Below are 55874 nucleotides of genomic sequence, written 5' to 3'. Positions count from 1 at the left end.
TCGCCCTCGAGGTTCTCCAGGCCGAAGCCGGGCTGGTCGAACTTGGTGCCGACCCGGATGGTCCCGGCCTCGGCGAGCCGGGCCATCGTCGTGCCCGCCTCGAACTCCGGGGTCTCGGCGACCGAGGGCTCGGCGGAGTCGCCGCCGCCACCGCTGTCGTCGCCGTCGTCGCCGCAGGCGGCGAGGGCGAGCGTGGCGATCGCGACGGTCACGGCGGTCGTGGTGCGGCGGAACCTCATGGACGTGCTCCTCTCGGGTCAGGGCGGGGATCAGTGGGTGAGGATCTTGGAGAGGAAGTCCCGGGCCCGGTCCGACGTCGGGCGCGTGAAGAAGCTCTCGGGGTCGGCGGACTCGACGATCCGGCCGCCGTCCATGAACACCACGCGGTCGGCGGCCCGACGGGCGAACCCCATCTCGTGGGTGACGACGACCATCGTCATGCCGTCCCGGGCCAGGGACGTCATCACGTCCAGGACCTCGTTGATCATCTCCGGGTCCAGTGCCGAGGTCGGCTCGTCGAAGAGCATGACCTTGGGGTCCATGGCCAGCGCCCGGGCGATGGCGACGCGCTGCTGCTGCCCGCCGGAGAGCTGGGCGGGGTACTTGTCGGCCTGGCTGGCGACGCCGACCCGGTCGAGCAGCTCGCGGGCCCGCTGCTCGGCCTCCGCCTTCGACCGGCGGCGCACCTTGACCGGGCCGAGGGTCACGTTCTCCAGCACGGTCTTGTGCGCGAAGAGGTTGAAGCTCTGGAAGACCATGCCGACATCGGCGCGCAGCCGGGCCAGCGCCTTGCCCTCCTCGGGCAGCAGCTCGCCGTCGATGCGGATCTCGCCCTGCTGGATCGGCTCCAGCCGGTTGATCGCCCGGCACAGCGTCGACTTCCCCGAGCCCGACGGCCCGATGACGACGACCACCTCGCCGGCGCCGATCTCGAGGTCGACGTCCTGCAGCACGTGCAGGTCGCCGAACCACTTCTGCACGCCGGTGAGCTGGACGAGCGGGCGTCGCGGTGTGGGCGCGGTCACACCACGACCCTAGGGGGGTCCCGTCACCCCGGGTGACCGATGCAGTTACGAAGCGGTAACGAAGCCGACCCCCGTACCCTCGTCGGCGACATGGACAGCGCAGCCCCGCCCCTCCCGGACGCCCCGGCCCGCACCTACCGGGTGCGGACCTACGGGTGCCAGATGAACGTGCACGACTCCGAGCGCCTGGCCGGCCTGCTGGAGGCCGCCGGCTACACCGCGGCCGCCGACGAGGACGACGCCGACGTCGTCGTCCTGAACACCTGCGCGGTCCGGGAGAACGCCGACAACCGGCTCTACGGCAACCTCGGGCACCTGCGCCCGGTGAAGGACGCCCGGCCCGGCATGCAGATCGCCGTCGGCGGTTGCCTCGCCCAGAAGGACCGCGGCGAGATCGTCCGGCGGGCCCCGTGGGTCGACGTCGTCTTCGGCACGCACAACGTCGGGTCCCTCCCGGCGCTGCTCGAGCGCGCCCGGCACAACGTCGAGGCGCAGGTCGAGATCGCCGAGGCGCTGGAGGTGTTCCCCTCCACGCTGCCGGCCCGGCGGGACTCAGCCTACGCCGGCTGGGTGTCGATCAGCGTGGGCTGCAACAACACCTGCACGTTCTGCATCGTCCCGGCGCTGCGCGGCAGGGAGAAGGACCGCCGGCCGGGCGAGATCCTCGCCGAGGTCCAGGCGCTGGTCGACCAGGGCGTGCTCGAGGTGACCCTGCTCGGCCAGAACGTCAACGCCTACGGCGTCGAGTTCGGCCAGCAGGGCGCGTTCGCCGACCTGCTGCGTGCCACGGGCCGGATCGAGGGCCTGGAGCGGGTGCGCTTCACCAGCCCGCACCCGCGCGAGTTCACCGACGACGTCATCGCCGCGATGGCCGAGACCCCGGCGGTGTGCCACCAGCTGCACATGCCGCTGCAGTCCGGGTCGGACGACGTGCTGCGCCGGATGCGCCGGGCCTACCGGCAGGAGCGCTACCTCGGGATCATCGACCGGGTCCGCGCCGCGATGCCCGACGCCGCCATCACCACCGACGTCATCGTCGGTTTCCCCGGCGAGACCGAGGCCGACTTCGAGCAGACCCTGGAGGTCGTGCGGCGGGCCCGCTTCGCCAGCGCCTTCACGTTCCAGTACTCCAAGCGGCCCGGGACGCCGGCCGCGGAGATGGACGGGCAGCTGCCCAAGGAGGTCGTCCAGGAGCGCTACCTGCGGCTGACCGCCCTGCAGGACGAGATCAGCTGGGCCGAGAACCGGGCGCAGGTCGGCCGCACCGTCGAGCTGCTCGTGGCCGCCGGTGAGGGCAGCAAGGACGCGCGCACCGGCCGGCTGTCCGGCCGCGCCCGCGACGGCCGGCTCGTGCACTTCACGGCGGCCGACGGGGTGCGCCCCGGCGACGTCGTCGAGACCGTGGTCACCCAGGCCGCGCCGCACCACCTCGTCGCCGACGGGCCGCTGCTGTCGCACCGGCGTACCCGCGCCGGCGACGCGCACGAGGCCGGGCTGCGGCCCACCACCCCGGGCGTGCTCCTCGGGATGCCGCGGATCGGTGTCCCCGAGCCGCTCCCGGTGTCCGCCAGCTGCTGAGCGCCGGACGCGAGAGGGCCCCGTCCGCAGCGGACGGGGCCCTCTCGCGTCCCGGGGCTACCGCCGGGAGGAGGAGGCGGCCTTCTCGGCCTCGGCCAGCCACTCCCGCCGCGTGGCGAGGTTCGCCTGCGCCTCGGAGACCCGGCGGGCGTCACCGGACGCCTCGGCCTTCGCCAGCTGCTCCTCGGCCTTGGTCACGGCCGCGCGCATCGAGGTCACCATCGGGTTCTCCGGGGCGGTGCGCACCCGGCCGGCGTCGGCCGCGCCGCGGACGCGCTGCTCGACCGCCTGCATCCGGTCCTCGAGCGCCCGCATGGCGTTGCGCGGCACGTGGCCGATGGCGTCGTAGCGCTCCTGCAGCTTGCGCAGGGCGTTCTGCGCGCCGCGCAGGTCCTTGCTCGGGTCGAGCTTCTCGGCCTCGCCGAGGATCTCCTCCTTGGCCTGCTGGTTGGCCAGCTCCTCGCTGTTGCGGGCCTTGTCCGACTCGGCGCGGGCGGCGAAGAAGACGTCCTGGGCCGCGCGGAACTGCTTCCACAGGTCGTCGTCGCCGTCGCGGCCGGTGCGCGGCACGGCCTTCCAGCGGTCCATGAGCGACCGCATCGCCGCGCTGGTCGGGCCCCACTCGGTGGACGTCGACAGCCGCTGCGCCTCGGCGATCAGCTCCTGCTTGGCCGCGCGGGCCTCCCCGCGCTGCGCGTCGAGGGCGGCGAAGTGCGCCCCGCGGCGCCGGCCGAACGCGTCACGGGCGGCGGCGAAGCGCTGCCACAGCGCCTCGTCGGTCTTGCGGTCGATGCCGCGGATCGTCTTCCACTCCTCGACGATCGCCTTGAGCCGGTCGCCGGCGGCCTTCCACGCGGTGGACTCGGCGGCGATCTGCTCGGCTTCGGCGGCCAGCGCCTCCTTGCGCGCGATCTGCGCGGCTCGGTGGGCCGCCTTCTCCGCGCGCGACTCGGCGGCCGCGGAGTCGGCCGTCTCCACCATGGCCCGGGCCCGGGCGGCCAGGCCGTCGAGGTCGCCGACCGCGGTCGCGGTGGGGATCTGGTCGGCCAGCGCCTGCGCCTTGCTCTTGATCTCGCCGGGGTTGCCGGTGTGCGCCCGGAGCCGGGCCTCGAGCAGGGAGACCTCGGTGGCCAGGTCGTCGTAGCGGCGCCCGAAGTGGGCGAGTCCGGCCGCGGGGTCGCCGGCCTGCCAGGAGCCGACGGCGCGCTCGCCGTCGGCGGTGCGCACGTAGACCGTGCCGTCGTCGTCCACCCGGCCCCAGGCGGCGGGGTCCGACGCCGGCGCCGTGGCCGGCTCGCCGGCGTGGTGCGCGGGGAGGCTGGCCGGCGCGGGAGGCGCGGCGACGGCGGCCGCCGCCTCCTCGGGCAGCGGGCCCGGGACCACCGGCTCGACGACCGGCTCGACGACCGGCTCGACGACCGGCTCGGCGACCGGCTCGGCCGCCGGTCCGGCGGCCGCCTCCGGAGCCGACTCCGCGGTCGGGTCGGCCAGCACCGCGTCCGCGGGGGTCGGCGCCGCCGGGGTCCCGGCCTCGGGCGCGACGGCCTCCGAGCCGGCCTCCGAGGCGGCCGGCGACACGGACGGGGACGCCGCCTCGTCGGGGGTGGGGACCTGCTGCGAACCGTCTACGGGGCTCTCCGTGCTCGACACGCACCGCAGTGTCCCACGTCGCATCGGCGACACTGCTGCCGTGACGACTGAACAGGCCGGACACGCCGCCGGGTCCGCCCACGGGGCCGCCGGCGGGGTCTCCGCCGCGCCGTTGTCGATCGCCTTCTGCCCCTGCCCGCCGCTGCTGCACCCCGCGGTCGAGGGCCGCCCGGCGGAGGAGACGACGGCCCTGCGCCGCGCCTGCGCGGAGGCCGTCGAGGCGCTGCTCGCGGACGGGCCGCAGGCCGTCGTCGTCGTCGGTCCCGGGGTCGCCGGGCGCCACGGCCCCGGCGACGCCGGGGACCTGCGCGGGGTGGGCGTCGACGTGGAGGTGCCGTTCGCCGGCGGCGTGCGGCCCGGGGGACGCCGGACCCCCGTGGCCCTCACCCTCGGCGCCTGGCTGCTCGACCAGGCGGGGTACGCCGGGCTGCGTCTGGGCGTCGGCCCGGCCGACCTCGCCGACGCCCTCCGCGACCTCGCCGACGGCACCGTCGGGGTGCTCGCCCTCGGCGACGGGTCGGCGCGGCGCAGCGTCAAGGCCCCGGGGTACCTGGACGACGCGGCGGCCCCCTTCGACGCCGCCGTCGCCGCCGCCCTGGCCGCGGGCGACGCCCCGGCGCTGGCCGCCCTCGACGCCGCCGAGGGGGAGCGCCTCCTCGCCGCCGGGGTCCCGGTGTGGCGGGCCGTCGGCGCCGCCGTCACCGGCCGGACGGTGACCGCGCGGCTCCGCCACGACGCCGCGCCCCTCGGGGTCGGCTACCTGGTGGCCTCCTGGACGGCCCGGTGACCTCTCCGGCGGCGCCGCCGGTGGTCGCCGTGGTGGGTCCCACGGCCACGGGCAAGACGGCGCTGGCCGTGGCGCTGGCGCAGCGGCTCGGCGGCGAGGTGGTCAACGCCGACTCGATGCAGCTCTACCGCGGCATGGACATCGGCACCGCCAAGCCCGACGCCGCCGAGCGCGGGGGAGTGCCGCACCACCTGCTGGACCTGTGGCACGTGCGGCAGCCGGCGTCGGTCGCCGAGTACCGGGACCGGGCCCGCGCCGAGGTCGACCGCCTCCGCGCGGCCGGCGTGCTGCCGCTGCTCGTCGGCGGGTCGGGCCTCTACGTGCGCGCCGTCCTGGACGAGCTGGACTTCCCCGGCACGGACCCGCAGGTGCGCGCCCGGCTGGAGGCCGAGCTGGCCGAGGTGGGCCCGGCCGCCCTGCACGCCCGCCTGGCCGCCGTGGACCCGGCCGCGGCCGCCGCGGTGCTGCCCGGCAACGGCCGGCGGATCGTCCGCGCGCTGGAGGTCGTGGAGCTGACCGGCGGCCCGTTCCGCGCCTCGCTGCCCGAGCCGCGGCCGCACTACCCCGCCGTCGTCGTCGGCCTCGACCGCGAGCCGGCGGAGCTGGACGAGCGCGTCGCCCGGCGCGTGGACCGCATGTGGGCCGCGGGCTTCGTCGCCGAGGTCGAGGCGCTGGCCGCCGACGGGCTGCGCGAGGGACCGACGGCGTCGCGGGCGCTGGGCTACGCCCAGGTGCTGGCCCAGCTGGACGGCGAGCTGTCGGCGGAGGAGGCCCGGGAGCGCACCGTCGTCACCACCCGGCGGTTCGTCCGCCGCCAGCGCTCCTGGTTCCGCCGTGACGCCGCCACCACCTGGTTCGACGCGGGCCGGCCCGACCTGGCCGACGCCGTCGCCGGGCTGATCACCGGCCGTACCCTCGGACCGTGAGCACGCACGACCGCGTCCTGGTGGGGCACGGCACGGAGAACGACTTCGTCGTCCTTCCCGACCCCGACGGCACCCGGTGGCCGGAGGACCGGCTGGACGCCGCCATGGTGCGCCGGCTGTGCGACCGCCGCGCCGGCCTCGGCGGGGACGGCGTGCTCCGGGTGGTGCGCAGCGCGCACGTGCCCGACGCCGCGGCGGTGCTCGGTGCCGACCTCGACCGCTGCGAGTGGTTCATGGACCACCGCAACGCCGACGGGTCGCTGGCCGAGATGTGCGGCAACGGCGTGCGGCTGTTCCTCCACGTGCTGGTCAGCGAGGGCCTGCTGGACCGTGCCGCGTGCGGCGACGGCGTGTGGATCGGCACCCGCGGCGGTCCGCGGCGGGTGGGCGCGGGTGCCGACGGCACCTACTGGGTCGACATGGGTCCGGCGCGGGAGTTCGGCCGCGGTTCGGCCGAGGTGGACGGGCAGCGCTTCGACGGGCTGGCGGTGTCGATGGGCAACCCGCACCTGGCCTGCCTGACCGACGCCGACCTCGACGCGCTCGACCTCACCGGACAGCCGCGGTTCGACCCCGCGCTGTTCCCCGACGGCGTCAACGTCGAGCTCGTGACCGTGCTGCGCGAGGCGGCGGAGGGTGCCGACGCGCACGTCCGGCTGCGGGTGCACGAGCGCGGGGTGGGGGAGACGCGGTCCTGCGGCACGGGCGCGTGCGCCGCGGCCTACGCAGCCCTGGTGGCCGGCGGCGCGACCGCCGGGACCGTCGTGGTCGACGTCCCCGGCGGCCGGCTGACCGTCGACGTCGGGGCCGGCACCACCGTGCTGCGGGGCCCGGCCGTCGTCGTCGCCACCGGTGAGCTCACCCGGGAGTGGCTCGGCTCCTGACCCGGCTCCCGACCCGGCTCCCGACCCGGCTCCCGACCCGGACGGTCAGGGCCGGTCGGGGGTGTCCGCCCGGGTCTCCGGCTCGTCGGTGGGGGCCTCGGGCTTGTCGCCCGGACCCACGTTGCCGGTGCCCCGCGGCGCGCCGCGGCCGGTGTCCTGGTCCGCGCCCCCGAAGAGGTTGCGCGGCGGGTCGAGCCCGGCCGGGTCGCGGCCCGGGTCCTCGATCCCCTCGCTGCTGCTCGTGCTCACGGGTGCCTCCTCGTCATCGGCGTCCCTCTGCTCTTGCCGGGACGGCCCTACCCCCGCCGAGGCGGGATGCATGCGGGCCCCGCCGGTGTTGTACCCGGCGATGACACGAGCAGTGATCTCCACGGAAGAGACAACTCAGGTGCCCCGGCGAGAGGGGCGTGCCACGCTGGACGCGATGACGACCGCACAGAACCGCGCCGTGCTCGCCGGCGCCCAGGACCGGGCCGAGCGGGCGGCCGGCGCCGCCGCGCCCGCCGAGGAGGCCGTGCGCCCCGCGCCGGCCGGCCAGTGGGACGAGCCCGACGACACCACCGGCAGCTACGACCTCGAGCAGCGCGGGGCCCTGCGCCGCGTCGCCGGCCTGTCGACCGAGCTGGCCGACGTCACCGAGGTCGAGTACCGGCAGCTGCGCCTCGAGCGCGTCGTGCTGGTCGGGGTGTGGACCGAGGGCACGCAGGCCGACGCCGACCGCTCGCTCGCCGAGCTCGCGGCCCTGGCCGAGACGGCCGGCTCGCAGGTGCTCGAGGCCGTGAGCCAGCGGCGGCAGACCCCCGACGCCGGCACCTACGTGGGCTCGGGCAAGGCCGCCGAGATCCGCGACATCGTCGCCTCGACCGGCGCCGACACCGTCATCTGCGACGGCGAGCTGACCCCGGGCCAGCTCAACGCGCTGGAGAAGATCCTCAAGGTCAAGGTCGTCGACCGGACGGCGCTGATCCTGGACATCTTCGCCCAGCACGCGAGCAGCCGGGAGGGCAAGGCGCAGGTCGAGCTCGCGCAGATGCAGTACATGCTGCCCCGGCTGCGCGGCTGGGGTGAGTCGATGTCCCGGCAGGCCGGTGGCCGCGTCGCCGGAGGTGGCGGCATCGGGACGCGTGGTCCCGGTGAGACCAAGATCGAGACCGACCGGCGGCGGATCCGCTCGCGGATGAGCAAGTTGCGCCGCGAGATCGCCGGCATGGCGACCGCCCGGCAGACGCAGCGCTCCAGCCGCGGTCGCAACGCCGTCCCGAGCGTGGCCATCGCCGGCTACACCAACGCGGGCAAGTCCAGCTTGCTCAACCGGCTCACCGGTGCCGGCGTGCTGGTCGAGAACGCGCTGTTCGCCACCCTCGACCCGACGGTCCGCCGTGCGCAGACCGAGGAGGGGCGCGAGTACACGCTCACCGACACCGTCGGCTTCGTGCGGCACCTGCCGCACCAGCTGGTCGACGCGTTCCGGTCGACGCTGGAGGAGGTGGCCGCCGCCGACCTGCTGCTGCACGTCGTCGACGGCTCCGACCCCGACCCGCTCGGCCAGATCGACGCGGTCCACGTCGTGCTCCAGGAGATCGACGCCTCGTCGGTCCCCGAGCTCATCGTCGTCAACAAGGTCGACGCGATGAGCGAGGAGGACGTGCTGACCCTCCGCCAGGCGCTGCCCGGCGCGGTGTGGGTCTCGGCCCGCACCGGGGAGGGCCTCGACCGGCTGCGGGACGTCGTGGCCGCGCGGCTGCCGCACCCCGACATCGAGGTGGACGTGCTGGTGCCCTACGACCGCGGTGACCTGGTCGCCCGGGTGCACCGGGACGGCGAGGTGCTCAGCGAGAGCCACGACGCCGGCGGTACCCGGCTGTCCGCGCGGGTCGACGGCGCCCTGGCCGCGGCCCTCGGCGAGTTCGCCGTCCCGGTCGCCTGACCGGGTCCTCCGACCGGGCCTCGGCGGGCGCGGCGCCGCACCCGCCCCGCCGAGGTCACGATCGGGTCACGGCCCGGTACCGTGACCCGGTGACCAGTGGCGTGGTGCGGCGCTCCCTCCCGGCCATGCTCCGGCGGCCGGCGGCCGAGCACCCTCCGGTGGTGTCGGCCGGCCGGCCGACGTGGTGGGCCGTGCTCATCGCACTCGCCGTCGGCACCCTGGTCACCGTCGACCTCCTCGCGCACGGGCTGACCGAGCGTGTCGACCACTGGGTCTCCGACCAGGTGTCGGAGTGGGGGCTGCGCGACTCGGCGGCCTACCAGCCGCTGTGGGTGGTCACCCAGATCGGCGGACGCGCCACGATGCTGCTGGTCCTGGCCTGCCTCATCGGCTGGCTCGCCGGCCGGCACCGGACGATCCTTCCGCTGCTGCGGATCGTGCTCGCACTCGTGCTGCTGAGCGTGGTCGTCTACCAGTTCAAGTGGGGGATCGGGCGGACGGCGCCGGCCTTCCCCGGTGGTGAGTACCTGCACCACCCGGACGGCGAGTCCTACCCCTCCGGCCACGTCGCCAACGCCGTCCTGCTGTGGGGCGTGGCGCGCTGGCAGGCGGTCGAGTTCGGCCTGCCGCCGCGGGCGCAGCGGGTGCTCTGGTTCCTCGCGGTGGTCGGGCCGGTGCTGTGCAGCCTGGCGATGATCGTCCTGGACTTCCACTGGGTCAGCGACGCGATCGCCGGTGCCGCCGTCGGCGTGGTGCTGCTGGGCGTGGTTCACGCGGTCGACGCACTCGTCCTGTCACGCTGGGTGCGTGCCGACTCGCGCCGACCGGGCCCCGCGTCGCCGTGACCGCCGGGGCCCGGCGCGGGGCGCCTCCCTCGCACGCGCCGGCCTGACCGGCTCGGCCCTGCTGGCCGGTCTCGCCCTCTCGCTGGTCGCCGCGTCCCCGGCACAGGCCGAGGAGGCCGCCCCGGCGACTCCGCAGTGCGACATCACCGACCCGCGGCTCACCGAGCTCTCCGGGCTGGTGGTCGGCAGCGACGGCACCATGCTGGCCATCAACGACGGCGGCGATCTCGTCCAGGTGTTCGTCCTCGACCCCGCCTGCGAGGTGACCCGGGTGCACGAGGCCGGCGTGGACCCCTTCGACCCCGAGGACCTCGCCGTCGGGCCGGACGGCACGGTGTGGCTGGCCGACACCGGCGACAACACCGGCACGCGCGAGACCGTCGCGCTCATCGCGCTGCGCCCGGACGGCTCCACCGCCGTGCACCGGCTCACCTACCCCGACGGGCCGCACGACGCCGAGGCGCTGCTGCTGGCCCCCGACGGCACGCCCTACGTGGTGACCAAGGAGGTGCTCGGCTCCAGCGACGTCTTCCGGCCGGTCGCCGCGCTGGAGCCCAACGGCACCGTCGGGCTCGTCGAGGTCGCCTCCGTGGACCTCACCCTGACCGGCACCCCGGGTGGCCCGGTGGGCCGGGCCGGTCAGCTGCTGGTGACCGGGGGCGCCGTCGCGGCCGACGGGCACGCCCTGGCGCTGCGGACCTACACCGACGCCTACGTGTGGCCGCTGGCCGGCTCGGACGTGGCCGCCGCGCTCGCCGCCGAGCCGGTGCGCGTGGCCCTGCCGGAGTCCCCGCAGGGCGAGGCGATTAGCTTCTCCGCCGACGGGACCTCGCTGGTCGTGGCGAGCGAGGGGCTGCCCAGCACGGTCAGCGTCGTCCCGGTGCCGACGGTGACCGCGCCCGCCGGCGCGACCGGTGCGCCGGACGGCTCCCTGACCGACGTCCTCACCGAGACCGAGGAGGGCGTCTCCCCGGTGACCGCCGCGCTGGTGGCCGCGGCCCTGGCCACCCTGCTCCTCTGGCTGCTGGGACGTCGGCGCCGCGGGAGCGCGCCGCCGGGCGGGGCTCCGCGCGCCTGACCCCGTCCCGGGACGGGCCCGCGCCCGGGGGCGCCGGGTCAGACCCGGCGCAGCACCGTCACGACGCGACCGAGCACGGTCGCGTCGTCGCCGGGGATGGGCTCGTAGGCGGGGTTGTGGGGCAGCAGCCACACGTGCCCGTCCTTGCGCTTGTAGGTCTTCACGGTCGCCTCGCCGTCGATCATCGCGGCGACGATCTCGCCGTTCTCGGCCGTGGGCTGCTGACGGACGACGACCCAGTCGCCGTCGCAGATCGCCGCCTCGACCATCGAGTCACCGGTGACCTTGAGCATGAAGAGCGTGCCCTCGCCGACGAGCTCGCGGGGCAGCGGGAAGACGTCCTCCACCGCCTGCTCGGCGAGCACCGGGCCACCGGCGGCGATCCGGCCCACGAGCGGCACGTAGGTGGGCGCCGGGCTGGCGGAGTCCTCGGCGACCGGCGGGGGCGGCGCGGTGGCGCCGGCGGCCGCGAGCTCGCCGGGGAGCCGGACGTCGAGCGCGCGGGGGCGGTTGGGATCGCGCCGCAACCAGCCCTTCTTCTGCAGCACCGAGAGCTGGTGGGCCACCGAGGAGGCCGAGGACAGGCCGACGGCCTCACCGATCTCGCGCACCGAGGGCGGGTAGCCGCGACGGTCGATCGAGTCGCGGATGACCTCGAGGACGCGCCGCTGGCGCTGGGTCAGGCCGTCGCCGGCCTCGCCCCGGTCCGGGAAGGTCCGGACCTCCGCCGTGGGCGCCGGCGTCGAGCCGGTCGCCGTGCCGCCCGCGCGGCGCGACCCGCCGCGTCCCCCCGACGTCCCGCTGGTGCCCGCCACGTCTCCTCCTCGCCGGCCGCGTGCCGCGGCTCGTCCGTCCACCCCGCTCACCCCGGCCGTGGTCCTCGCCCGGCCGGTGCCGGAGGTGCACCTGCGTCTCGCAGCACAGACCGTAGCGCGTCGGGCACCGGTCCTCAAACACATGTTCGAACTGCTCCGTGTCGGGATCGCTCTTGTCGGCGGCGTGCGGTAGACATCGCACAGACGTTCGATTCGAACGGCTGTTCGACCAGTCGCCGGGGTCCGGCGGCCGTCGTGGAGGAGGCGCGAGGTGGCGGGCACGGTGCGGGGCGCGGGCGGTTGCGGGGGGCCGGCGGGCGGGGTGGCGGGCTCGGCGCCCGGTGGGTGGGGGAGCACGGGGCCGTGGGTCGCCGGTCCCGTCCGTCCGGCCGGGGAGCGGGCCGGTGCCCGCCAGGCCGTGCGGCCGGCCGGGCCGCCGGCGGGCGCCCCGCCGCTGCGGCGCGACGTGGTGCGCCCCGGCGCGCGACCGGTGCCGGCCGCCGCCGCGCCGCGCCGGAGCCGGGTCCGGTCGGGCCACCCGGCGCGGGCCGTCGCGGGCGGGGGGCCGGTGCGGCTGACCCGCCGGGGCCGGGTCGTCCTCGCCGCGCTGGGGGTCGCGGTCGCCGCGCTGGCGCTGCTCGCGCTGTCCGCGGTCGTCGGCGGCGGGGAGGAGCTGGAGCTGGCCGGGGGCAGCAGCGTCGTCGTGCAGCCGGGCGACACCGTCTGGTCGATCGCGGCGGGCGTGGCCGACCCGGGGGAGGACGTGCGGGCCGTCGTCGACGCGATCGAGCGGCTCAACGACCTGGAGGGCGCCGTGGTCGTCCCCGGGCAGGTGCTCGAGGTCCCGTGAGCCGGTCGGCCGGCTGTACCCGTGGGGTCGACGAATCTGCCGCCCATCTTCGTCAACCCCTGGGGCGCTGCGGTCCGCCGGGAGCCGGGGTGCGCCGACCTACCGTTCCCGACGTGCCAGTGGACAAGCGCGGCCGAGCAGTGGCCTCCATCGCCCAGCCCCTCGAGGCCGAGGTCCTCGCCGACGGGTCGTGGTGGCCCGGCGCGGTCCTCGGGTGGCGTCACGACGAGGCGGGCGTCTGCCAGGCGGAGGTGCGCGTCGTCGTGGCCGGGGCCGAGCGGGTGCGGTGGGTCGACCTCACCGCCGTCCGCCTCCCGCAGGGCCCCGGCGGGGCCGGCGCCTCCGTCCCGCCCGCCCGTGAGCCGGCCGCGGAGACGGTCGTGATGAGTCGCGCGGACCTGCGCGAGCTCATGGCCACCGGCCTCCCCGCGCGGCCCGTCCGGCGCCGCCGGCACGCCAGCGACCTGACCGCCGAGCTGCCCGCGGTGCGCTGCGCCGAGGGTGTCGCCGGCGCCGGCGCCGGCCGCCACCGCGCGCCCGCGGCCGCCGGTCGGCACCGCGCCGCGGACGGGGCCGAGCGGGCGGGGCGGCCGGCGGCCCCGGACCCGATGACCCGTCCGATCCGCCTGGACGACGTCGCCGGGTGGTCCTGGGGCGCCTCCGCCACCGCCGTCCGCTGAGGCCCGTCCCCGGTCCGTCCCCCGGTCCGGCGCCCCGTCCGGGCGACACGCACTACACCTCCCGAGGCCGTCGCGCACGCAGCGCGCGGTCGTCCTCGGCGTGTCCGTGTGACGGCTGGGGTGTCAGGCCGTCCCAGGTCACGGGCGGGTCGCAGGGGAACGCGACACGCCGCGCCGCTGTTGCACATCTAGTGGAGCCCTGCCTAGGGTTCCCCTACATCTAGTAGTTGCACCGCTGTAAGTCCGTCCACAGGGCGTCCTCAGCTCCTCCCCGGGGTATGCACCGGTTGTCCCCAGGAGGGTCCACAGAGGCCCCGTGGGAGACACCCGGCCGAGTCCCCTGGGACGGGCCGGGGAGGTGCACCGGCCCGGGGAGGAGGAACCGCCGTGCGTTGTCCCTTCTGCCACAACCCGGACAGCCGGGTCATCGAGACCCGGGAGGCCGAGGAGGGCGCGACGACGCGTCGCCGCCGGTCCTGCCCGGCCTGCGGGCGCCGCTTCACGACGGTGGAGGAGGCGGTGCTCGCCGTCGTCAAGCGCAGCGGCGTCAGCGAGCCGTTCAACCGCAGCAAGGTCGTCGCCGGTGTCCGCCGGGCCTGCCAGGGCCGGCCGGTCGACGAGGACCAGCTGCAGAAGCTCGCGCAGCAGGTGGAGGACGCCATCCGGGCGACCGGGGCGGCCGAGGTGCCCAGCCACGAGGTCGGGCTGGCCATCCTGCGTCCGCTGCGCGAGCTCGACGAGGTGGCCTACCTCCGCTTCGCCAGCGTGTACCGCGCCTTCACCTCGCTCGAGGACTTCGAGAAGGAGATCACCGAGCTGCGGGCCCGGCACCTCACCGCCGGGACGCTCCCGCTGCCGGGCATGCAGCCCGAGCCGTCCGCCGGTCGCCGGCGCGGCGGGTCCCGGGCCAGGGAAGCCTCCGACGGCAACGCCGCCGTCACCTGAGAACTGTCAGCACCACCCGATAGAACCGAGTGCGGCTCTCTTCCCCAGCCGACTCAGCCACAACAGAGGGAGAGCTCAAGTGACCGAGACCGAGGACCGCCTGTCGGGCCGCACGCGTCGCGCCGCCAAGGCGCCGGCGCGGGGGAAGGGCCTGAAGGTCAAGCGGGTCTTCACGACCCCCGGGGTGCACCCGTACGACGAGGTGACCTGGGAGCGTCGTGACGTCGTCATGACCAACTGGCGGGACGGCTCGATCAACTTCGAGCAGCGCGGCGTGGAGTTCCCCGCCGAGTGGAGCATCAACGCCACCAACATCGTCACCACGAAGTACTTCCGCGGCGCCGTCGGCAGCCCGCAGCGCGAGACCAGCCTGCGCCAGCTCATCGACCGGGTGGTGCTCACCTACGGCGCCGCCGGCCGCGAGCACGGCTACTTCGCCACCGAGGGCGACGCCGAGGTCTTCGAGCACGAGCTGACCTGGATGCTGCTGCACCAGTACTTCAGCTTCAACAGCCCCGTGTGGTTCAACGTCGGCACGAGCGCCCCGCAGCAGGTCAGCGCGTGCTTCATCCTCGCCGTCGACGACACGATGGACTCGATCCTCAACTGGTACCGGGAGGAGGGGCTCATCTTCAAGGGCGGCTCCGGCGCCGGCCTGAACCTCTCCCGCATCCGCTCCTCCAAGGAGCTGCTGTCCTCCGGCGGCACCGCCTCCGGCCCGGTGAGCTTCATGCGCGGCGCCGACGCCTCCGCCGGCACGATCAAGTCCGGCGGTGCGACCCGTCGCGCGGCGAAGATGGTCGTCCTCGACATCGACCACCCCGACATCGAGGAGTTCATCGAGACCAAGGCGCGCGAGGAGGACAAGATCCGCGCGCTGCGCGACGCCGGCTACGACATGGACCTCGGCGGCAAGGACATCACCAGCGTCCAGTACCAGAACGCCAACAACTCGGTCCGCGTCTCCGACGAGTTCATGCGCGCGGTCGAGGACGGCACGGACTTCGGTCTGCGCGCCCGGATGGACGGCTCGGTCATCGAGACCGTCGACGCCAAGGCCCTGTTCCGCAAGGTCACCCAGGCCGCCTGGGAGTGCGCCGACCCCGGCATCCAGTACGACGACACGATCAACGACTGGCACACCAACCCCGAGACGGGCCGGATCAACGCATCCAACCCCTGCTCGGAGTACATGAGCCTGGACAACAGCTCGTGCAACCTGGCCTCGCTGAACCTCATGAAGTTCCTGAAGGACGACGGCACCTTCGACTCCAAGAACTTCGTCAAGGCCGTCGAGCTGGTCATCACGGCGATGGACGTCTCCATCTGCTTCGCCGACTTCCCGACCGAGCCGATCGGTGAGACCACCCGCGCCTACCGGCAGCTGGGCATCGGGTACGCGAATCTCGGCGCCCTGCTGATGGCGACCGGCCACGCCTACGACTCGCGCGGCGGCCAGACGCTGGCGGCGGCGATCACCTCGCTGATGACCGGCACCGCCTACCGGCGCTCGGCCGAGCTGGCCGGCATCGTCGGCGCCTACGAGGGCTTCGCCCGCAACGCCGACGCCCACGCCCGGGTCATGCGCAAGCACGCGGCGGCCAACGACGCGATCCGCCCGGTGGGCGCCGACGACGCCGACGTGCTCAAGGCCGCCACCGCCGAGTGGCAGTCGTGCCTGGAGATCGGCGCGGACAACGGCTGGCGCAACGCCCAGGCCTCGGTGCTCGCACCCACCGGGACCATCGGCTTCATGATGGACTGCGACACGACCGGCATCGAGCCGGACTTCTCGCTGGTCAAGTACAAGAAGCTGGTCGGCGGCGGCTCCATGCAGATCGTCAACCAGACCGTGCCGCGCGCGCTCCGGAGCCTGGGCTACCAGGAGGAGCAGATCGAGGCGATCGTGGAGTACATCTCCGAGCACGGGCACGTCGTCGACGCGCCGAGCCTGCGCCCGGAGCACTACGAGGTCTTCGACTGCGCCATGGGCGAGCGGGCGATCAGCCCGATGGGCCACGTGCGGATGATGGCCGCGGTGCAGCCGTTCATCTCCGGCGCGATCAGCAAGACGGTCAACATGCCGGAGACGGCGACCGTCGAGGACGTCGAGAACATCTACTTCCAGGGCTGGAAGCTCGGCCTCAAGGCGCTGGCGATCTACCGCGACAACTGCAAGGTGGGCCAGCCGCTGTCCGACGCGAAGGCCAAGAAGGCCGACGCCAAGGTCGAGGTCGAGGCCGCCCCGACCGCCCTGTCGCACCCGGTGCGCAAGCGCCTGCCCAAGAAGCGCACCAGCATGACGACGTCGTTCAGCGTCGCCGGTGCCGAGGGCTACATGACCGCCGGCATGTACGAGGACGGCAGCCTCGGCGAGGTCTTCCTCAAGCTCGGCAAGCAGGGGTCGACCCTGGCCGGTGTCATGGACGCCTTCTCGATCGGCATCTCGATCGCGCTGCAGCACGGTGTGCCGCTGGAGACCTACATCCAGAAGTTCACCAACATGCGCTTCGAGCCGGCCGGCATGACCGACGACCCGGACATCCGGATCGCCCAGTCGGTGATGGACTACATCTTCCGCCGCCTCGCGCTGGACCACCTGCCCGTGGACAAGCGGGCCAACCTCGGCATCTTCAGCGCCGAGGAGCGGGCGGCCCAGGTGTCGGGCTACGACACCCCCGCCTCGACCGCCGCGGTGGTCGAGGAGGAGGAGGTCGACGTCGAGGCGCTGCGCGGCTCGGTGCCGACCGAGGCGCCGGCCAAGCCGGAGGCGAAGAAGAAGGACGTCACCGAGGCCCACAGCTCCGCCGAGCTGCTGGAGCTGGTCACCGGGACCGCCACCGACGCGCCGCTGTGCATGACCTGCGGCACGAAGATGCGCCCGGCGGGCAGCTGCTACGTCTGCGAGGGCTGCGGCTCCACCAGCGGCTGCAGCTGAGCCAGTCGCCGTCCACCGGCCCGGTACCGCGCTCGCGGTGCCGGGCCGGTGGCGTTCGGCGGACCTGGTCTCAGTCCCGGGCGGGCGGGACGGTGCGGCCCAGCGCGGTCAGACGCTCGGCCCGTGCCTCGCGCAGCAGCTGCTCGATGCGGGGGTCGGCCAGGACCGCCGCCGTCCGGACGGGCACCTTGCGGAACGACTTCCCGGTGCCCTCCAGGAGCCCCTCGCCGCCGGTCAGCGCCGCACCACGGTTGAACCCCAGGTTCAGGTGCCGGGCGTGGACGTCGAGGTAGGCGTAGTGCTCGCTCATCTTCTTCGGGCCGATGCCGTAGCCCACCGTCTCCTGGTGCGGCCACACCACGCGGACGACCTCCGGGTCGATCCGGCGGACGAGGGCGTCCGCGGCGCGCACCAGGTCGGCGACCTCCTGGCCCACCGCGGCCAGCAGTTCCTCCAGGTCCCCGCTCCCCGCCACGACCCCATCCTGCCCGCCGGCACCGGGCGGGGTGGATCGTCAAGACCATTCCGCCGACAGCACGACAATTCCGCCCATTGCGATATCGGCCATTTCCGCGACGACGGGGAATGGCTCGGCCGCCAGGATCCGGGAGTACCGACACCCGGACGGAAGAGGTCGAGCACCATGGACAGCAACGCCCAGGTCGTCTCGCGCACGGCGCGGCTCGCCGCAGGGGGAGCGGCGGGGACCCTCTCGGACGCCGTCTACGAGCGGCTGCTCCGCGAACGGGTCATCCTCCTCGGCCGCGAGGTCGACGACGAGATCGCCAACCAGCTGAGCGCGCAGGTCCTGCTGCTCGCGGCCGAGGACCCCCGGCGCGACATCCACCTGTACGTCAACTCACCCGGCGGTTCGGTCACCGCCGGTCTGGCGCTGTACGACACGATGCGCTTCGTCGACTGCGACGTCGCCACGTACGGCCTCGGGATGGCCGCGTCGATGGGGCAGTTCCTGCTCACGGCGGGCACCCCGGGGAAGCGCTACTCGCTCCCGCACACGCGGATCATGATGCACCAGCCGTCGGCCGGCGTCGGCGGGACGCAGTCGGACATCACGATCCGGGCCGACATGCTCCGCAGGCTCAAGCAGCAGGTGAACGAGTTGCAGGCCAGGCACTCCGGGCAGCCGGTGGAGCAGATCGAGGCCGACTCCGACCGGGACCGCTGGTTCACCCCGGACGAGGCGCTCCGCTACGGCCTGGTCGACCACGTCGTCGCGTCCGCCGGGGCGCTCCCGGCGCCGGACCCGTCGCGGTACGGCGGCTGAGGGTGGGCGGTCACCGCTCCCCGGACGGGGACCCGCCGGCGGAGGCGAGGGACAGGGACTGGGCGCCGACCACCGCCAGCACCTCGAGCTTCTCGTGGCTCTCGGTGCCGGGCGCGGCGGTGTAGACCATCAGCCGGTGCGCCTGGTCGGGGTCGATCAGCGTCTGGCAGTTCAGCTCCAGCCGGCCGACCTCGGGGTGCTGGTAGCGCTTGACCTCCGCCGGGTGGACGCCGATCTCGTGCGCCTCCCACAGGATCCGGAACTCCTCGCTCCGCGCGAGCAGCAGGTCGGCCAGCCGCGCCGCCCGCGACCCCGGACCCCGCATCGTCACGATGGCGCGCAGCCCGGAGGCGTACATGCGGGAGAGGAAGGCGTGGTCCTCCGCCACGTGCAGCTCCCGGCACGACAGGTCGGTGAACCAGCGGTACCCCCGGCTGCGGGCCGGACCGGTGAACCGGGTGGCGTCGCCCAGGAGGGCCACCGCGGGCGGGGTCTGGCGCAGGGTCTCGCCGATCTCGGTGACGATCTCGGCCGGGGTGTCCCCGAGACGGTCGAAGATCCGCAGCAGCCCCGGGCTGACGTGCTCGCTGCTCGCCCCGCGCGGCGGCGGCTGGTGGCCGACCAGCCGGAACAGGTGGTCGCGCTCGTCGAGGGACAGGTGCAGCCCCATGGCGATCGAGGCGACCATCTGCTCCGAGGGCTGGGGCCCGCGCTCGCGCTCCAGCCGCGCGTAGTAGTCGGTCGACATGTGGCACAGCGCGGCCACCTCCTCGCGCCGCAGCCCGGCCGTCCGGCGCCGCGGGCCGCGGGGGAGCCCGACGTCCTCGGGCCGGAGCGACTCCCGGCGGCGGCGCAGGAAGTCGGCCAGGCCGGCTCGGTCGATGGCCACGTGTCTCCTCGGTGTCCGGGTGCCCGCCACGCCGGCGGCACGACTGGTTCCTACCGGGGCCGCGCGAGCTCAGCCACGGCCTGTCGATCCCCCTCTCGCGGACCCGCAGAGGGGGATCGACGGGCCCTGCCTCGCGGCGGCGGCGCGGGCGACGGTGGACCGACGGCGCGACCAGCGCGTCCACCGAGGAGGAGGCCCAGCGATGGCCCGCACGACGATCGACATCAGCGTCCCCGACCTGGCGGGGAAGCGCGCAGTGCTCACCGGCGGCAGCGACGGCATCGGCCTGGTCCTCGCCCGCCGCCTGGCCGCGGCCGGCGCGGACCTCGTGCTGCCCGTCCGCGACCGCGGCAAGGGCGAGGCGGCGGCCGCGGAGATCCGGGCACGGGTCCCCGGGGCGCGGATCACGCTGGGCGAGCTCGACCTGTCCTCGCTCGCGTCGGTCGCCGCCTTCGCCGGTGACCTGCTCGCCGACGGCCGGCCGGTCGACGTCCTCCTCAACAACGCCGGCGTCATGACCCCGCCGGAGCGGCGCACGACCGTGGACGGGCACGAGCTGCAGTTCGGCACCAACCACCTCGGCCACGTCGCTCTGGTGGCGCACCTGCTCCCGCTGCTGCGCGCCGGCCGGGCCCGGGTCACCACCCAGGTGAGCGTCGCGGCGAACCGCAACGCGATCAACTGGGAGGACCTGCAGTGGGAGCGCTCCTACGACGCGTTCCGCGCCTACAGCCAGTCCAAGATCGCCGTCGGCCTCTTCGGCCTCGAGCTGCACCGGCGCAGCGAGGAGCTCGGCTGGGGGATCACCAGCACGATCGCCCACCCCGGGGTCGCGCCGACGAACCTGCTCGCCGCCCGTCCCGAGATCGGCCGGCTCGAGGAGCCCCGCGAGATCCGCCTGATCCGGCGGTTGTCGCGGCTGGGCATCGCGGGCACGCCGGAGACCGCCGCCCTCCCCGCGCTGCTCGCCGCGACCTCGCCCGGCGCCGCCGGCGGCCGGTTCTACGGCCCCCGCCGGTTCGGCCACATCAGCGGCCCGCCGGCCGAGCAGGCGCTCTACCGCCGGCTGCGCAGCCCCGAGGACGCCGCGCGCATCTGGGCGCTGTCGCAACGGTTGACCGGCGTCCCGTTCCCCGCGGGAGGGGGCAGGGACAACGGCCCGGCGCTGGGCGTGGCCGGCGGCTCCCGCCTCCCGGCCTGACGGTGCTCCCCGGGACGGCGTCCGGAGGCTGCGCCGCGGTCGCCCTCGTGGTCGTCTGCCTGGTGCTCGTCGCCGAGGCCGGCCTGCTCGTCGGGGTCGTGCTGCCCGCCGGGTCGCTGGTCCTCGGCCTGGGCGTCCTGGCCGGTGCCGGCGCCGTCCCGGCGCCCCTGGCCGCGGCCGGCGTCGCCGTCGGCACCGTGCTGGGCGCCGCCCTCGGCCACCGCGCGGCCCGCCGGCCGCGCGCCGCCGGCCTCCTCCGGCTGCCGGCGCCGGCCCGGCGCCTGGTCGACCGGACGACGGCGCCGTGGCGGACGGCCGTCGGACGGCGTCCGGTGCGAGCGGCCGCCACGGCGCAGTTCGTCGCCGGGGCGCGCACCCTCGTGCCCCGCCTCGCCGCGGCCGAGGGCGTGCCGGTCGCCACCATGCTGCGCGGCACGGTGCCCGCGGCGCTCGTCTGGTCCGGGGGTCTCGTCGCGGGCGGCGCCCTGGCCGGTGCCGCGCTGCCGCTGGTCCGCGACGCGCTCACCGCCGCGGGCGTCGTCCTCGTCCTCGCCGCCGGCGCCTGGCTGCACCTGCGCCGCCGGCGGCGTCAGCGCTCGGGGAGGCGGCGCATCCCGGACCGGCCGGCGTCCGGAGCCGCCGCGGTCCGGAGCAGGGGGAGCGCACGCAGCGGCACCAGCCGGGAGAGCGCGACGACGCTCGTGGACCGGACGACGCTGGCGGACCGGTCGAGCTGCACCAGCGTCCGCTGCAGCTCCTCGTGGGAGCTGGCCGCCACCCGGCACAGCACGTCGCCGCGGCCGGTCGTGGCGTGCGCCTCGAGCACCTCCGGGATGGCCTCGAGGTCGCGCTGCACCGCCTCGATCGCCCCCTGCGCGATCTCCAGCGTCACGAACGCCTCCACCCCGAACCCGGCGGCGCGGACGTCGATCTCCGGCCCGTAGCCCGTGACCACCCCGGCGTCCTCCAGGCGCTGCAGCCGCGCCGACACGGTGCCGCGCGCGACCCCGGTGATCCGCGACAGCTCCAGGACGCCGGCCCGCCGGTGCTCCCGCAGGGCGGCCAGCAGCGCCAGGTCCAGCGCGTCGAGCGTGACGCCGTCCGCCATCCCCGTCGTCCTCTCCATGCCGTCGGACCTGGGCACGGCGCCCAGTTGGCACCGGCTCCAGCTGCCCCGACTGGTCAGCCCGCGCAGCAGCAGGGGTACCGGTTGCCCAGCAGCCTGCCCGCGGTGTGTCCTGCGTCGCAAGACACCCCGCGACCGGGAGGGACGGGCATGACCCTCGAGCAGGCACTGGACGACGAGCGCGCGGCGCAGCTGGACCCCGAGCAGCTCCGGCAGCTCGTCGGGCTCGTCGAGCACGACCCGTCCGGCGACCCCTTCCCGGTGTCCGGCTGGGACTCGCTGGTGTGGGTGGTCGGCAACGCCACCCAGGCCGCGCACTTCTACCAGTCGGCGTTCGGCATGGAGCTCGTCGCCTACTCCGGCCCGGAGACCGGCAACCGCGACCACGTGGCCTACGTGCTGCGCTCGGGGGCGGCCCGCTTCGTGCTGACCGGCGCCTACGACCCGGCCAGCCCGCTGGCCGACCACCACCGCCGGCACGGCGACGGGATCGTCGACATCGCGCTGACCGTGCCCGACGTCGACAAGTGCATCGCGCACGCCACGGCCACCGGCGCCACCGTCCTCGAGCAGCCGCACGACGTCACCGACGAGCACGGCACCGTGCGGATGGCCGCCATCGCCGCCTACGGCGACACCCGGCACACCCTGGTCGACCGCTCCCGCTACTCCGGCCCGCACCTGCCCGGGTTCGTCGCCCGCACGACCACCCACGTCAAGCGGCCCGGCGCCCCCGCCCGGCTGTTCCAGGCCATCGACCACGTCGTCGGCAACGTCGAGCTCGGCGCCATGGACGAGTGGGTGGCCTTCTACAACCGCGTCATGGGCTTCACGAACCTCGCCGAGTTCGTCGGCGAGGACATCGCCACGGAGTACTCGGCCCTGATGAGCAAGGTCGTCGCCAACGGCAACCACCGGGTCAAGTTCCCGCTCAACGAGCCGGCGCCGGGCAAGAAGCGCTCGCAGATCGACGAGTACCTGCAGTACTACGGCGGCCCGGGCGCCCAGCACGTCGCGCTGGCCACCGGCGACATCCTCGGCACGGTCGACGCCCTGCGCGCCGAGGGCATCGAGTTCCTCGCCACGCCGGACTCCTACTACGAGGACCCGGAGCTGCGGGCGCGGATCGGCGAGGTCCGCGTGCCGATCGAGGAGCTGCAGTCGCGCGGCATCCTGGTCGACCGCGACGAGGACGGCTACCTGCTGCAGATCTTCACCAAGCCCACCGGCGACCGGCCGACCGTCTTCCTCGAGCTCATCGAGCGGCACGGTTCGCTCGGCTTCGGGAAGGGCAACTTCAAGGCCCTGTTCCAGGCGATCGAGCGCGAGCAGGCCCGGCGCGGCAACTTCTGAGAAGGGGCGCCCAGGAGGACGGCATGGCGTACTACCGGCGGGTCGGCGAGGTCCCGCACAAGCGGCACACGCAGTTCCGGCGTCCCGACGGCGGGCTGTACTCCGAGGAGCTCGTGGGGGAGGAGGGCTTCTCCTCCGACTCCTCGCTGCTGTACCACCGCGGCCTGCCCTCGGCGCTGGTCGACGCCCGGCCGTGGGAGCTGCCCGACCAGTCGCTCACGCCCAACGCCCCGCTGCTGCCGCGGCACCTGCGCCTGCACGACCTCTTCCCCGGCGAGGAGCACAAGGCCACCGACCCGGTGACCGGCCGCCGGCTGGTCCTGGGCAACGCCGACGTCCGCCTCTCCTACGCCGTCAGCTCCCTGACCAGCCCGTACTACCGCAACGCCGTCGGCGACGAGTGCGTCTTCGTCGAGCGCGGCACGGCCACCCTGGAGACGACGTTCGGGGCGCTCGAGGTCGGTGCCGGCGACTTCGTCGTCGTCCCGCGGGCCACCACGCACCGCTGGGTGCCCACCGGCGACGCGCCGCTGCGCACCTACGTGGTGGAGGCGGGCTCCCACATCGCGCCGCCGAAGCGCTACCTGTCGCGCTACGGGCAGTTCCTCGAGTCGGCGCCGTACTGCGAGCGCGACCTGCGCGCCCCGGTCGAGCCGCTGCTGGCCGAGGGGACCGACGTCGAGGTGTACGTGAAGCACCGGGGCCCGGGCGGGCCGGCCGGCACGGTGCACGTCGTCCCGGAGCACCCGTTCGACGTCGTCGGCTGGGACGGCTGCCTGTACCCCTACGCCTTCGACGTCGCCGACTTCGAGCCGATCACCGGCCGCGTGCACCAGCCCCCGCCCGTGCACCAGGTCTTCGAGGGCGCCGGCTTCGTGATCTGCGCGTTCGTGCCGCGCAAGGTCGACTACCACCCGCTGGCGGTCCCGGTGCCCTACTACCACGCCAACGTCGACAGCGACGAGGTCATGTTCTACGTCGACGGCGACTACGAGGCCCGCAAGGGCTCGGGCATCGGCCGCGGCTCGGTGTCGCTGCACCCCGGCGGGCACACCCACGGTCCGCAGCCGGGCGCGGTCGAGGGTGCGCTGGGCGCCGACCGCTTCGACGAGCTCGCGGTCATGGTCGACACCTTCCGCCCGCTGGAGCTGGGGGAGGGCGGCGCCGCCGCGGACGACGGCCGGTACGCGTGGAGCTGGGCGGGGCGAGGCCCGTCGCGATGAGCGGGACCTGGCTCGACCTGCCCGACGGCACCGGCTTCGGCCTGGACAACCTGCCGCACGGCGTCTTCTCGACCCCCGGCACCCCGCGCCGGACCGGGATCGCGGTCGGGGACGCCGTCCTGGACCTGGCCGCGGTCACCGGGGACGACGTCCACGCCACCGGCTCGCTCAACGCCTTCATCGCCCGCGGCCCCGCGGCGTGGCGGGAGCTGCGGGCGCGGGTCACCGGCTGGCTCACCGACGAGCGGCACCGCGCGCAGGTGGAGCCGCACCTGCTGCCCCGGGACGGCGTCACGCTGCACCTGCCGGTCGAGGTGGCCGACTACGTCGACTTCTACAGCTCTCGGCACCACGCGGAGAACCTCGGCCGGATCCTGCGGCCCGGGTCCCCGCCGCTGCTGCCGAACTGGAGGCACCTGCCGGTCGGCTACCACGGCCGCGCCGGCACCGTCCGGGTCTCGGGCACGCCCGTCGTCCGGCCGCGCGGGCAGCGGCCCACGCCCGACGGTCCGCCGTCCTTCGGCCCCTCGCAGCGGCTCGACGTCGAGGCCGAGGTCGGGTTCGTCGTCGGTGCGCCGTCCGAGCTCGGCGCCCCCGTGCCGGTGGGCGCCTTCGCCGACCACGTCTTCGGCGTCTGCGTCGTCAACGACTGGTCGGCGCGCGACCTGCAGGCGTGGGAGTACGTGCCGCTCGGGCCGTTCCTCGGCAAGTCGTTCCTGACCTCGGTGTCGCCGTGGGTGGTGCCGCTGGCCGCGCTCGAGGCGGCCCGCGTGCCGGCGCCGCCGCGCGACGTCCCGCTGCTGCCCTACCTCGACGACGACGACGGCCGGCCGTGGGGCCTGGACCTCGCGCTCGAGGTGCGGCTGAACGGGGAGGTCGTGAGCCGGCCGCCGTTCGCCGACATGTACTGGACGCCGGCGCAGCAGCTGGCCCACCTGACGGTCAACGGCGCCGCGCTGCGCACCGGTGACCTCCTCGCCTCGGGCACGGTCAGCGGGCCGCGGCGCGACCAGCGCGGCTCCCTCGTGGAGCTCTCCTGGGGCGGGGAGGAGCCGCTGGTCCTGGCCGACGGCACGACACGGACGTTCCTGGAGGACGGCGACGAGGTGACGATCGGCGCCACCGCGCCCGGGGGGGACGGCGGCCGGATCTCCCTCGGCGAGGTCACCGGACGGGTCGAGCCGGCGCGCTGAGCGGGCGCCGGGCAGAGGGAGGAGCACGGGAGATGTTCGAGGAGGCGCAGCTGTACTCCCCGGTCGAGGAGCACGGTGACGGCAGCGTGACGGTCCACCTCGCGCCGAACCACCCGGGCGTGGCGGACCCGGTCTACCTGGCTCGGCGCAGCGCCATCGCCCGGGTGGCGCTGGACTGGCGGCCCGGGCAGCCGGTGCCGGCCGTCGAGTACACCGACGAGGAGAACGAGGTCTGGCGCACGGTCTGCCAGGAGCTCACGGCCAAGCACCGCCGGCTGGCGCACTCGGCGTACCTGGCGGCGTGGGAGGACGTCGACCTGCCCACCGACCGCATCCCGCAGCTGACCGAGGTGTCCGAGCGGGTCGGCGCCCGGACCGGGTTCACCTTCGACCCGGCGCCCGGCCTGGTGCCGCTGCGGCAGTTCTACGGCGCGCTCGCCGACCGGACGTTCCACTCCACGCAGTACATCCGGCACGCGTCCCAGCCGCTCTACACCCCGGAGCCCGACCTCGTGCACGAGGTGATCGGCCACGGCGTCGCCCTGGCCGCGCCGCCGTTCGCGGAGCTGCACCGGCTGACCGGCGAGGCCGCGCGGCGGCTGCAGGACGAGGCGGCGCTGCGGTTCCTGGCCAAGGTCTTCTGGTTCTCCTGCGAGTTCGGCGTGATCGTCGAGCGCGGTGAGCTGCGCTGCTACGGCGCGGGGCTGCTGTCGTCCTACGGCGAGATCGAGCAGTTCCGCTCGGCCGACATCCGGCCGCTGGACCTGCTGGAGATGGGCACCGCGGAGTACGACATCACCCACTTCCAGCCGGTCCTCTACCGGGCGGAGTCCCTGGACCACCTGCTCGACGTCGTCGGCGGGTTCTTCGCCGGCATGGACGACGAGACGCCCCAGCGCCTGGGGGCGACCGCCGCCACGACCTGAGCCCGGGCGGGGCTCCGGTCGTGGCCGCCGTTTGACCGGCGACTCCACCGGCTAGGGGGCTGCGGCGCCGGTCGACCGCCGGCGGACCGCCCGCCACGAGGGAGCCGCATGCGCGCCACACCCGGTCCGGCAGTGCTGTGGCTGGTGCGCCACGGGGAGAGCCAGGGCAACGTCGCCGACGCGCAGGCCGGGGCCAGCGGGGCGGCCCGGCTGCAGCTCGACGTCCGCGACCCCGACGTCCCCCTGTCCGACACCGGCCGGCGGCAGGCGGCGGCGCTGGGCACCTGGCTGCGCGACCTGCCCGCCGACCGGCGGCCGACCGCGCTGCTCAGCTCGCCCTTCACCCGTGCCGCCGACACGCTGCAGGTCGCGGTGGAGGCGGCGGGGCTGGACCTGCCCGTCCGCTACGACGAGCGGCTGCGCGAGCGGGACTTCGGCGCCTTCGACGGGATGACCGGTGCCGGGATCCGCGCCGAGTACCCGGAGGAGGCGCGCCGCCGCGACCTGCTCGGCAAGTTCTACTACCGGCCCCCGGGCGGGGAGAGCTGGGCCGACGTCGCGCTCCGCGTGCGCAGCGTCCTGCTCGAGGCGCGCCTGGACTCCCCCGGGGAGCGGCTGCTGGTCACCTCCCACCAGGCCGTGGTCACGGTGTTCCGCTTCGTGCTCGAGCAGCTCACCGAGAAGGAGCTGCTGGACCTCGAGAAGCGCGACCCGATCGCCAACTGCTCGGTCACCCGCTACGAGGCCGACGGCGACGGCGTGCTGCGGCTGGCCGAGGCCAACGCCGTCACCCACCTGGAACGGGCGGCCGAGCCCGTCACCGAGGAGGAACCCGTGCCCGGAGAGCCAGGTGCCGGCCGTGGCTGAGCGCGACCACGAGCTGGTGACCCCGCAGCTGCTGCGCCGCTGGCGGCTGCCGGCGCCCACCGGGGGCAAGGAGTCCCGCGGACGGATCCTCATCGTCGGGGGCAGCGCCGAGGTGCCGGGTGCGGTGCTGCTGGCCGCCGAGGCCGCCATGCGGGCCGGCGCCGGCAAGCTGCAGGTGGCCACGGCGGCCAGCGTCGCCAGCACGCTGTCGGTCGCCCTGCCCGAGGCGCTGGTCCGCGGGCTGGAGGAGACATCGGGCGGCGCGCTCGCCGTCGAGGGGGTCGAGCGCGTGCGCGCCCTGGCCGAAGGGGCCTCCGCGGTGCTCGTCGGCCCCGGCATGACCGACGTCGAGGAGGCCCAGCGCTTCGTCGACCGGCTGCTGCCGCACCTGGAGTGCCCCGTCGTCCTCGACGCGCTCGGCATCTCCAGCGTCACCGCCGACCCCGGGTGCCTGCAGCGGCTGGAGGGCCGGGCGGTGCTCACCCCGAACCCCGGCGAGCTGGCCCTCACGCTGCACCGGGAGACCGACGAGGTCGACGAGGACCCCGCCGGCGCGGCGCTGGAGCTCGCGGAGAAGGCCGGCGCCACCGTCGCGGTCGGGGGCGCCGTCTCGTGGGTGGCCTCGCCCGGCGGCGCCCTGTGGCGCGACGAGAGCGGCGGCGCCGGGCTCGGTGTCTCCGGCTCCGGCGACGTGCGGGCCGGGGTGACCGCCGGCCTGCTGGCCCGCGGCGCGGAGCCCGACCAGGCCGCCGTGTGGGCCGCCCACCTGCACGGCCGGGCGGGGGAGCGGCTGGCCGCGGCCGTCGGCGGCCTCGGCTTCCTCGCCCGCGAGCTGCCGGCCGAGATCCCGCGGGTCCAGGCGGAGATCGAGATCTGACCCCGCCGGCCCCGCGGACGTCTCACCCGACGTGCGGGCGGGCGAACCCCGAGACCATCGGGTGCAGCTCGGCGGTCAGCCGCCCGGAGGTGACGGCGGGGTCGCCCTCGCGGACCCGCTCGGCGTCGGCCGGGTCGTCGACCTCCAGGACGCCGAGCCCCCAGGCGCCGGTCGGCTCGACGACCGGCCCGAACACGACCGCGGTGCCGCCGGCCAGCAGGCCGTCCCAGTAGTCGCCGTGCTCCTGCATGACCGCCGCCTCCTCCGGGCTCATGGTGAAGGCGAAGTCGGGCCGGGGCGGGAGGAGCTTGTAGAGGAAGTACTGCTTGTCGCTCATCGGGGGTCTCCGGGTCCGGGAGGGCCGTCGGGGGAGGGCGGCCCGCCGAGGAGGGCCGCGAAGGAACCGAGGATCGTCGCCCACCCCTGGGTGAACGACCCGCCGGCGTAGCCACCGGGCAGGGCGCAGTCGGCGGTGAGCTCGGCATCGGTCAGCGCCTCCCAGCCGCGGTGCTCGACGGCGACCAGGGTGCGGGCGGCGCCCAGCTCGGTGAAGGTCAGCTCGACCTCCGTCGCCGTCCCGGTCACCAGCCAGCTCATCGCGAAGCGGTGCGGCGGGTCCCAGACGCGCACGGTGCCCCAGTCGACGGTGCTGCCGTCGTCCCAGGTCTCGTAGACGCGGCCGCCGAGGCGCTGCTCGAACGTGACGTCGCGGACCCGCCCGCCGCCGGCGGAGAAGGGCTCGACCGGCCACCAGGCGCCCATCGTGGCCACGAAGACCTCGAAGGTGTGCGCGCGGTCGCTGCCGACCACGGTCGACTGGCGGATCGGGGGACGGCGCAGCGGCAGCACCGTCGCGCCGGGGGGCTCACCCGCGGTCGTCATCGTCGCCCTCCCTCGCGGCTGTGTCCCGGGCGGATCCGTCCCGGGCGGCACGGTCCCGGGCGGCACGGTCGGCCTCCACCAGGCGCCGGGCGTCATCCAACGCCGACGCCCACATCTCGTCCAGGAACTGCCGCAACTCGGCCAACCCCTCCGGTCGCGCCCGGTACAGCCGCCGGGTGCCCTCCCGGCGCTCGCTGAGCAGCCCGGCGCTCTTGAGCACGGTGAGGTGCTGGCTGACCGCCGTCCTGGTCACGTCGAAGGCCGCGGCGATCTCACCGGCGGCCAGCTCCGAGGAGGCGACCAGCCGCAGGATCGCCCGGCGCCTGGGCTCGGCCAGCGCGCGCATCGCCTCGTCCAGCGGCTCTCCGGCCGCCGCAGCCGCGGCGGGCACCGGTCAGTCCCAGAGCCCGACGGTGTTGCCGTCGGGGTCGGCGAACAGGGCGAAGCGCCCGTACCCGGCGGGCAGGTCGGTCGGCGGGACCAGCCGGGTCCCGCCCAGCTGCTCGGCCCGCAGGAGGGCGGCCTCGAGGTCGTCGACGCGGACGTAGATGCGGACGCCGGCCGAGTCCCCCTCCTCGACCGGGCCGATGCCGCCGCCGATCGCGGACTCCCCGGCCGCCGTGTCGACCAGGCCGTACCCGCCCATCTCGGGGTCGGTCGCCACCTGCCAGCCGAACAGCTCGCCGTAGAAGCGCTGCGCCCGCGCGGAGTCGTGGCTGCTGACCTCGAAGAACGCCACCGGAGCACCCATGACCTGCCTCCATCCACTCGATCGGTCCATCCGTCAGTGACAGCGAACGTTAGTAATGGCTGACGGAAGACGCAAGGGGTGGGTCGTGCCGCCGTGGTGACGGTCGGTCACCGGCGACGTCGGCGTGGCGCCACGCGGGGGGAAAAGACCTGTTCACGACTGTCGGCGGGGGTGCGTAGGGTGACCGACCGCAGCGTCTCGCGCCCGCTGAGGTGGGCACGGCGACCGCTGTGGGCGGCGCGGGACCGGGCGGCTCCCGCTCTCCTGCGCCGCCGGGCCCTCGGTGGCCGCGGCCGGCGACGGCCACGGCGCGCGCCGGAACACCGCCGGGAGCCCCCCGCGGCGTCCCCCCGGGCTCGCGGTCGGCGAGGAGAGGGCGGGCACCGCCATGGGCAGTCGCAGGCCGGCCTCCGTGGCCCGGCAGGGAGGGGGCTGACGGAGACCCGGGGCCGAGCCCCCTCGCAGGGGTGAGGTCCGCTGCAGTCCCGGCTCCGGCAGGGCTCGCAGGGTCAAGGCCCGGCGCCGGCCGGCCGATGGGGAGACCGACAGCACACGGGGGACGAGATGGGGAGACAGCCGTGATCGAGACAGTGGCCGTCCGCGGAACGCGGTCACTCGGATCCGTCGACCGGTTCGGTGCCGTGGCCGTCGCCGGGCACGCGGCGACGCCGGGGCGCCTGTCGCGCCGTGGGCCCGGGGGTCTGCCCTGGTGGTGCGAGATCGTCCTGCTCGGCGCGCTGTACGCCCTGTACTCCCTGGTCCGCAACAGCGTGGGCGACGTCAGCACGGTGGCGTTCGAGAACGCCGCGGCGATCCTGCACCTCGAGGACGCCTGGAACCTGGCCGTCGAGCGGCCGCTCAACGCCTGGGTGCACGGGTCCGATACCCTCTCCGCCGTCGTCGCCCTCCACTACGCCACCCTGCACTTCCTGGTGACGCCGGCCGTGCTCGTCTGGCTGTACCGCCGCCGGCGGGGGCAGTACCGCGTGGTCAGCGGGGCGCTCATGGCGTCGACGGCCGTCGCGCTGCTCGGCTTCTACCTGATGCCGACCGCTCCGCCGCGGCTGATGAGCTCGGAGAGCTTCGTCGACGTCATGAGCCAGACGTCGGGCTGGGGCTGGTGGCCGGCCTCGGGCGCCCCGGCCAGCGACGCCATCAGCAACCAGTTCGCCGCGATGCCCTCCCTGCACTGCGCGTGGGCGCTGTGGTGCGGCATCGTGCTGGCCGTGATGGTGCGCCGTACCTGGGTCCGCGTCGTGGGGGTGCTCTACCCGCTGAGCACGTTCTTCGTGGTCATGGGGTCGGGCAACCACTTCCTCCTCGACGTCGTCGCGGGGGTGGCCCTCCTGCTCGTCGTCGGTGGTGCGGTCGTGCTGGCCGCGCGCCAGGTGCACAGCCGGCGGACGACGCCCGCCACGGCGTGACCGCGGTCGCGGGGCTCCCCGCGACCACCCGGCAGCGGCTCGGGAGGCTGCTGGCCGTCCACGGCCCCTGGCTCCTGGCCGCCGTGGCCGCCCTCGGGCTGCGGCTGCTCGACTCGCCCGTCGGGGACCTGCAGGCCGCCATCGCCCGCGAGCAGGCGGCCGAGTCCGGCGTGGGCGTCACCTACTGGTTCAGCTGGTACGGGGGCCTCTCGCCGGGCACCTACTCCTCGCTCGTGCCGCTGCTGTCGCTCGTGGTGGGCTCCTTCGAGCTCCTGGTGCTCGCCACCCTGGCCACGGCGGCGCTGGGGGTCCCGCTGTCCCGCGGCACGGCCCACCCCGCGCTCCTGCGGTGGTGCGTCGCCGCCGCGGCGGTCACCAACATGGCCGCGGGCCGGGTCGCGTTCGGCGTGGGCGCCGCCCTCGCGGCCGCCGCCGTCCTGGCGGTCACCCGCGACCGCGTCGTCCCCGGGGCCCTGCTCGTGGCGGCGTCGGGGCTGGCCAGCCCGCTGGTCCCCGCGTTCGCCGGCCTGGCCGCGGTGCCCCTGCTGGCCACCGGCGGGCTCCGGTCGCCGCGGGTCCGCGGCGTGCTCGCCGGCGCCGCCGCGGGGATCGCCGTTCCGTTCGTGCTGTTCGGCGCGGTCGGCTGGCAGCCGTTCCCCGGGCACGCGCTGGCCTGGGCGGCCGTCTGCAGCCTGGCGGCGTACCCGGCGCTGCGGGGGACGGCGCAGCGGTGGCTGCTGCCCGTGGCGGCGCCGGTGACCCTCCTGCTGTTCCTCGTGCCGACCGGGGTGGGCTCCAACCTCGGCCGGTTCTTCCACCTCGTGCTGCCCTGCCTGGTCCTCGCGTGGTCGCACTGGCGCGGGGTGCGGCTGCTGCTGGCGCTGCTGCCCTCCCTCCTCTGGCTCGTGCAGGTGCCCGTGTCCGACCAGCGCGCCGTGATCGAGGAGGGGTACTCCGCCGCGGAGTACGAGCCGCTGCGGCAGGCGCTGCTGGCCCGCGACGACCTGGCCGGCCACCGCGTCGAGCTGCTGGACAACCGCAGCCACGTCGGCTCGCACCAGCTCGGGCCCGAGGTGCTGCTGGCCCGCGGCTGGGAGAACCAGGCCGACGCCGAGTACAACGCGGCGATCACCGACCGGGCGATGCCCGACGCCGGCGACCTGCGCCGGTGGCTGCGGGAGAACGCGGTGGCCTACGTGGCGGTCGCCGCTGACCCGCTGGTCACCTTCCGCACCCGGTCGGTGCTGCAGCTGGTCGGCTCCGGCCTGCCGTACCTGACGCAGGTGTGGGCGGACGCGAACTGGACCCTCTACCGCGTCGAGGACCCGGCGCCGATCGTCCCCGCGCCCCTGACGCTGGTGGAGATCTCCCCGGCGCAGATGGTCCTCGAGGTGCCCGACACCGGCGAGCACCTGCTGCGCATCCGCCCGAACCAGTACCTGGTCGCCCGCAGCGCCACCGACCCCCGGGTCACGGCCTGCCTGACGGCCACCGACGACGACTGGGTCACCCTGCGCGCCCCGGACCCGGGCCGGTACGTCGTCGAGGGCGCCTTCTCGGTCTCGGCCGCGCTCGGCGGCGAGATGGAGGACTGCGCGTGAACGGGGCGGCACCGGCAGGTGGCCGGCCGGGCACGCCGGGCACGCCGCGGCTGGGTCCGGCACGGCCCGTCCTCGCATAGGGTGACCCGCGCAGCGCCGGGCGGGTCCTCCCGGGTCCCACCGGGCGCTGCATGCGGTGCGGGACGTGCGGCGTCCCGCCCTCGCGACCGGGTCCCCGCCGGGCCGCACGCGGCCGGCGGTGCGCCGCTCCCGCGGCGGGTGCCCGTGCGTCCGGACGCCGGACGGCGGGCGTGGGGTCCCGACCGTCGCGCCCGCGCGGTACCGGGCAGCGCCCCGGCCGCCGATGCTGACAGCGGGACGAGGACCGAGGAGGAGTGGGCGTGACCGACACCGTCGCCGTCAGCGGCACCCGGGTGGCCGGGGACGCGTACGGCCCCGCCGAGGTCGCCCTGGCGCCCACCGGCGGCCGCGCCGCCGTCCTCGCCGCCCTGCGCGCCCGCGTGCTGCGCCGGCCGACGGGTGTGCCGTGGTGGTTCGAGTTCGTGCTGCTGTACGGCCTCTACAAGGTCTACTCCTACGTCCGCAACGGCGTCTCCTGGGAGGCGCGCACCACCGCGTACGACACGGCCTCGGACATCCTCGCGGTCGAGGACGCCCTGCACCTGGCGGTCGAGCGCCCGCTCAACGAGTGGACGGCGGGCTCCGACGTCCTCTCCGCGGTGATGGCGCTGCACTACGGCTCGTTCCACCTCTACCTGACGCCGGTCGTGCTCGTCTGGCTGTACAGGCGGCGCCGGGCCCACTACCGGCTGGCGAGCACCGTGTGGGTGGGCACCACGTTCCTCGCGCTGGTGGGCTTCTACCTCTTCCCGACCGCCCCGCCGCGGCTCATGCCCGCGTCGGAGGGCTTCGTCGACGTCATGCGCGAGACCTCGTCGTGGGGCTGGTGGTCCAGCTCCGGCTCGCCGGGCCCGGACATGGTGAGCAACCAGTTCGCCGCGATGCCGTCGCTGCACTGCGCGTGGGCCGCCTGGTGCGGGGTCGTCGTCTTCCTGCTGGTGCGCCGGACGTGGGTCCGCGTGCTGGCGGTGCTCTACCCGCTGGTCACGTTCGTCTCGACCATGGCCACCGGCAACCACTACCTGCTCGACGTCGTCGCCGGCGTCGTGCTGCTGGGCCTGGTCGGCGGCGTCGTCCTGCTGGGGGCCCGCCAGGTCAGGAGCCGGCAGCCCGTCGGCCGGCGGACGGCGGGAGCCGCCGGGTGACGGCGGTCGCGGGTGCGCCCGCGACCGGGCGGGGCGGCCTCGGGCCCGTCCTGACGCGGACCGGCCCGCTGCTCGCCGCCGTCGTGGCCGCGGCCGCGATGTGGCTGCTCGACCCGCCGCTGGCCGACGTGCAGGCGGCGCTGGCCCGGGAGCAGGCCGCCGACGCCGGGGTCGGGCTGACCTACTGGTTCGGCTGGTACGGCGGGATCTCCCCGGGGGCCTACTCGTCGCTGGTGCCCTTCCTGTCGGCCGCCGTCGGGTCGCGGGTGCTGGTGCTGCTGGCGCCGCTGGCCGTGGTCGCCCTCGCGTTCCCGATCTCGCGCGGGACGGCGCACCCGGTCCTGTTCCGCTGGGCGGTCGCGGCCGCGGCCGTGAGCAACCTGCTCGCCGGCCGGGTGGCCTTCGCCGTCGGCGCGGCGATCGCGCTCGCCGGCGTGCTGGCGCTGCGCCGCGGGCGGCCGGTCGCCGGGGCCCTCGTCCTGGCCGTCTCCGGCCTGGCCAGCCCGCTGGTCCCGGCCTTCGCCGGGCTGGTCGCCGTCCCGCTGCTGGCCGGCGGCGCCCGCTCGCCCGCGGTCCGGGCCGCCCTCGCCGGGGCGGCCGGCGGCGTGGCGGTCCCCTTCGCCCTCTTCGGCGCGCCCGGGTCCTACCAGTTCCCCTGGACGACGCTGGCGCTGACCGTGGCCACCGCGCTGGTCGTGTGGCCGGCGCTGTGGCGGACGCCGCTGCGCTGGCTGCCGCCGGTCGTCGTCGCGGCCGCGGCCGTGCTGTTCGTGGTGCCCACCGGTGTCGGCGCGAACACGGGCCGGTTCGCCTACCTCGTGCTGCCGTGCGTGGTCCTGGCCTGGTCGCGGTGGGACCGCCGGCCGCTGCTGCTGGTGCTCGCGCCGGCCCTGGCCTGGGCCGTCTACGCCGGCGCCAACGACCAGGCGGCCGCGCTGGGCGACGGTTACCGGGCCGAGGACTACGCCGGGCTGCGCGCGCAGCTGGACGGCCGGGCCGACCTGGAGGGGTACCGGGTCGAGCTCGTGGACAACTGGTCCCGGGCCGGCTCGCACGTCCTGGGCCCGGAGGTCACCCTGGCCCGCGGCTGGGAGGACCAGACCGACAACCACCGCAACCCCGGGCTGCTCGAGCCGGGCGGGGAGGACGCCCGGGGCTACCGGCAGTGGCTGGCCGCCAACGCGGTCGCCTACGTCGCGGTCGCGGCGGACCCGGTGACGCGGGACCGGCCCGAGGAGGCCCTGGTCCGCTCCGGCCTCCCCTACCTGACGCAGGTGTGGGCCGACGAGCGCTGGACGCTCTACCGGGTCGCCGACCCCGCGCCGATCGTCCCCGAGCCGCTGACGCTGGTCTCGGCCACGCCGGCCGAGCTCGTCGTGGCCGTCCCCGACACCGCCGTGCACCAGCTGCAGGTCCGGCCCAACCGCTACCTGGTGGCGCGCAGCACCACCGACCCGGAGACGACGGCCTGCCTGACGGCCACCGACGACGGCTGGGTCACCCTCAGCGTCCCGGAGCCGGGCACCTACACGCTGGCCGGCGACTTCTCGCTCACCACCGTCCTCGGCGGCGACGAGGGCAGCTGCAGGTAGCACCGGGCGACCGGCGAGGATGCGGGCATGACCTACACGGCCGCCGCCGACCGCTACTCCGCCATGACCTACCGCCGCACCGGTCGCAGCGGGCTGGACCTCCCGGCCATCAGCCTCGGCCTCTGGCACAACTTCGGCGACGACGTCCCGCTCGAGCGCCAGCGCGACGTCCTGCGCCGGGCCTTCGACCTCGGGATCACCCACTTCGACCTGGCCAACAACTACGGCCCGCCGTACGGCTCGGCCGAGACCAACTTCGGCCGCCACCTGCGCGACGACCTCCGCCCGTACCGCGACGAGCTGGTCATCTCCACCAAGGCCGGGTGGGACATGTGGCCCGGCCCGTACGGGCAGGGCGGGGGCTCGCGCAAGTACGTGCTGGCCAGCCTCGACCAGTCGCTGCGCCGGATGGGCCTGGAGTACGTCGACGTCTTCTACTCCCACCGGCCCGACCCCACGACGCCGTTCGAGGAGACGATGGGCGCGCTGCACACCGCGGTGCAGTCCGGCCGGGCGCTGTACGCCGGCATCTCGTCCTACTCGCCGGCCGACACCGCGCGTGCCGCGGCGATCCTGGCCGACCTGGGGACGCCGCTGCTGATCCACCAGCCCTCGTACTCGATGCTCAACCGCTGGATCGAGACCGAGGGGCTGCTCGACACCCTCGCCGACGTCGGCGCCGGCTGCATCGCCTTCTCCCCGCTGGCACAGGGGATGCTCACCGACCGCTACCTGGACGGCGTGCCCGCCGGGTCGCGGGCCAGCCAGGGCAAGTCGCTGTCGACCGACCTGCTCACCGACGAGGCGCTGACCCACGTCCGCGCGCTGAACGAGATGGCGGCCGCGCGCGGCCAGTCGCTGGCCCAGATGGCCCTGGCCTGGGCGCTGCGCGACCCGCGGGTCACGAGCGTGCTCATCGGGGCCAGCAGCGTCGGGCAGCTCGAGCAGAACGTCGCGGCCCTGCAGCGGCCGGACTTCAGCGACGAGGAGCTCGCGCGCATCGACCAGCACGCCGTCGACGCCGGCATCGACCTGTGGGCGGGCGCGCGCACCGCCGGCGAGCGGGCCTGAGCCCGGCGCCCGGTCCAGCCCCTGGGCTGGGACCCGCTCAGCCGCCGATCCCGGCGAGCAGCCAGTCCAGGCCGCGGTCGAACGTGCCGGCCAGGCCCGCGCTGCGCTCGCCGGGATCGGCGTCCTCGGGGCCGGGCTGCACCTCGAAGGCGGCGAAGCCGATCGTGTAGACGATCAGCACCCGCAGGGCCTCGCGCGCCTCGACGCCGGTGACCCCGCCGCGGGCGAGCAGCCCGGTCACCGCCGCGCCGAGCCGCCGGGCGTTCGGCCCCCGGGCCCCGCGGCCCAGGTAGAGCGGCACCAGACCGGGGCAGGCCAGCAGCACCTCGTGCGTGCCCGCCATCAGCTCCCGCAGGCCGGCCCGCCACTCGGTGCCCTCGGCCGGGTCGGGGACGGCGGCGAGCGCGTCGTCGAGCAGCTCCTCGACGAGGTGCGCCTTGTCCGGCACGTGGCTGTACAACGCGTTGGGGGCCACGCCGAGGCGCTGGGCCAGGGCGCGCATCGTCAGGCCGGCGAGCCCGCGCTCGGCCAGCAGTCCCCGCGCGGCGTCGAGCACCTGGGCGCGGGTCAGCCCGGCGCGCTGACCGGGGGTCCTGCGGCTCTCCACGCTGGCGAACTGTACGCCGTCCAGCTACTATTGGACAGCGTACAGTTCACCCTCCCGAGGAGTCGCCATGAGCACCGTCGCCCTGTTCCACTCCGTCCTCGGCGTCCGGCCGGGGGTGCTCGACGCGGCGGACCGGCTGCGTGCCGCCGGGCACGAGGTGCATGTGGTCGACCAGTACGACGGCCGGGTCTTCGACGGCTACGAGGAGGCGATGGCCTTCGCCGAGGGCCTCGGGTACCCGGCGCTCATGGCGCGGGCCGAGGCGGCCGTCGCCGACCTCCCCGACGGCTTCGTCGTCGCCGGCTTCTCCAACGGCGGGGGGATGGCCGAGTACGTGGCGACCCGGCGGCACGTGGCCGGCGTCGTCCTCCTCTCCGGCACCCTGCCGCTGGAGGTGCTGGGCGTGGCGGCGTGGCCGGCCGGCGTCCCGGCGCAGGTGCACTACGCCGTCGGCGACCCGTTCCGGCAGCAGGAGTGGGTCGACGCGGTCGTCGGCTCGGTGCGCGCGGCGGGAGCGGCGGTCGAGGCCTTCGACTACCCGGGGTCCGGGCACCTGTTCACCGACGCGTCGCTGCCGGCCGAGTTCGACCCGGCGGCCACCGAGCTGCTCTGGTCACGGGTGCTGCCCTTCGTCGCGGGTGCTACGAACGCGGGGTGACCGCTGCCCGGACCCCCGAGGGGGCGTAGGTGGAGCTGGACGACGTCGCCGACGAGCTGTACGAGGTGCCGCCCGAGGAGTTCGTCGCGGCGCGCACCGCCCGCGTCGACGACGCCCGCGCCGCGGGGGACCGGGTGCTCGCCAAGCAGATCGGCGCGCTGCCCAAGCCCTCGACCGCGGCGTGGGTGGTCAACGTGCTGGTGCGGGCGCACCGCGACGAGATCGAGGCGCTGGTCGAGCTCGGCGGGCTGCTCCGCGAGGCGCAGGACTCGCTGGCCGGTGACCAGCTCCGGGCGCTGAACACCCAGCGCGGGCAGCTGCTCTCCGCGCTCACCCGGCAAGCCGCCGCCCGCGCCCGGGAGCGCGGGCACGCGGTCAGCACCGCCGTCTCCGGCCAGGTGGAGGACACCCTGCGGGCCGCGATGGCCGACCCGGAGGCCGGCGAGGCGGTCCTCGGCGGCCGGCTCACCTCGCCGCTGTCCTACAGCGGCATGGGCGGGGTCACCGGCATGCGACCGCAGCTGCGGGTCGTGCCGGAGCCGGCGCCCGCACCGGCCCGCGGGGCGAAGGCGGCGGGCCGGGACGAGGACGCCGCCGGCCGGCGGGCCCGGGAGGAGCAGCGCCGCCGCGAGCGGGAGGAGGAGGCCCGCCGCGCCGCCGAGGAGAAGCGCCGGCGGGAGCTGGCCGAGGCGCGCGAGGAGGCGGCCGCCGCCGCGGCGCTGGCGGAGGAGACCGCCGCCCGCGCCGCGGAGGAGCGTGACCGCGCCGGCGAGCTCGACGAGCGGCACGAGGAGCTCCGGGCGCGGGTCGAGGAGCTCACCGCGGAGCTGGCCCGGGCGGAGGAGGAGGCCGCCGAGGTCGCCGCCGAGCTGCGCCGCGCCGAGCGGCACCGGACCACCGCCGAGCGCCAGGCCCGCGACGCGGCCGCCGCCCGCGACCGCGCCGAGGAACGCCTCCGGGAGCTCGAGGACGAGGGCTGAGCGCGCGGGCGGGCCGGCCTGCGGGCGGGGGAGCGGGCCGGGTCAGCCCATCGTCTTCTGGCCGTCCAGGGACTCCCGCAGGATGTCGGCGTGACCGGCGTGCTGCGCGGTCTCGGCGACGATGTGCAGGAACACCCGGCGGGCCGAGCGGCGCGCGCCCGGCTCGAACCACGGCGCCGGCGGCAGCGGGTGGTCGGCGTCGAGGTCGGGCAGCGTCGCGACCAGCTCGTCGGTGCGGGCGGCGACCGCGTCGTAGTGCGCGAGCACGTCGGCCAGCGTCTCGCCGTCGGCCATGTGCCACTCGGCCTGCCAGCGGGCCATCTGCTCCGGGTCGTCGGGGCCGGCCATCGCCGAGGACCCCTGCTCGATGAAGTCGGCCCAGCTGGACTCGGTGTGCGCCACGTGCTTGAGCAGGCCGCCGAGGGTGAGCTCGCTGGCGGTCGTGCGCTGCCGGGCCTGCTCCTCGGTCAGCCCCTGGACGGTGTACCGGAGGAAGAAGCGGTGGGCGCGCAAGGTCTCGAGCAGGTCGGCGCGCTCGCGGGTGAGGGTGGTCGTGGTCATGGCTGTCGCCTCTCGCCGTCGGGATCCGATGGGAGGAGTCTGTCGGCCATCGGTGCCAGTTCCTGACCGCATTACCGGAGAATCTCGGGACGTGGCCGACACCGGGAACCGCACGCTCCGCCTGCTCTCCCTCATGCAGGACCGCCGGCACTGGGCCGGGATGGACCTCGCCGAGCGCCTCGGGGTCTCGCTGCGCACGCTGCGCCGGGACGTCGAGCGGCTGCGCGACCTCGGCTACCCCGTCGAGGCGACCCCGGGCGTCGCCGGCGGGTACCGGCTGGCGCCCGGCGCGTCGCTGCCGCCGCTCGTCCTCGACGACGAGGAGGCCGTCGCCCTCACCGTCGGGCTCCAGGCCGCGGCGCAGGCGGCGGTCGCGGGCATGGCCGAGTCCTCGGTCCGGGCGCTGGCGAAGGTGGTGCCGGTGCTGCCCCCGCGGCTGCGCCGGCGGGTGGACGCGCTGGCCGCCGCCACGGCCGCCGTCCCGTGGGCCGGCGGGGACGGCGCGGTCGACCCCGGCGTCCTCACGACCGTCGCCCAGGCCTGCCGGGACACCGTGCGCCTGTCGTTCGACTACACCGCCGCGAACGGCGAGCGCAGCGAGCGGCTCGTCGAGCCGTTCCGGCTGGTGCCGCTGCGCCGCCGCTGGTACCTCGTCGCCCACGACACCGGCCGCGGCGACTGGCGGACCTTCCGCCTCGACCGGCTCGGCGACCCGCGCGCCACCGGGGCCCGCTTCGCGCCCCGGCCGCTGCCCGGGGACGACGCCGTCGCGTTCGTGCAGGCCGGGCTCGGCATGCGCCCCGGGACGCCGGTGACCGCGGTGGTGCGCGCACCGGCCGAGGAGGTGCGCCGGCGGATCGGCCGCTGGGCCACCGTCACCGACGACGGGCGGGGTGGCAGCCGGGTCGCCATGGAGTCCGACGCGCTGGAGTGGGCGCTGTTCGCCCTCGGGACGACGGAGGCCGAGTTCACCGTCCTCGAGCCGCCCGAGCTCGCCGAGCGGGCGCGGGCCTGGGGGAGCCGCTTCGTCCGCGCTGCGCGGCGGGCCCCCTCGCAGGGGCCCGCCGCGGGCTCGCGAGCGGTGGGGGGCGAGGGGTCACCCGACTAGCGTCGGGGCATGACGGAGCACAGCCACCGCGTCGCGGTGGTCACGGGGTCGGAGTCGGGGATCGGGCGCGCGGTCGCGGTGGCGCTCGCGGAGCAGGGGCACGACGTCGGCGTGACCTGGTACCGCGACGAGGCCGCCGGCCGGGCCACGGTCGAGGAGGTCCGGTCGCTGGGGCGGCGGGCCGAGCTGCGCCACCTGGACCTCACCCGGCTGCCGGAGGCCGCCGACGTCGTCGACGAGCTGGCCGTCGCCCTCGGCGGGCTCGACGTGCTGGTCAACGACGCCGGCACCGGGCACACGACGCCGCTGCTGGAGCTGGACCTCGGCACCTGGCGGGAGGTGCTCGCCACCGACCTCGACGGCGCCTTCCTCTGCCTCCAGCGGGCCGCGCGGCGGATGGTGGCCGGCGGCCGGGGCGGGCGCATCGTCAACATCACCAGCGTGCACGAGGTCGCGCCCCGGGTCGGCGCGGCGGCCTACTGCGCGGCCAAGGGCGGCCTCGGGCTGCTCACCAGGGTGGCCGCGCTCGAGCTCGCCGAGCACGGCATCACCGTCAACGCGGTGGCGCCGGGGGAGATCGCGACGGCGATGACCGGGCAGGAGGACGAGGACCCCACCGCGCCCGGGCACGAGCGGCCGGGGGTGCCGCTGCGCCGGCCCGGCGACGCCCGCGAGGTCGCCGCGGTGGTGGCCTTCCTCGCCTCCCCGGGGGCCGGCTACGTGACCGGGGCGTCGTGGGCGGTCGACGGCGGCATGCTGCAGATGGGGCCGATGGCCGGCTCCCACCTGGGGTCCGACGACTGGCGGCGCGGCTAGGCCAGCAGCTCCTCGAGCCGCGCGCGGTCCGGTCCGGGGACGGGGCGGGGCGCAGCCGCGCCGAGGGCCGCCAGCCGCTCCCGGACCAGGGGCCGGGCCAGCACCGCGCGGGGCGTCTCCAGGCAGAGGACGACCTCGAGCAGAGCCCGGAACAGGTCGGGGTCGGTCGCCGCCCCCGCCTGCAACCGGGTCGTCGGCGACACCGCCGGCGGGGCCGGGCGGCCCTCGGCGAGCGCGCGCATCTCCGCGATCCGGACCCGGTCGGCCGCGACCTGGTCCCGGTAGAACGGCTCGACGGCGGCCGCGGTGGCCTCGGCGAAGGTCCTGGCCAGCGCGGCCGGGTCGGCCAGGTGCGCGGCCACGACCGCGCGCAGCAGCTGGGTCTGCACCGCGCCCATGCTCAGCCCGCGCCCCGCCGAGGGGTTGGTGCAGGCCCACGCGTCACCGACGGCCGCGAACCCGGTGACCACCGGGACGCCGTCCACCACGTAGGACCGGTGGCAGTCGAGGGTGCCGGCCATGGCGCGGACGCCGTCCAGCGGGCGGCCGTCCAGCCAGTGCGCGTGCGTCGGGCAGGCGGCGACCACCCGGTCGAAGGCGTCCGGGTCGCGCAGCGCCTTGAGCAGCCGGTCCCCGGTCCGCGCGAACAGGGTGACCGACCAGGTGTCGTTGTCCCCGTACAGCGACAGCACCGAGAGGCTGCCGATCGGGACCAGCAGCGGGGCGCGGCGCACCGGCGGGGTCGGCCCGGTCAGGTAGCGGGTGTAGTAGACGAAGCCGAGGTCCTCGGCCTCCAGCAGCGGCGCGCGGGCGCCGATGCCGGCCAGCCAGTCCGCCGACCGCGTCCGGCGCCCGCCGGCGTCGACCACGAGCTCGGCGCGGAGCACCTCGCCGGTCGTCGTCCGCACGCCGGTCACGTGCGGGACGCCGGGCAGGGCCGACGCGCCGGTCTCCAGCCCGGCGACGCGCACCCCGCGCCGGATGGTCACCCCGGGCTCGTCCTCGGCCGCCGCGGCGACCACCGACTCGACCACGGGACGGCGCCCGGTCACCACGCGGAACCGCTCGTCGCCGGGCCGCCGGGTCCGGTCGGCGATCGCCGGCGGGAAGGCGTCCAGGGGGTCGACGGTGGCGCACCCGGCGGCGACCAGCCGGTCGGTCAGCCCCGGCAGCTCGGCGTCGCACACCTCGCGGAAGCGGGCGTGCAGCGTGTGCGGCTGGTGGAACTGCGCCACCCCGTGCCGCCGCCACGCCTGCCAGGCCTCGGCCGCGGTGGCCGGCGCGCCGTCGGGATCGGCCTCGAGCACCGTGACGTCGTGGCCCTCCCGGGCCAGCTGGAGGGCGGCGACGAGCCCGATGACGCCGCCGCCGCAGACCACGATCCCGGCCATGCCCGACCTCCCGGACCCCCGTGGCTCGCGGCCACCGTGCCGGGGACGGGGAGGGGGGACCAGGGTCCTCCGGCCCTCCGCGCTCAGCGGGTGCGGGCGCGCTTGACCCGGTAGAGCTCCTCGTCGGCGCGGCGGAGCAGGTCGTCGAGGGTGTCGCCCGGGCGGGCGGACGCCGTGCCCGCCGACCAGGGGGCGGGGTGCCCGGCCCGCAGCCGGGCGAGCAGCTCGCGCGCCGCGTCGCCGTCGGTGGCCGGCAGGCAGAGCACGAACTCGTCACCGCCGTGGCGGCCCAGCAGGTCGGCGCCGCGCAGCTCGCGGCTCCAGGCCCGGGCGAGGGAGCGCAGCAGCTCGTCGCCGGCGGAGTGCCCCGCCTCGTCGTTGACGGCCTTGAAGTGGTCGAGGTCCAGGACGGCGACGGTGAGCGGCTCGCCGCTGCGCAGCGCGTGTGCGAGGTCGCGGGCCGCCTCGGTCTCCCAGCTGCGCCGGTTGGCCACCCCGGTGAGCGGGTCGGTGCCGGCGGCGTGCCGCAGCTGGGCGGAGATGCGCAGCTGCGCCTCGCTGAGGACGACCACCGTGGTGACGGTCGTGACCCACGGCGAGGTGAAGCCCGTGGGCGCCGCGGCGACGGCGCCGGCCGTGGCGGCGAGCAGGAGCAGCGCGACGTGCAGGCGGGCCGGGCGCGGCGGCAGGAAGTGGCCGGTGAAGACGCCGACGGCGACCATCGCCGGACCGAGCCCGACGACCCCCGCGGTCGTGACCGACTGCCAGGCCAGCGCACCCACGAGCAGGCTGACGACGGCGAGCGCGAGGTGGACGCCGCGGTCGGGCAGGTCGGCCCGGCGCAGCCACAGGTAGCCCGAGGCGCCGAGGCCGACGAGGGCGAGGACGCCGAGCAGTGCCACGGGGGAGCGCTCCGCCATCGGCCACAGCGCGCCCACGGCGCACAGCAGCCCGCTGACGCCGTACAGCAGCGCGAGCAAGCCCACGCCGGTGGCCCGGTCCCCGTGCACGTCCTCTCCTCCCCGTCCCGGACAGCATCGACCGGGAGGGGGAGGTGCTGCAGGACGGGGGACCCGAAGGGGGGAGCGGAGGAGGTCAGCCGGTGAGCTCGGTGGGGACGGCGACCACGTCGACCATCGCGCCGTTGCGGTGCACCGTCACCGGCAGCGGGACGCCGATGGCCTCGGCGAACAGCAGCCGCTGCAGGCTCTGCGCCTCGGCGACGGGGGACCGGCCGGCCTCCAGCACGAGGTCGCCGGCGTGCAGACCGGCCCGCGCCGCCGGCGAGCCGGGGACGACGTCGAGCACCCGCAGCCCGCGGCGGCGGCCGGTGCGGGCGGCGAGCCCGGCGGGCAGCGGCGCCGGGGTGCTGACCAGGCCGAGGTAGGCGCGGCGCACCCGGCCGTCGGCGGCCAGCGCGGCGAGGATGCGCCGGGTCGTGGCGTTGACCGGCACCGCCAGGCCCAGCCCCCAGCCGGCCACGGCGGTGTTGATGCCGACCACCCGGCCGGCGGAGTCGGCCAGCGCGCCGCCGGAGTTGCCCGGGTTGAGCGCGGCGTCGGTCTGGATGACGTCCTCGACGACCCGCGCGGTCCGCCCGTCCCGGGTGGGCAGCGAGCGGCCCAGGCCGCTCACCACGCCGGCGGTCACCGAGCCGGCCAGGCCCAGCGGGTTGCCGACGGCGACCACGAGCTGGCCCACCCGTAGCCCGGCCGCGTCGCCGAGCACGGCCGGGTCGGGCACCGCGGCCCGCGCGCGGACGACGGCGAGGTCCGACAGCGGGTCGGCGCCGACGACGTCCACCCCGCTCTCGGAGCCGTCGGAGAACACGGCGCGGCCGGTGCGGGCGCGGCCGACGACGTGCGCGTTGGTGACCAGCAGCCCGTCGCCGGGGACGACGACCGCCGAGCCGGCGCCCCCGCGGCCGTCGGGCCCGGTGACCTGCAGTGCGGCCACGTGCGGCGCGAGCTCCGCGGCGACGGCGGTGACCGTGGCCGAGTAGGCGTCGAGCGCGGCGGCGTCCCGGTCCCTGGCGTCCTGGTCCCTGGTGTCCTGGCTCATGGCCCCTCCTGATTACGGGGTTACAGGCACCAGTGAACGCCGTCGGCGGCCCGGGCGCCGCTGGTCATGCCGTGGGCGAACACCGTCGCGATACTGACCCGGTGACGAGCTCCACCGCCGCCGGGCGGGCGGCCGCCGGGCGGGCCTGGGCGGAGCTGCGCCCCCGGCTGGCCGCCGACGCCGGCGCGGTGCTGGGGGAGGAGGCCGACGCCTTCCTCACCCGGGCGGACCTCGCGCTGCTCGACGTCCACGAACCGCTGGCCGACCTCTACGGCGACCGTGCCGACGCGCTGCTGGAGCGGACGCTGCGCGTCGTCCTGGCCGCGGCCGCCGACCGGCCGGCCGCGCTGCGCCGGCTGGACCGCCGCCGCGAGCTCGACCCGGGGTGGTTCCAGCGGGCGCGGGTGCAGGGCTACGTCTGCTACGTCGACCGGTTCTGCGGCACGCTGGACCGGCTGCCGCAGCACCTGGACCACCTGGCGGCGCTGGGCACCACCTACCTGCACCTCATGCCGCTGCTGCGCCCGCGCGAGGGGGAGAACGACGGCGGCTACGCCGTCGCCGACCACCGCTCGGTCGACCCCCGGCTGGGCACGATGGCCGACCTCGAGGCGGTCGCCGGCGCCCTGCACGAGCGGGACATGGCCCTGTGCATCGACCTGGTCGTCAACCACACGGCGCGCGAGCACCGGTGGGCGCAGGGGTGGCTGGCCGGCGACCCGGCGTACGCGGGCTTCTACACCGCCTTCCCCGACCGGACGATGCCCGACGCCTACGACGCGACCATCCCCGAGGTGTTCCCCGACCGGGCGCCGGGGTCGTTCAGCTGGGTGCCCGAGGCCTGCGGGGGTGCCGGCGGCTGGGTGTGGACGACGTTCTGGCCCTACCAGTGGGACCTCGACTACACCAACCCCGAGGTCACGCTGGCCGTGCTGGGCGAGATCACCTGGCTGGCCAACCGCGGCGTCGACGTCTTCCGGATGGACGCCGTCCCGTTCCTGTGGAAGCGGCTGGGCACCACCTGCCAGAACCAGCCCGAGGCGCACACCCTCCTGCAGCTGCTGCACGCGCTGACCCGGCTGGCGGCGCCCGGCGTGGTGTTCAAGGCCGAGGCGATCGTCGCCCCCGACGACCTGGTGCCCTACCTCGGCGCCCACGAGCGGTTCCGGCCCGAGTGCGAGCTGGCCTACCACAACACGCTCATGGTGCAGCTGTGGAGCAGCCTGGCCACCCAGGACGTCCGGCTGGCCCGGCACGCGCTGGGGCGGATGCGGCCGGTCCCGCCGAGCACCACCTGGTGCACCTACGTGCGCGGGCACGACGACATCGGCTGGGCGGTGACCGACGAGGACGCCGCCGCGGTCGGCCACGACGGCGCGGCGCACCGGCGCTTCCTCAACGACTTCTACGCCGGCCGCTTCCCCGGGTCCTTCGCCCGGGGCGCGCTGTTCCAGGAGAACGAGACCACCGGCGACGCCCGGATCTCGGGCTCCGCCGCCTCCCTGTGCGGCATCGAGGCGGCGCTCGAGTCGGGTGACGCCGCCGCGCTCGAGGCCGGGGTCCGCCGGCTGGTCCTGCTGTACTCCGTGGCCTACGCGTGGGGTGGCGTACCGCTGCTCTACATGGGCGACGAGCTGGCGCTGCGCAACGACCGCGGCTACCTCGCCGACCCCGCCCGCGCCCCCGACAACCGGTGGATGCACCGCCCGCCGATGGACTGGTCGGCGGCCGCGCGGGCCGCCGACCCGGCCACCCTGGAGGGTCGCGTGCTGGCCGCGATCCGCCGGCTGGGCGAGGTGCGCCGGTCGCTGCTCTCCCTGCGCGGCGGCGTGGAGTCCCAGCTGCTCGACGCCGGCGACGACGCCGTCCTGGCCTGGCGGCGCCGGCACCCCCGCGGCGGGGCCTTCGTCGGCCTGGCCAACGTCGCCGCCGGCCCGCGCGCCGTCCACGCCGACGCGGTCACCGGCTTCGGGAGCCTCGCCTGGGTGCACGGCAGCGACGGGCCCCTGGGCGTGCAGGACGGGCGGGTCGTCGTCCCCGGCCTGGGCTTCGCCTGGTTCGCCGAGCCGTGACCGCGCCGGTCGCGGCCACGCTCGGCGTGGAGGAGGAGTTCCACTGCGTCGACCCCGGCACCCTCGCGCTGACGCCGGCACCGCGCGCGGTCGCGGCCGCGCTGAGCGGGGACGCCGGCCCCCGCGTGCACCCGGAGATCGTGACCACCCAGCTGGAGACGACGACCGCGGTCTGCACGACGCTGGCGCAGGTGCGCGCGGAGCTGGTCGCCGCCCGGCGGGACGCGGCGGCGGCGGCCGCGCGCGACGGGCTGGTGCTGCTGCCGGCCTCCACGCACCCGTTCGGCACCTGGCAGCAGCAGCCGCTCACCGGCGCCGAGCGCTACCGGGCGATGGGGGCCCGCTGGGGCGTGCTGGCCCGCCAGCAGGACATCTGCGGCTGCCACGTGCACGTCGGGGTCCCCGATCCCGAGACCGCCGTCGCGGTCCTCGACCGGGCCCGCCCGTACCTGCCGCTGCTGCTCGCGATGACCGGCAGCTCGCCGTTCCACGACGGGGTCGAGACCGGCTACGAGAGCTTCCGGACCGTGTGGTGGGGCCGGTTCGCCCATTCCGGGGCGCCGGAGCGGCTGGGCTCGGCCGCGGCCTACCGCGAGGTGGTCGCCGGGCTGGTCGCCTCGGGCGTGGTCGCCGACGCCTCGCAGGTGTACTGGGACGTCCGGCCATCGTCGCACCTGCCCACCGTCGAGTTCCGGATCGCCGACGTGTGCACCTCCGTGGACGACGCCGTGCTGCACGCCGGCCTCGTCCGGTCGCTGGTCGCGGTGCTCGCGGCGCGGGCGGCCGACGGCGAGCCGGCGCCGGACCCGCGGCCGGAGCTGCTGCGGGCGGCCCGGTGGCGTGCCGCCCGCGACGGGCTGGGCGGGGAGCTGTTCGACCCCGTGCGCGGCGAGGCGGTGCCGGCGCGGGTGGCCGTCGACCGGCTGCTGGCCGAGCTGGCCGACGACCTGCGCGCCCGCGGCGAGGGGGACGAGGTGACCGGGCTGGTGCAGCGGCTGCTGGAGCGGGGCACCTCGGCGTCCCGGCAGCGCGCGGGCTGGGAGCGCAGCGGCGACCTGCGCGCGGTGGCCCGACAGGTGGTGGCCGAGGGCGCGCCGGGCTGAGCGCGTGTCCCGCCCGGAGGCGGGGGTACCGGGACGCCATGACCTCACGTCCCCTCGCCGTCGTCACCGGCGCCTCCAGCGGCATCGGCCTCGAACTGGCCCGGCAGTTCGCCACGAACGGCTTCGACCTCGTCGTGAACGCCGAGGACACCGAGCTGACCGCCGCTGCCCAGCAGCTGCGCGCCGAGGGGGTGGACGTCGCCGCGGTGCAGACCGACCTGCGCACCCGCGAGGGCGTCGAGGGCCTCTACGCCGCGGTCGTGGCCACCGGGCGGCCCGTCGCCGCCGTGGCCCTGAACGCCGGCGTCGGCAAGGGCGGGCCGTTCGTCGAGAACCCGATCGAGGACGAGCAGGCGATCATCGACCTCAACGTCACCGCGACCTTCCGGCTGGCCAAGCTCTTCCTCCGCGACATGGCCGCCCGCGGCGAGGGCAAGGTGCTGTTCACCTCGTCGATCGCCTCGACCATGCCCGGGCCCTACCAGGCGGTCTACAACGCCTCGAAGTCGTTCGTCCAGTCGCTGGCCGAGGCGCTGGCCACCGAGCTGCGCGACACGGGGGTCACCGTCACCTCGCTGATGCCCGGCCCCACCGACACCGAGTTCTTCGAGCGGGGCGACCTGACCGACACGAAGCTGGGCCAGGGACCGAAGGACGACCCGGCGCAGGTGGCGAAGCAGGGCTACGAGGCGCTGATGGCCGGCAAGGACAAGGTCGTGGCCGGGTCGCTCATGACCAAGGCCCAGGCGGCGGCCAACAGCGTGCTGCCCGACAAGCTCAAGTCCGCGGCCCACGCGAAGATGGCCGAGCCCGGCTCCGCGTGACCGTGCCGCGCCCGGCGGCGGCCGGCCGGCTCGACAGCCGCCCGGCCGCTCCGGCCGCGCTCCCGCACCCGCCGGGCGACCGCACGCTCGACCTCGGGCCAGGCGCGCAGGCGCGGCTGCTGGTGCCCGCCGGGGAGCCGGTCCCGCGGCCGCTGCTGGTGTTCTTCCACGGCGCGGGCGGCTCCGCGGCCCAGAGCGTGGCCGGGGTCGGCGACCGCGCCACCGCCCGCGGCGCCCTGGTGCTGGCGCCGACGTCGGTCGCCCGCACGTGGGACCTGATCGCCGGCGGGCTCGGCCGCGACGTCGCCGTCCTCGACGCGGCGCTGGAGCAGGTGTTCGCCCGGCGGCCGGTCGACCGGGTGGCGTTCGCCGGCTTCTCCGACGGGGCGTCCTACGCGCTGTCCCTCGGGCTGGCCAACGGCGACCTCGCCGAGACGGTGCTCGCCTTCTCCCCGGGGTTCGTCGCCGCCCCCGGCGTCGTGGGCCGGCCGCGGGTGTGGGTGTCGCACGGCACCGGCGACCGGGTGCTTCCGGTCGACCGGTGCGGACGCCGGGTGGTCGCCGACCTGACCCGGGCCGGCTACGACGTCACCTACGAGGAGTTCGACGGCGGCCACGTGGTCACACCCGACCTCGTCGTCGCCGCCCTCGACTCCTGGCTCGGCCCCGCGCCCGCCTGAACCCCGTGCGGCCCCGCTGCAAGGGCCCACGGCGGGCGTGCGAGCCGTGGGGGGCAGCGGGGTCCTCCCTCAGGCGGACTGGCGCTCGGTGACGTCCTCGTGCTTGGCGGCCTCGACGTCCTTGGGGCCGCCGGTCTTCGACACGGAGAACTCCGGTCCGAGCTGCTCGAGCGCGAGCCGGCCGTAGACCTGCTGCTGGGTGGCCACGCGCTGGGAGCGGCCGCGGCCCAGGAAGCTGATCAGCCAGTGGAACACGGTGGTGACACGGCTCTTGAACCCGACGATGTACATCAGGTGCACGACCAGCCACAGCACCCAGGCGATGAAGCCCTCGAACTTGAACTTCCCGATGTCGGCGACCGCGGAGAACCGGGAGATCGTCGCCATGGAGCCCTTGTCCTTGTAGCGGAACGGCTTCTGCGGGGCCTTGCCCTCCATGCGCAGGGTGATGGCCTTCGCGGCGTAGCGGCCGCCCTGGATGGCGACCTGGGCGACGCCGGGCAGCTTGTCCAACGCCATCATGTCGCCGACCACGTGCACCTCGGGGTGCCCGGGCAGGGTGAGGTCGGGCTGCACGGAGATGCGCCCGGCCCGGTCGACCTCGGCCCCGGTCTGCTCGCCGAGCTTGCGGCCGAGCTCGGAGGCCTGCACGCCGGCGGCCCAGATCTTGGTGGCGGCGGCGATGCGGCGCTCCTGCCCGTCGCCGTCCTTGACCGTCAGGCCGTTGGCGTCCAGGTCGGTGACCATCGCGCCCAGCTGCACCTCGACGCCGATGCGGTTGAGGTGCCGGCGGGCGCGGTCACCGAGCTTCTCGCCGAAGCTGGGCAGCACCATCGGCGCCGCGTCGAGCAGGATCACCCGCGACTGGGTCGGGTCGATGTTGCGGAAGTCCCGCTTGAGCGTGCGGCGGGCCAGCTCGGCGATCTGGCCGGCCATCTCCACCCCGGTCGGGCCGGCGCCGACGACCACGAAGGTCATCAGCCGGTCGACCTCCTCCTGGGAGGTGGCCAGCTCGGCCAGCTCGAAGGCGCCGAAGATGCGCCCGCGCAGCTCGAGGGCGTCGTCGATGCTCTTCATGCCGGGGGCGAACTCGGCGAAGTGGTCGTTGCCGAAGTACGACTGGCCGGCGCCGGCGGCGACGATGAGCTCGTCGTAGGGGTGCACGGTGACCCGCCCCAGGACGGTCGAGGTGACCGTGCGGGCGGTGAGGTCGACGTCGGTGACCTCGCCCAGCACCACCCGGGCGTTCTGCTGGTGCCGCAGGATCTCGCGGGTGGCCGGGGCGATCTCGCCCTCGGACAGGATCCCGGTGGCCACCTGGTACAGCAGCGGCTGGAACAGGTGGTGGCTGGTCTTGCCGATGATCGTGACGTCCACGTCGGCGCGCCGCAGTGCCTTGGCGGCGAACAGGCCGCCGAAGCCGGTTCCGATGACGACGACGCGCGGTCGCCCGGACGTGGGGGTCGCTGCAGTGCTGTCGGACGTCTCGGTGGCCGCTCGTGATGTCGTCATGATGACTCCATCCTCCCACTTGGACTCGGGTGCCGCCCGCCACCGGACGGGGCGACTCGGGACACAGTCCCGTGCTCTACCCGCCCGTCCGCCGATCACGCGGGCGGCCCCCGATCACTGCCGGATCGCGGCGGCCCGGGCCGCCCGGTAGACCGGGGGGATGCCACTGCCCCGCATCGTCCTGGTGCCCGGGCTGGGCCTGGACCGGCGGTCCTCCGCGCGGCTGCGGAGGCGGGTCGACGCGGACGTCGTCCTGCTGCCCGGCATGGGACGGCGCGGCCCGGTGCCCCCGCTGGACGCGCTCGCCGCCCGGCTGCGCGCGCACCTGGGCGACGGGCCGGTGGTGCTGGTCGGCCACTCGCAGAGCTGCCAGGTCGTCGCGGCGGCCGGGACCGACCCGCGGGTCGCCGCCGTGGTCCTGCTCGGCCCGACCACGGACCCGCGGCTGCGCTCGGCCCGCGGCCTGGCCGGCCGCTGGCTCGCCACGGCGTGGGCCGAGCCGTGGTGGCAGGTGCCGCTCGTGCTGGCGCAGTGGCTGACCACCGGGCCCCGCGCGATGGCGGCGCTGTGGCGGCGCGCGGCGCCCGACCCCGTGGCCGCGCGGCTGCGGGCGGTGGCCGTCCCGGTCACCGTCGTCCGCGGCAGCCGGGACCGGCTGTGCTCCCGCCCGTTCGCCGTCGCCGTGGCCGCGGCCGCGCCGCGCGGGCGCTACGAGGAGCTGCCCGGCGCGGCGCACATGACGGTGCAGACGCACCCCGACGCCGTCGCCGGCCTGCTCCGTGCGGTGTCGGCGGGGGTCCCGGCCGCGGACGGCCGGGACGGGACGGCGGACGTGTCACGATGACGCCATGGCCGCCACCTCCGCCTCCGCCGGCGCGCTGCTGCACCACGTGCGCACCGGCCGCGCGCGGAGCCGGGCCGAGCTGGTGGCCCTGACGGGTGCCGCGCGCAACACCGTCAGCGCCCGGGTGGACCAGCTGATCGCCGCCGGCTTCCTCGAGGAGGGCGGGCGCGGCTGGAGCACCGGCGGGCGGCCGCCGACGCTGCTGCGGTTCAACAGCCGGGCGGGGTGCGTGCTCGCCGTCGACCTCGGGGTGACCAGCGTCGACGTGGCCGTCACCGACCTGTCCGCGCAGGTCATGGCCTCGGCGGGGCACGAGATCGACATCGCCGAGGGGCCCGGACCGGTGCTGGCCGAGGCCGACCGCCTGGCCCAGGAGGTGCTCGCGGAGGCGGGCCTGTCGGTCGCCGACGTCCGCGCCGTGGGCGTCGGCGTGCCCGGCCCCGTGGAGTTCTCCACCGGGCGGCCGTCCCACCCGCCGATCATGCCGGGCTGGCACGACCACCCCATCCCGCAGGCCTTCCGCCGGTTCGAGTGCCCGGTGTTCGTCGACAACGACGTGAACGTGATGGCCCTCGGCGAGATGGGCGTGGCGGGCTCGGACCAGGACGTGCTCGTGGTCAAGGTCGGCACCGGCATCGGCTGCGGCGTCATCGTCGAGGGCAGCGTCTACCGGGGCGCCCAGGGCAGCGCCGGCGACATCGGGCACATCCACGTCGCCCAGCCCGACGGGCGCGAGGTGGTGTGCCGCTGCGGCAACGTCAACTGCCTCGAGGCCATCGCCGGGGGCGGCGCGTTGCTGCGGGACGCCCTCGCCGCCGGCCTGCCCGTGCGGACGACGCGCGACGTCATCGAGCTCGCCGCCCAGGGGGACGGCCGGGCCCTGGAGCTCGTCCGGGCGGCCGGGCGCACGATCGGCACGGTGCTCGCCGCGTTGGTCAACTTCTTCAACCCACACCGGATCGTCATGACCGGTGGGGTCGCCCAGGCGGGCATCCCGCTGCTCGCAGGCATCCGCGAGGCGGTCTACCGGCGCTCGATGCCGCTCGCCGCCCGGTCCCTGGAGATCACCGTCAGCGCCGCCCCGGACCTCTCCGGCCGCGTCGGCGCCGCCCTCATGGCCATCGAGGGCTTCCTCGACGAGGACTCGGTCCACCAGGCGCTGGCGCGCTGACCTGCGGGGTCCGCGGCCGCGAACCCCCTCCCCGCCACCGGACCGGCCCGGTCCCGGCACGTTGCGGTTCGGTAACTCCCGTCGCGTTGCTTGACCCGGTGTGACGCCGCCCATATGTTCACGCCTGCACGCACTAATGGTCAGCGTTGAGCAGAAGTGCCGCGGGGTGTTCCCCGTCGGACCTCCGCCGCGCTGGCGCCCGACCCGCTGGAGGCCCGGTGACCTCGTCCCAGGCGCAGACGCCGCTGCTGGAGATGCACGGCATCGTCAAGACGTTCCCCGGCGTGCGCGCCCTCGGGGGTGTGGACCTGGACGTGCGCGCCGGCGAGGTGCACTGCCTGCTCGGCCAGAACGGCGCCGGCAAGTCCACCCTCATCAAGGTCCTCGCCGGGGCGCACCAGCCCGACGCCGGCCGGATCACCTGGCGCGGCGAGGAGGTGACCCTCGCCAGCCCGCAGGCCGCGATGAGCCTGGGCATCGCCACGATCTACCAGGAGCTCGACCTGGTCTCCGGCCTCACGGTGGCCGACAACATCTTCCTCGGCCGCGAGCAGTCGCGGTTCGGGCTCACCCGGCCGGCGGCGGCCAACACGGCGGCTTCCCGGCTGCTCACCCGGCTCGGTCACCCCGAGATCCGTCCGACCGCCGAGGTCGGCTCCCTCTCGGCCGCCGCGCAGCAGATGGTCAGCATCGCCCGGGCGCTGTCCCAGGACGCCCGCCTGATCGTGATGGACGAGCCGTCCGCCGTCCTGGACAACGAGGAGGTCGAGCGGCTGTTCGCCGTCGTCCGCGACCTCACGGCCCACGACGTGGCCGTCGTCTACATCTCCCACCGGCTGGAGGAGATCCGCCAGATCGGCGACCGGATCACCGTCCTGAAGGACGGCGCCACGGTGGCCACCGGCCTGCCGGCCCGGGAGACCCCGACGCGGGAGGTCATCACGCTGATGACCGGCCGCACCATCGAGTACGTCTTCCCGGAGCGCCGGGCCCGGGTCGCCGCCGACCAGGCGCCGCTGCTGGAGGTCGAGAACCTGTCCCTCCGCGGCTCCTTCTCCGGCGTCTCCTTCACCGTGCGCCCCGGCGAGATCCTCGGGCTCGCCGGGCTGGTGGGCGCGGGGCGTTCGGAGATCCTCGAGACCGTCTACGGCGCCCGGCGCGCGACCGCCGGCACCGTCCGCGTCGCCGGCAAGCGGCTGCGCAACGGCGACGTCGGGGGCGCGGTGGCCGCCGGGGTGGGGCTGGCGCCGGAGGAGCGCAAGAGCCAGGCGCTCCTGCTCGGTGACTCGGTCTACCGCAACATCAGCATCTCCAGCCTGGCCCGGTTCGCCCGCGGCGGTTTCCTCGCGCGCGGGGCGGAGCGCGCCGCGGCGACCGAGCAGGTGCGCTCCCTCGAGGTGCGCCCCGCCGACGTCGACCGCGAGGTCCGCACGCTGTCCGGCGGCAACCAGCAGAAGGTCGTCCTCGCCCGCTGGCTGCTGCGCGAGTGCCGCGTCCTGCTCCTCGACGAGCCGACCCGCGGTGTCGACGTGGGCGCGCGGTCGGAGATCTACGCGCTGGTCCGCGACCTGGCCGACCGGGGCGTCGCCGTCGTCGTGGTCTCCAGCGAGATCCCCGAGGTCCTCGGGCTGGCCGATCGTGTGCTGGTCGTCGCCGACGGCGCGGTCGTGGCCGAGGAGCGCGCCGACGCGCTCGACGAGCACCGCGTGCTCGACCTGGTGATGGAGGGGACCGCCCACCAGGGCGCCCCGGTGTCCGCGACGATGCAGCACGAAGGGGACGTGGCATGAGCAGCAGCACCACGGCGACGACCGGAGGGTCGGCGGACGTGTCCGCGGCGCCGACCGGGAACGGCCGGGAGACCGGCAGGGGACCGGGCCTGATGTCCGGGCCGGTGGGCCGCAACCTCGGCCTCGTCGTCGCGCTGGTCATCCTCTGCGTCGTCGGCCTGATCACCGCCGGGGACCGCTTCGCCGACGTCGACAACGTGCTGACGATCCTGCGCGGCGCCTCGATCGTCGGCGTCGTCAGCATCGGCATGACCTTCGTGATCATCGGCGGCGGGATCGACCTGTCGGTGGGCGCCATCGCGGCGCTGTCGTCGGTGTGGGCCACCACCCTGGCCACGCAGCAGCTCGCCGAGGACGTCCACTGGATCGTCATCGTCTTCACGGCCCTGGTGGTCGGCGCGGTCGCGGGCCTGGTCAACGGCGTGGTGATCGCCTACGGCAAGCTCGCCGCCTTCATCGCCACCCTCGCCATGCTCACGGCGGCCCGGGGGCTCGCCGAGATCATCGCCAACCGGCGGACGCAGATCGTCCGGGACGACGGCTTCCTCGACTTCTTCTCCGGCGACGTGCTGGGCGTCCCCACCCTGGTCATCATCTTCGCGCTGGTCGCCGTGGCCGGCTGGGTCCTGCTCAACCGGACCACGTTCGGCCGGCGCACCTTCGCCGTCGGCGGGAACGCCGAGGCCGCCCGGCTCGCCGGGATCCGGGTGCAGCTGCACACGGTGAAGCTCTACGTGCTCTCGGGCATCACCTGCGGCATCGCGGCCGTGATGATCATCGGCCGGACGACGACCGGCAGCTCGACCCACGGCACGCTGTGGGAGCTGGAGGCGATCGCCGCCGTGGTCATCGGCGGCACGCTGCTGATCGGCGGCCGGGGCACCATCGTCGGCACCGTCCTCGGCGTGATCATCTTCTTCACGCTGGGCAACGTCTTCACGCTCAACGACCTGTCCAGCTCCGCGCAGGCGGTGGCCCGCGGCGTGATCATCGTCGCCGCCGTCCTGCTCCAGCAGCGGCTGGCGACCGGCAGCTTCACCTTCCGCCGACCAGGAGAGGGCGGCGCCTCCGGTGGGGCCGTCGTCCAGGGCAGCCCGGCCGGCGCGGTCTCCGGCGGCACCAGCGACCCGGGCGGCCCCGGCGGCGCCCGCCCCGGCACCCCCGCCTGAGCCGGGGGGGGGGGGGGGGCGCCCCCCCCCCCCCCCCCCCCCCCGCGCGGGCCCCCCCCCCCGCCCCCCCGCCCCCCCCCCCCCCGCCCCCCCGCCCCCCCACCGGCCCCCC

54 protein-coding genes (1 of these 54 running past the window's edge) are annotated in these 55874 nt (G+C 75.8%); 36 read left to right on the top strand and 18 right to left on the bottom strand.

The genetic code is table 11. From position 1 onward, the window contains the following. Nucleotides 1-239: the 5' end (the start) of a glutamate ABC transporter substrate-binding protein gene (locus ACI8AX_RS13140; protein ID WP_456550270.1), read on the bottom strand. The gene continues 664 nt to the left of window position 1, outside the view; 239 of the gene's 903 nt are visible here — the first part of the coding sequence; the start codon lies at nucleotides 237-239; its stop codon lies beyond the left edge, outside the window. Nucleotides 240-269: 30 nt separating this feature from the next. Further along, a complete protein-coding gene (locus ACI8AX_RS13135) occupies nucleotides 270-1025 on the bottom strand; it encodes an amino acid ABC transporter ATP-binding protein (RefSeq protein ID WP_456550269.1) in 756 nt (251 codons plus the stop codon). A gap of 90 nt (nucleotides 1026-1115) precedes the next feature. Here ACI8AX_RS13135 and miaB point away from each other — a divergent pair, with 90 nt between their 5' ends. Next, complete coding sequence (gene miaB / locus ACI8AX_RS13130; protein WP_456550268.1) at nucleotides 1116-2603, top strand: tRNA (N6-isopentenyl adenosine(37)-C2)-methylthiotransferase MiaB; 1488 nt, start codon at nucleotides 1116-1118, stop codon at nucleotides 2601-2603. 57 nt (nucleotides 2604-2660) lie between these two features. On the opposite strand, the gene ACI8AX_RS13125 is transcribed toward miaB, so the two are convergent. After that, a complete protein-coding gene (locus tag ACI8AX_RS13125; RefSeq protein WP_456550267.1) occupies nucleotides 2661-4253 on the bottom strand; it encodes a DUF349 domain-containing protein in 1593 nt (530 codons plus the stop codon). A gap of 40 nt (nucleotides 4254-4293) precedes the next feature. Between ACI8AX_RS13125 and ACI8AX_RS13120 the strand changes: the two genes are divergently transcribed. Genes ACI8AX_RS13120 through dapF form a run of 3 tightly spaced genes read left to right on the top strand, consistent with a single transcriptional unit; the run spans nucleotide 4294 to nucleotide 6850 of the window. Then, nucleotides 4294-5040, top strand: coding sequence for a hypothetical protein (locus ACI8AX_RS13120; RefSeq protein ID WP_456550266.1), 747 nt, complete (start codon nucleotides 4294-4296; stop codon nucleotides 5038-5040). Further along, entirely contained in the window at nucleotides 5037-5966 is a 930-nt protein-coding gene (gene miaA / locus ACI8AX_RS13115) for a tRNA (adenosine(37)-N6)-dimethylallyltransferase MiaA (RefSeq protein WP_456550265.1), read from the top strand. Before ACI8AX_RS13120 ends, miaA begins: the two co-directional genes overlap by 4 nt. Beyond that, nucleotides 5963-6850, top strand: coding sequence for a diaminopimelate epimerase (gene dapF, locus ACI8AX_RS13110; protein WP_456550264.1), 888 nt, complete (start codon nucleotides 5963-5965; stop codon nucleotides 6848-6850). The genes miaA and dapF overlap by 4 nt, the downstream gene beginning before the upstream one ends. Nucleotides 6851-6895: 45 nt before the next feature. Here dapF and ACI8AX_RS13105 read toward each other — a convergent pair whose 3' ends face one another. After that, nucleotides 6896-7099 (bottom strand): hypothetical protein, encoded by a 204-nt coding sequence (locus ACI8AX_RS13105; RefSeq protein ID WP_456550263.1) that lies wholly within the window; start codon nucleotides 7097-7099, stop codon nucleotides 6896-6898. Nucleotides 7100-7274: 175 nt separating this feature from the next. Here ACI8AX_RS13105 and hflX point away from each other — a divergent pair, with 175 nt between their 5' ends. The 3 genes from hflX to ACI8AX_RS13090 all read left to right on the top strand — a co-directional run bounded on the left by hflX (nucleotide 7275) and on the right by ACI8AX_RS13090 (nucleotide 10700). Continuing rightward, nucleotides 7275-8777 carry a GTPase HflX gene (hflX, locus tag ACI8AX_RS13100; RefSeq protein ID WP_456550262.1) on the top strand — a complete coding sequence of 501 codons (1503 nt, stop codon included), beginning with the start codon at nucleotides 7275-7277 and terminating at the stop codon, nucleotides 8775-8777. Nucleotides 8778-8866: 89 nt separating this feature from the next. Next, nucleotides 8867-9622: a phosphatase PAP2 family protein gene (locus tag ACI8AX_RS13095; protein ID WP_456550261.1), complete on the top strand. Its 756-nt coding sequence runs from the start codon at nucleotides 8867-8869 to the stop codon at nucleotides 9620-9622. Then, nucleotides 9585-10700 carry a hypothetical protein gene (locus tag ACI8AX_RS13090; protein ID WP_456550260.1) on the top strand — a complete coding sequence of 372 codons (1116 nt, stop codon included), beginning with the start codon at nucleotides 9585-9587 and terminating at the stop codon, nucleotides 10698-10700. The genes ACI8AX_RS13095 and ACI8AX_RS13090 overlap by 38 nt, the downstream gene beginning before the upstream one ends. 38 nt (nucleotides 10701-10738) lie before the next feature. Here ACI8AX_RS13090 and lexA read toward each other — a convergent pair whose 3' ends face one another. Continuing rightward, nucleotides 10739-11515: a transcriptional repressor LexA gene (lexA, locus tag ACI8AX_RS13085; RefSeq protein ID WP_456550259.1), complete on the bottom strand. Its 777-nt coding sequence runs from the start codon at nucleotides 11513-11515 to the stop codon at nucleotides 10739-10741. A 568-nt stretch (nucleotides 11516-12083) separates the two neighbouring features. Between lexA and ACI8AX_RS13080 the strand changes: the two genes are divergently transcribed. The 4 genes from ACI8AX_RS13080 (at nucleotide 12084) to ACI8AX_RS13065 (ending at nucleotide 16928) form a co-directional block, all read left to right on the top strand. Further along, nucleotides 12084-12365 carry a LysM peptidoglycan-binding domain-containing protein gene (locus ACI8AX_RS13080; RefSeq protein WP_456550258.1) on the top strand — a complete coding sequence of 94 codons (282 nt, stop codon included), beginning with the start codon at nucleotides 12084-12086 and terminating at the stop codon, nucleotides 12363-12365. Between the two features lie 113 nt (nucleotides 12366-12478). Beyond that, entirely contained in the window at nucleotides 12479-13045 is a 567-nt protein-coding gene (locus tag ACI8AX_RS13075; RefSeq protein ID WP_456550257.1) for a hypothetical protein, read from the top strand. Nucleotides 13046-13432: 387 nt separating this feature from the next. Then, nucleotides 13433-13990, top strand: coding sequence for a transcriptional regulator NrdR (nrdR, locus tag ACI8AX_RS13070; RefSeq protein ID WP_456550256.1), 558 nt, complete (start codon nucleotides 13433-13435; stop codon nucleotides 13988-13990). Between the two features lie 79 nt (nucleotides 13991-14069). After that, nucleotides 14070-16928 carry a vitamin B12-dependent ribonucleotide reductase gene (locus ACI8AX_RS13065; protein WP_456550255.1) on the top strand — a complete coding sequence of 953 codons (2859 nt, stop codon included), beginning with the start codon at nucleotides 14070-14072 and terminating at the stop codon, nucleotides 16926-16928. A gap of 70 nt (nucleotides 16929-16998) precedes the next feature. On the opposite strand, the gene ACI8AX_RS13060 is transcribed toward ACI8AX_RS13065, so the two are convergent. Further along, nucleotides 16999-17403, bottom strand: a complete 405-nt coding sequence (locus ACI8AX_RS13060; RefSeq protein WP_456550254.1) for a hypothetical protein — start codon at nucleotides 17401-17403, stop codon at nucleotides 16999-17001. Nucleotides 17404-17571: 168 nt separating this feature from the next. Between ACI8AX_RS13060 and ACI8AX_RS13055 the strand changes: the two genes are divergently transcribed. Further along, the gene (locus ACI8AX_RS13055; RefSeq protein ID WP_456550253.1) at nucleotides 17572-18213 is read left to right on the top strand and encodes a ClpP family protease; all 642 of its coding nucleotides are present in this window, start codon (nucleotides 17572-17574) and stop codon (nucleotides 18211-18213) included. A 10-nt stretch (nucleotides 18214-18223) separates the two neighbouring features. Here ACI8AX_RS13055 and ACI8AX_RS13050 read toward each other — a convergent pair whose 3' ends face one another. After that, nucleotides 18224-19102, bottom strand: coding sequence for a helix-turn-helix transcriptional regulator (locus tag ACI8AX_RS13050; RefSeq protein ID WP_456550252.1), 879 nt, complete (start codon nucleotides 19100-19102; stop codon nucleotides 18224-18226). A 202-nt stretch (nucleotides 19103-19304) separates the two neighbouring features. Between ACI8AX_RS13050 and ACI8AX_RS13045 the strand changes: the two genes are divergently transcribed. Beyond that, the gene (locus ACI8AX_RS13045) at nucleotides 19305-20303 is read left to right on the top strand and encodes an SDR family oxidoreductase (protein ID WP_456550251.1); all 999 of its coding nucleotides are present in this window, start codon (nucleotides 19305-19307) and stop codon (nucleotides 20301-20303) included. 589 nt (nucleotides 20304-20892) lie between these two features. Here ACI8AX_RS13045 and ACI8AX_RS13040 read toward each other — a convergent pair. Next, a complete protein-coding gene (locus ACI8AX_RS13040; RefSeq protein ID WP_456550250.1) occupies nucleotides 20893-21429 on the bottom strand; it encodes an Lrp/AsnC family transcriptional regulator in 537 nt (178 codons plus the stop codon). Nucleotides 21430-21579: 150 nt separating this feature from the next. Here ACI8AX_RS13040 and hppD point away from each other — a divergent pair, with 150 nt between their 5' ends. From hppD to ACI8AX_RS13010, 6 genes are all read left to right on the top strand, one after another. Further along, the gene (gene hppD, locus ACI8AX_RS13035) at nucleotides 21580-22782 is read left to right on the top strand and encodes a 4-hydroxyphenylpyruvate dioxygenase (protein WP_456550249.1); all 1203 of its coding nucleotides are present in this window, start codon (nucleotides 21580-21582) and stop codon (nucleotides 22780-22782) included. A gap of 23 nt (nucleotides 22783-22805) precedes the next feature. Continuing rightward, nucleotides 22806-24005 (top strand): homogentisate 1,2-dioxygenase, encoded by a 1200-nt coding sequence (locus tag ACI8AX_RS13030; protein ID WP_456550248.1) that lies wholly within the window; start codon nucleotides 22806-22808, stop codon nucleotides 24003-24005. Next, nucleotides 24002-25198: a fumarylacetoacetase gene (gene fahA, locus ACI8AX_RS13025; RefSeq protein ID WP_456550247.1), complete on the top strand. Its 1197-nt coding sequence runs from the start codon at nucleotides 24002-24004 to the stop codon at nucleotides 25196-25198. Before ACI8AX_RS13030 ends, fahA begins: the two co-directional genes overlap by 4 nt. 32 nt (nucleotides 25199-25230) lie before the next feature. Beyond that, nucleotides 25231-26124, top strand: coding sequence for a phenylalanine 4-monooxygenase (locus tag ACI8AX_RS13020; protein WP_456550246.1), 894 nt, complete (start codon nucleotides 25231-25233; stop codon nucleotides 26122-26124). A 108-nt stretch (nucleotides 26125-26232) separates the two neighbouring features. Beyond that, nucleotides 26233-26991 (top strand): histidine phosphatase family protein, encoded by a 759-nt coding sequence (locus tag ACI8AX_RS13015; protein WP_456550245.1) that lies wholly within the window; start codon nucleotides 26233-26235, stop codon nucleotides 26989-26991. Next, the gene (locus ACI8AX_RS13010; protein WP_456550244.1) at nucleotides 26984-27868 is read left to right on the top strand and encodes an NAD(P)H-hydrate dehydratase; all 885 of its coding nucleotides are present in this window, start codon (nucleotides 26984-26986) and stop codon (nucleotides 27866-27868) included. The genes ACI8AX_RS13015 and ACI8AX_RS13010 overlap by 8 nt, the downstream gene beginning before the upstream one ends. A gap of 22 nt (nucleotides 27869-27890) precedes the next feature. Here the strand turns inward: ACI8AX_RS13010 and ACI8AX_RS13005 are convergent, their stop codons facing one another. The 4 genes from ACI8AX_RS13005 to ACI8AX_RS12990 are packed head-to-tail and all read right to left on the bottom strand — an operon-like array spanning nucleotide 27891 to nucleotide 29501. Then, nucleotides 27891-28205: a YciI family protein gene (locus tag ACI8AX_RS13005; protein WP_456550243.1), complete on the bottom strand. Its 315-nt coding sequence runs from the start codon at nucleotides 28203-28205 to the stop codon at nucleotides 27891-27893. Then, a complete protein-coding gene (locus ACI8AX_RS13000; protein ID WP_456550242.1) occupies nucleotides 28202-28750 on the bottom strand; it encodes an SRPBCC domain-containing protein in 549 nt (182 codons plus the stop codon). Before ACI8AX_RS13000 ends, ACI8AX_RS13005 begins: the two co-directional genes overlap by 4 nt. Beyond that, complete coding sequence (locus ACI8AX_RS12995; protein WP_456550241.1) at nucleotides 28734-29141, bottom strand: ArsR/SmtB family transcription factor; 408 nt, start codon at nucleotides 29139-29141, stop codon at nucleotides 28734-28736. Before ACI8AX_RS12995 ends, ACI8AX_RS13000 begins: the two co-directional genes overlap by 17 nt. A gap of 3 nt (nucleotides 29142-29144) precedes the next feature. Next, nucleotides 29145-29501, bottom strand: coding sequence for a VOC family protein (locus ACI8AX_RS12990; RefSeq protein WP_456550240.1), 357 nt, complete (start codon nucleotides 29499-29501; stop codon nucleotides 29145-29147). Between the two features lie 578 nt (nucleotides 29502-30079). Here ACI8AX_RS12990 and ACI8AX_RS12985 point away from each other — a divergent pair. From ACI8AX_RS12985 to mgrA, 5 genes are all read left to right on the top strand, one after another. Beyond that, the gene (locus ACI8AX_RS12985) at nucleotides 30080-30925 is read left to right on the top strand and encodes a phosphatase PAP2 family protein (protein ID WP_456550239.1); all 846 of its coding nucleotides are present in this window, start codon (nucleotides 30080-30082) and stop codon (nucleotides 30923-30925) included. Then, the gene (locus ACI8AX_RS12980) at nucleotides 30922-32526 is read left to right on the top strand and encodes a hypothetical protein (protein WP_456550238.1); all 1605 of its coding nucleotides are present in this window, start codon (nucleotides 30922-30924) and stop codon (nucleotides 32524-32526) included. Before ACI8AX_RS12985 ends, ACI8AX_RS12980 begins: the two co-directional genes overlap by 4 nt. Before the next feature lie 341 nt (nucleotides 32527-32867). Further along, nucleotides 32868-33752 (top strand): phosphatase PAP2 family protein, encoded by an 885-nt coding sequence (locus ACI8AX_RS12975; protein WP_456550237.1) that lies wholly within the window; start codon nucleotides 32868-32870, stop codon nucleotides 33750-33752. Continuing rightward, a complete protein-coding gene (locus ACI8AX_RS12970) occupies nucleotides 33749-35344 on the top strand; it encodes a hypothetical protein (protein WP_456550236.1) in 1596 nt (531 codons plus the stop codon). Before ACI8AX_RS12975 ends, ACI8AX_RS12970 begins: the two co-directional genes overlap by 4 nt. A 27-nt stretch (nucleotides 35345-35371) precedes the next feature. Further along, nucleotides 35372-36415: an L-glyceraldehyde 3-phosphate reductase gene (gene mgrA / locus ACI8AX_RS12965; RefSeq protein WP_456550235.1), complete on the top strand. Its 1044-nt coding sequence runs from the start codon at nucleotides 35372-35374 to the stop codon at nucleotides 36413-36415. 37 nt (nucleotides 36416-36452) lie between these two features. Here the strand turns inward: mgrA and ACI8AX_RS12960 are convergent, their stop codons facing one another. After that, nucleotides 36453-37022, bottom strand: a complete 570-nt coding sequence (locus ACI8AX_RS12960) for a TetR/AcrR family transcriptional regulator (protein WP_456550234.1) — start codon at nucleotides 37020-37022, stop codon at nucleotides 36453-36455. A 67-nt stretch (nucleotides 37023-37089) separates the two neighbouring features. On the opposite strand from ACI8AX_RS12960, the gene ACI8AX_RS12955 reads away from it, so the two are divergent. Both ACI8AX_RS12955 and ACI8AX_RS12950 read left to right on the top strand, forming a co-directional pair. Beyond that, complete coding sequence (locus tag ACI8AX_RS12955) at nucleotides 37090-37680, top strand: dienelactone hydrolase family protein (protein ID WP_456550233.1); 591 nt, start codon at nucleotides 37090-37092, stop codon at nucleotides 37678-37680. Between the two features lie 29 nt (nucleotides 37681-37709). Next, a complete protein-coding gene (locus tag ACI8AX_RS12950; RefSeq protein WP_456550232.1) occupies nucleotides 37710-38660 on the top strand; it encodes a hypothetical protein in 951 nt (316 codons plus the stop codon). Nucleotides 38661-38702: 42 nt separating this feature from the next. On the opposite strand, the gene ACI8AX_RS12945 is transcribed toward ACI8AX_RS12950, so the two are convergent. After that, the gene (locus ACI8AX_RS12945; RefSeq protein ID WP_456550231.1) at nucleotides 38703-39221 is read right to left on the bottom strand and encodes a DinB family protein; all 519 of its coding nucleotides are present in this window, start codon (nucleotides 39219-39221) and stop codon (nucleotides 38703-38705) included. A 91-nt stretch (nucleotides 39222-39312) separates the two neighbouring features. Here ACI8AX_RS12945 and ACI8AX_RS12940 point away from each other — a divergent pair, with 91 nt between their 5' ends. Both ACI8AX_RS12940 and ACI8AX_RS12935 read left to right on the top strand, forming a co-directional pair. After that, complete coding sequence (locus tag ACI8AX_RS12940; protein ID WP_456550230.1) at nucleotides 39313-40329, top strand: helix-turn-helix transcriptional regulator; 1017 nt, start codon at nucleotides 39313-39315, stop codon at nucleotides 40327-40329. A gap of 9 nt (nucleotides 40330-40338) precedes the next feature. Beyond that, nucleotides 40339-41145, top strand: coding sequence for an SDR family oxidoreductase (locus ACI8AX_RS12935; protein ID WP_456550229.1), 807 nt, complete (start codon nucleotides 40339-40341; stop codon nucleotides 41143-41145). Here ACI8AX_RS12935 and ACI8AX_RS12930 read toward each other — a convergent pair. The 3 genes from ACI8AX_RS12930 to ACI8AX_RS12920 form a co-directional block, all read right to left on the bottom strand. After that, a complete protein-coding gene (locus ACI8AX_RS12930) occupies nucleotides 41142-42536 on the bottom strand; it encodes an FAD-dependent oxidoreductase (RefSeq protein ID WP_456550228.1) in 1395 nt (464 codons plus the stop codon). The genes ACI8AX_RS12935 and ACI8AX_RS12930 overlap by 4 nt on opposite strands. 83 nt (nucleotides 42537-42619) lie before the next feature. Next, nucleotides 42620-43546 (bottom strand): GGDEF domain-containing protein, encoded by a 927-nt coding sequence (locus ACI8AX_RS12925; protein ID WP_456550227.1) that lies wholly within the window; start codon nucleotides 43544-43546, stop codon nucleotides 42620-42622. 85 nt (nucleotides 43547-43631) lie between these two features. After that, the gene (locus ACI8AX_RS12920; protein ID WP_456550226.1) at nucleotides 43632-44597 is read right to left on the bottom strand and encodes a S1C family serine protease; all 966 of its coding nucleotides are present in this window, start codon (nucleotides 44595-44597) and stop codon (nucleotides 43632-43634) included. A 101-nt stretch (nucleotides 44598-44698) separates the two neighbouring features. Here ACI8AX_RS12920 and ACI8AX_RS12915 point away from each other — a divergent pair, with 101 nt between their 5' ends. Genes ACI8AX_RS12915 through ACI8AX_RS12900 form a run of 4 tightly spaced genes read left to right on the top strand, consistent with a single transcriptional unit; the run spans nucleotide 44699 to nucleotide 49276 of the window. Then, nucleotides 44699-46669, top strand: coding sequence for an alpha-amylase family protein (locus tag ACI8AX_RS12915; protein WP_456550225.1), 1971 nt, complete (start codon nucleotides 44699-44701; stop codon nucleotides 46667-46669). Further along, nucleotides 46666-47772: a carboxylate-amine ligase gene (locus tag ACI8AX_RS12910; RefSeq protein WP_456550224.1), complete on the top strand. Its 1107-nt coding sequence runs from the start codon at nucleotides 46666-46668 to the stop codon at nucleotides 47770-47772. Before ACI8AX_RS12915 ends, ACI8AX_RS12910 begins: the two co-directional genes overlap by 4 nt. 38 nt (nucleotides 47773-47810) lie before the next feature. Continuing rightward, entirely contained in the window at nucleotides 47811-48596 is a 786-nt protein-coding gene (locus tag ACI8AX_RS12905; protein WP_456550223.1) for an SDR family NAD(P)-dependent oxidoreductase, read from the top strand. Continuing rightward, nucleotides 48593-49276, top strand: coding sequence for an alpha/beta hydrolase (locus tag ACI8AX_RS12900; RefSeq protein WP_456550222.1), 684 nt, complete (start codon nucleotides 48593-48595; stop codon nucleotides 49274-49276). The genes ACI8AX_RS12905 and ACI8AX_RS12900 overlap by 4 nt, the downstream gene beginning before the upstream one ends. Before the next feature lie 69 nt (nucleotides 49277-49345). Here the strand turns inward: ACI8AX_RS12900 and ACI8AX_RS12895 are convergent, their stop codons facing one another. Next, complete coding sequence (locus ACI8AX_RS12895; protein ID WP_456550221.1) at nucleotides 49346-50788, bottom strand: NAD(P)/FAD-dependent oxidoreductase; 1443 nt, start codon at nucleotides 50786-50788, stop codon at nucleotides 49346-49348. A gap of 160 nt (nucleotides 50789-50948) precedes the next feature. On the opposite strand from ACI8AX_RS12895, the gene ACI8AX_RS12890 reads away from it, so the two are divergent. The 4 genes from ACI8AX_RS12890 to ACI8AX_RS12875 all read left to right on the top strand — a co-directional run bounded on the left by ACI8AX_RS12890 (nucleotide 50949) and on the right by ACI8AX_RS12875 (nucleotide 55762). After that, the gene (locus tag ACI8AX_RS12890) at nucleotides 50949-51632 is read left to right on the top strand and encodes an alpha/beta fold hydrolase (protein ID WP_456550220.1); all 684 of its coding nucleotides are present in this window, start codon (nucleotides 50949-50951) and stop codon (nucleotides 51630-51632) included. Between the two features lie 4 nt (nucleotides 51633-51636). Next, the gene (locus ACI8AX_RS12885) at nucleotides 51637-52803 is read left to right on the top strand and encodes an ROK family protein (protein WP_456550219.1); all 1167 of its coding nucleotides are present in this window, start codon (nucleotides 51637-51639) and stop codon (nucleotides 52801-52803) included. 218 nt (nucleotides 52804-53021) lie between these two features. Continuing rightward, on the top strand, nucleotides 53022-54593 hold the full coding sequence (locus ACI8AX_RS12880) for a sugar ABC transporter ATP-binding protein (protein WP_456550218.1): 1572 nt from the start codon (nucleotides 53022-53024) through the stop codon (nucleotides 54591-54593). After that, on the top strand, nucleotides 54590-55762 hold the full coding sequence (locus tag ACI8AX_RS12875) for an ABC transporter permease (RefSeq protein WP_456550217.1): 1173 nt from the start codon (nucleotides 54590-54592) through the stop codon (nucleotides 55760-55762). The genes ACI8AX_RS12880 and ACI8AX_RS12875 overlap by 4 nt, the downstream gene beginning before the upstream one ends. The last annotated feature ends 112 nt before the right edge of the window (nucleotides 55763-55874 follow it).

This window comes from Blastococcus sp. SYSU D00813, assembly GCF_054050735.1.
The sequence above is the reverse complement of the archived record's forward strand: the minus strand, read 5'-3'. Positions and strand labels throughout refer to the sequence as shown.

What these genes read in the sequence shown, in the direction of transcription:
- miaB (WP_456550268.1), top strand. Translation starts at nt 1,116, where the DNA reads ATGGACAGCGCAGCCCCGCCCCTCCCGGACGCCCCGGCCCGCACCTAC.
- hflX (WP_456550262.1), top strand. Translation starts at nt 7,275, where the DNA reads ATGACGACCGCACAGAACCGCGCCGTGCTCGCCGGCGCCCAGGACCGG.
- ACI8AX_RS13055 (WP_456550253.1), top strand. Translation starts at nt 17,572, where the DNA reads ATGGACAGCAACGCCCAGGTCGTCTCGCGCACGGCGCGGCTCGCCGCA.
- ACI8AX_RS13045 (WP_456550251.1), top strand. Translation starts at nt 19,305, where the DNA reads ATGGCCCGCACGACGATCGACATCAGCGTCCCCGACCTGGCGGGGAAG.
- ACI8AX_RS13040 (WP_456550250.1), bottom strand. Translation starts at nt 21,429, where the DNA reads ATGGAGAGGACGACGGGGATGGCGGACGGCGTCACGCTCGACGCGCTG.
- hppD (WP_456550249.1), top strand. Translation starts at nt 21,580, where the DNA reads ATGACCCTCGAGCAGGCACTGGACGACGAGCGCGCGGCGCAGCTGGAC.
- ACI8AX_RS13030 (WP_456550248.1), top strand. Translation starts at nt 22,806, where the DNA reads ATGGCGTACTACCGGCGGGTCGGCGAGGTCCCGCACAAGCGGCACACG.
- fahA (WP_456550247.1), top strand. Translation starts at nt 24,002, where the DNA reads ATGAGCGGGACCTGGCTCGACCTGCCCGACGGCACCGGCTTCGGCCTG.
- ACI8AX_RS13020 (WP_456550246.1), top strand. Translation starts at nt 25,231, where the DNA reads ATGTTCGAGGAGGCGCAGCTGTACTCCCCGGTCGAGGAGCACGGTGAC.
- ACI8AX_RS13015 (WP_456550245.1), top strand. Translation starts at nt 26,233, where the DNA reads ATGCGCGCCACACCCGGTCCGGCAGTGCTGTGGCTGGTGCGCCACGGG.
- ACI8AX_RS13005 (WP_456550243.1), bottom strand. Translation starts at nt 28,205, where the DNA reads ATGAGCGACAAGCAGTACTTCCTCTACAAGCTCCTCCCGCCCCGGCCC.
- ACI8AX_RS13000 (WP_456550242.1), bottom strand. Translation starts at nt 28,750, where the DNA reads ATGACGACCGCGGGTGAGCCCCCCGGCGCGACGGTGCTGCCGCTGCGC.
- ACI8AX_RS12990 (WP_456550240.1), bottom strand. Translation starts at nt 29,501, where the DNA reads ATGGGTGCTCCGGTGGCGTTCTTCGAGGTCAGCAGCCACGACTCCGCG.
- mgrA (WP_456550235.1), top strand. Translation starts at nt 35,372, where the DNA reads ATGACCTACACGGCCGCCGCCGACCGCTACTCCGCCATGACCTACCGC.
- ACI8AX_RS12955 (WP_456550233.1), top strand. Translation starts at nt 37,090, where the DNA reads ATGAGCACCGTCGCCCTGTTCCACTCCGTCCTCGGCGTCCGGCCGGGG.
- ACI8AX_RS12945 (WP_456550231.1), bottom strand. Translation starts at nt 39,221, where the DNA reads ATGACCACGACCACCCTCACCCGCGAGCGCGCCGACCTGCTCGAGACC.
- ACI8AX_RS12935 (WP_456550229.1), top strand. Translation starts at nt 40,339, where the DNA reads ATGACGGAGCACAGCCACCGCGTCGCGGTGGTCACGGGGTCGGAGTCG.
- ACI8AX_RS12930 (WP_456550228.1), bottom strand. Translation starts at nt 42,536, where the DNA reads ATGGCCGGGATCGTGGTCTGCGGCGGCGGCGTCATCGGGCTCGTCGCC.
- ACI8AX_RS12920 (WP_456550226.1), bottom strand. Translation starts at nt 44,597, where the DNA reads ATGAGCCAGGACACCAGGGACCAGGACGCCAGGGACCGGGACGCCGCC.
- ACI8AX_RS12905 (WP_456550223.1), top strand. Translation starts at nt 47,811, where the DNA reads ATGACCTCACGTCCCCTCGCCGTCGTCACCGGCGCCTCCAGCGGCATC.
- ACI8AX_RS12895 (WP_456550221.1), bottom strand. Translation starts at nt 50,788, where the DNA reads ATGACGACATCACGAGCGGCCACCGAGACGTCCGACAGCACTGCAGCG.
- ACI8AX_RS12890 (WP_456550220.1), top strand. Translation starts at nt 50,949, where the DNA reads ATGCCACTGCCCCGCATCGTCCTGGTGCCCGGGCTGGGCCTGGACCGG.
- ACI8AX_RS12885 (WP_456550219.1), top strand. Translation starts at nt 51,637, where the DNA reads ATGGCCGCCACCTCCGCCTCCGCCGGCGCGCTGCTGCACCACGTGCGC.
- ACI8AX_RS12875 (WP_456550217.1), top strand. Translation starts at nt 54,590, where the DNA reads ATGAGCAGCAGCACCACGGCGACGACCGGAGGGTCGGCGGACGTGTCC.